Origin of the sequence: Spiroplasma endosymbiont of Phycita roborella (assembly GCF_964031195.1) — a bacterium.
Lineage (GTDB): Bacteria > Bacillota_I > Bacilli_A > Mycoplasmatales > VBWQ01 > Spiroplasma_E > Spiroplasma_E ixodetis_A.
Genome location: NZ_CAXIQJ010000004.1, coordinates 576715 through 634385 on the forward strand (window position 1 = coordinate 576715; position 57671 = coordinate 634385).

A 57671-nucleotide genomic window follows, 5' to 3' on the forward strand; every position below is an offset into this window, starting at 1 on the left:
TAAAGAAGATGGTATTACTGTTAGTATCAATTTTGCTACTAAAAAAGCACAATTTAGTTATGATCCTAAGTTTTGAAATGAAAAAAAAATTAAAAAAGCAATGCATCATTTAGGATATGAAATTTGTAAGTTTGAAACTGAGATTAAAGATATAAAAACGAGTCACCAAGTTGATATGAAAGATATTACAGATGATCATAGTAGTCATAGTCATAGTAGTGAACAACATCAATCTCATATGTCAGAACAACATCATAATCATCAACATAATGTTAAATTACGTGATTTAATTGAACTTATTATTGGTTGAATATTGTTACTACCATTATTATTAATTATGATACCTAATACTTCATTTTTTGATAGTTTACGTAATCCTTATGTTCAATTTGCACTAGCAATTCCAATTCAATTTTATTTTGGTCGTAAATTTTATATTGGTATTTATCGAGAATTAATTAAACAAAAATGACCTGGTATGCATACTTTAGTAGCACTAGGAACAACAACGGCATTTATTTTTTCTATTTATTTAATGATAATTAATAAAACCGAACACTTATATTTTGAAGTTAGTGCTTCAATTATTATGATTGTTTTACTTGGTGATTTAATTAGTGCTGTTGCACAGAAAAGGGCTACTAGTGGCTTAGAAAGTTTAATGTCATTAAAGCCAAAATCAATCTTAAAATATGATTATAATACCAAAACAGAAACTTTTATTAATATTGAAGATGTACAATTAAATGATATTTTAATTATTCGAAAAGGTGAAAATATTCCTACTGATGGTCAATTAATTAGTGAAGAAGCATTTATTAATGAATCAATGTTAACTGGTGAATTGCAAGTTATTACGAAACAAGTTAACCAAAATTTAATTGGTGGAACTAATAATGTTGGTGATAGTTTTAGGATGAAAGCAACTAAAATTGGTAAAGACACAGTATTAGCAAGTATTATTAAGGCAGTTGAAGATGCACAATCTCAGAAACCAAAATTACAAAAATTGGCTGATAAAATCTCTGGGTGATTTACACCAACTGTTATTTTAATTGCCATTTTAGTTTTTCTTATTCGTTATTTTGCAGTAGGTAATGGTGTGCAAGAATCATTAGAAATTGCAATTGCAACTTTAATAATTGCTTGTCCTTGTGCATTAGGAATTGCAACACCATTAGCAGTTGCTGTTGGAATTAATAAAGCAGCAAAAATAGGAATCATTTATAATAAGGCTAGTGCTTTTGAAAAAATTACTAAGATTGATACCATTTGTTTTGATAAAACAGGAACATTAACTACTGGTAATTTGGTTATTACTAAAATTTATGGTCAAGAAAAACATGTTAATAAGGCAATTGCTATGGAAAAGCATTCAACACATCCTTTGGCTTTAGCTTTTTCTTTATATTCTAATACTAATAATGTTGGACAATCATTGACAATTACCGAGGTTAAAGAACAAATTGGTTTTGGTATTAAAGCAAAATATCAAACTGAAGAATTACAAATTTCATCACTTGAAAATTTACAAAAAGCAAAAATGCCATTTAGTCCATTTCTAAAAACATTTGACTTTGAAACAGTTACTCCTAGCCAGAAAGTATTGGCATTGGCAATTAATAAAGTTGTTACTAATATTTTTATTTTAGAAGATGAATTACAAACAAATGCATTATTAACAATTGAAAAAGTTAAAAAACAAGGAATTGAGGTTATTTTAATTAGTGGTGATAATGAATCACAAACACTTGCTATTGCTAATCGTGTTGGGATAGAAACATCCTTTGCTAATGTTACACCACAAGGTAAATCACAAATTGTTGCTGATTTACAAGCAAAAGGTAAAAAAGTAGCGTTTGTTGGTGATGGTATTAATGATGTTATTGCCTTAGAACAATCTGATTTAGCAATTGCAATGGGCTCTGGTAGTGATATTGCTAAAAAAATTGGTGATATTACTATTCTTGATAATGATATTAGTATTGTTTATAAGGCTATTGTTTTAACTAAAAAAACTAAAAATAATATTTGAATGAATTTTATTTGAGCATTTAGTTATAATATTATCATTATTCCATTAGCTGCTGCCGGATTTATTATTCCACCGTTGGCTGCAATTGCAATGGCTCTTTCTGATATAACTGTTGTTGGAAATTCATTAATTTTTAAATGAAGAAAATATAAATATTAGATAATATATAAATTAATAATAAATAAAAAAGTACTTTAATTTTTTAAAAGGGGGAATTTAAATGGCTAGACAAAATGAAGAAAAAAAAGCAGAGCTTGATCAAAAGATATCTATTTTACAAAAAATGATAGGTATTATAGAAGAAAAAAAATAATGTTGAACCAAAGCCTGATGAAAAGTTGATTAGAATTAATCAACTGATAATTGATGATTATAAGAACAAACTTTCTCTATTAGTAAAAGAAAGAGAAAATAATGATTGAGAAACAATTAATTTAGAAGATATTGATAAACCATCTACAAGTCAAAATAAATGAAGTTTATCAAAAATATAAAACTTACCTTTCTCTATAACCCTACTAGGTAAGTATTTTGATTATACTTTATCATTGTTGATTTGTATAGCAATTTTAGTGTTTTTTTAAAATTTCAATATTTTTTTATATTTAAAAGAGTCAGATTTTAAATCTGACTCTTTTAAGCAATTATCTGTCTATCTATTTGTTTTTGGGATTTTCTTCAGCATTAGCTCATAATGCTGCTGCTTTTCCAAAAGCCTCAGTGTGTTTTAATTCTGGGTGTTCTGCTTTAACCTTTGGCAATGTAGTTTTCATAAAAATATTAAAAACAGTAGGTTTTTTTGCTGCCATATTTTCCTTCTCCTTTCACTTTTCTTATATTATTATAATATATTTTAATTATTAGTGTGTTAATAAACTATAAGAGTATATTTTTAAAAACATAATTATTAATAATGTATCCAACTCCATGCTCATCATTATTTGGAGCAATAGTTTTACCATATGGTTTTAAAGCAATATTAGCATTTTCCATTACTATTGGATGACCAGATACTTCAAACATTGGTAAATCATTAAATTCATCACCAATCGTTAATGCATCTTTAGTGTCAATATTTAAATGATTACATAATCATTGTAGTGCCGAACCTTTATTAATGTTTTTATTACCAATTGAAAAAACATTTGTATGATATTGAACAATTGTTAAATCTGGAAAGTTAGTTTCAAAACTATTAATGAATTTTGTAATTTCATTAGCCTTTCAATATTTTTCTAAAATAACCATTACTTTTGAGATTGGCATTTTAATATCAGTACTATTAGTTAACTTAATAATTTTAATTTGCAGATTTTCAACTCATGTACTTCAACTATTAGCCGCATGGTTAACATACAAAGTATCAATACTATTAAAATGTAAAATCATTTGTTTATTATATTTGGTTAATCATTCATAAAGTTTAATTGTTATTTCTGAATTTAATTGTTGTAAATAAATTCATTTTTGTTTAGTATATGATCAAATTTCAGCACCATCATTACCAATAATATAACCATCATATTTTTCAGCATTAATCATTTTACCAACACGAATAGCATTTTCACCATATCTACCTGTATTAATTACAACTTTAATATTATTTTTTTGAGCTTTTAAACAAGCATTAAGATTAATTTCACTTAAGGCACTGCCACTATCAAATAAAGTACCATCTACATCAGTAAAAATTATTTTTACCATCAATCATTTCCTACTTTCTTTTTTTCTATTATTTTAATTTTTTATTATATAAAAATGTTAAAAAAGAAAAAAACCTTTAATGAAAAACATAAAGGTTAACAAAATAATGTATGGTGCGGAACAAGGGACTTGAACCCTCATGCCTTTCGGCGCCAGAGCCTAAATCTGGTGCGTCTGCCAGTTTCGCCAATTCCGCATTTTGGTGTCCCGTATAGGCCTCGAACCTACAACCCTCAGATTAAGAGTCTGATGCTCTGCCAATTGAGCTAACGAGACATCTAGGGGAATAAAAAACAAGTAATTATAATACTTGCAGTCTAAATATTAATTAATGGTGACTCGTACGGGGATCGAACCCGTAATGTAGGAATGAAAATCCTATGTGTTTACCAATTCACCAACGAGCCGTAGAAAACAAGAGTTTAGAATAATGGCGCCCAGTATAGGATTTGAACCTATGACACTTCGATTAACAGTCGAATGCTCTGCCGCTGAGCTAACCGGGCATTTACTAAACCTTAATTATTATATTGAAGAAAAGTATAATTTGCAATAACTAATAAAGTTTTTTTTATTTTTTTCTTGATTACGGCAATGTATATGCTTTATTAATCATTTTTTTAAATTAAATATAATAATAACTTAAGTATTATTTGTAATAATGAATACTATTAATGGTAAAAATAATTAGAAAGAAGTAAACATAGAAATCATGTAGAATTACATTATCAATATAAAGAGGTTTTAATTTATGAAGTTATTATTAGCAACATTAAGTTTTTTAACATTTGGAACAACTGTAGGAACTTTTGGAAATGTATTAAGTACGAATCTAAGCAAAATAAATAATAGTATTAAAGAAACTTATACTATAATTCCTAATTCATTTAGTTTGAAAAGTGAATTAAGAAAAGAAAAAATGAATACTGATAATATTGATGTTGATATGTTAGATGGAATGACAAAGGCTATTATTCGTTATATACCAGATACAACAGATTTACCTTTTTTAGTTAAAGAGGTTAATTTGCTTTGACTAAGTAATGATATTAGTCAAATAATAACTAAAAAAGCATTGCCTTATAGTAAAAGTTTTGAAAAAAACGGAATAGTTGATAAAGATTTAATTTTAGAAGCAATTAATATTATGAATGGTACTAAGTTTTCTAATAATGATTTAGATGTACTAATTAATCAAGATAATAAAAATATTTCTTTAATAGCAAAAAGTAATAGTCACTTTCAAGGGAAAATAGATATTTTAAATAAGCCAGTAGAATTTTCGGATATTTTTTATGAACAAAATCTTGGAAAAATTTATTTTAATACTGATATGTATGAAAAAAGCACATTCTTACATCCAACAAGTCAATTTGGGAGATTTGCAACAGTTATGGAATATTTAGGAAATCGTAATAAATTAATAAAATTTTATGAAAATGAGATTACATTTGCTTTAACTAGTTCAGCATTAAAAATATATGAGTTAAGTTTTCGCAATTTTAATAATGAAGGAAAGATTGAATTTAGTTTTGCAATTGAAAATATTATGAATTATTCATCATTTAAAGCAAACTTTTTACCATTACCAACAGAAAATAATCGAGTTTTTATTAACTACCAAGGTAAACAACCAAAAAATGATGAAGAAATTGATATTAAGTTAGAAGGATTATATACAGAAAATAATAAAAATAAATTATTTTATGATGTTGTAGTAAAAACACTTGGTAAAAAATTTGCTGATAAGTATAAAGATATTTTATATAATGAATTTCTTATTGAGGGTTTTAATAAAAAATTAAAAACTGCAAAAATAACTCCTAAACCAGGATCAAAAATATTTGCTTTTTCAACAAAAGTATCAGAAAGTTATACAGAAGTCCCTTATTATAAGTTAAATATTTCATGATAACATAATTAAATTAATATAAATCCCTAATTATTTAAATATAGATTCAGGAGATAAAGTTATGAGAAAAATAATTAGATTTTTTTTAAATTATATTTTGGTTAGTGCAACAACAATAAATGTTATTGCTTGTAGGTGAGGTTGTACTAATAATGATTATGATTTTGCTGATGAAAATGAGCAAGATATTTCTGGTAATTATATTGTTCCTGATATCAATAAGAGAATTAATAAAGTAGTAAGTGATCGCATAAATTTTTTTGAAGGCGAAGATGTGGCTAGTTTAAAACAATGATATTTAAAAAATTCGCAAAATTGATTTAGTAAAACTAGTAAAAAATTAAACTTTGTTACTAATTTAGAAGAAAAAATTCAATATCAGGCAAAAAAAGAGTCGATTAATGAATTTAACTTGTTAGCAAATAATAAGAGTAATTTTACAGACTTTTCTGATTTACAAAATCAAATTAATACTACTAATCTTGGCAAAACTTATACAAATGTTAATTGGGATACATTAATTAATTCATCTACAATAAATGCTACTGAAAAAGCAGAGATAAAAGATAAATTAGTTCGATTTTATAATATATTTGCACAAATTTATGGCAAAAAAAATGTTCTTAAACTTTTATATCGAGTAGCTAAAATTAATAAAAATGGTTTATTTGGCTTTGTTAAATCTGGTTATGTTTATGATTCACAATTTCAAAATTATTCATTAGTTCAAGTTATGGCAATAAATCCAAATTCTCTTAGTAAAAGAACTCAATATTGGCAATATGTTAGTGGTTATAAAGCTTCAAAAAGTATTATTAGAACAATTGTTCATGAATATGGTCATGCTTTAGGTTCTTTTATTCGTTTAAATTTTCAAGGAAAACAAAGAATAAATTCACTTGCAGATAATGATCCTAGTAAATGATGAAATAATTATTTTAATTCATCTTATTTATTAAAAGATAATCTAGAAAAAGGAGAAATAACTGATGAAACTAATTATATGATTTCATCATTAGCAAATGGTACAAAAATTAACGATCCAATTTATCAAAAGCTTTTAGCATATGGTATTGTGAGAAGTGAATATGGCCGAGAATCACATTTTGATTTATTTGCCGAAGCCTTTGATCAGTGAATAGATACTGAAGAAAGTCAACGTAATATTGCATGAGAAAAATTAGATAATTTTTTTAGAATTGATTTGCCTAAAAAATTATAAAAAAAATATGAATTGGAAATTTGAGTTTAGTTAAATATAAGAAAAATAAAATTATGTTATTAAAACCATAAGAACTTATAGGAAATAAGCCTTATTGTAAGCCTTATTTCCTATAATAATTTCTATAATATTTTTTCATTATTTTTAATTTTACTGTTTAAAGTTTTATTATTTAAATAATAGTTATTTATTTCTTTTGAATTAAAAGTTTTAATTGAGGCTTTTTAATAATCTGTGTATTTTTGTTTTACAAAGTTACTAATTTAGATTAATTCTGTCTTCAAATTTTATCATAAAATGAGCAATTGCTGTATTTCAATTTTGAATAGGCAATGTTCATTTTTTTGTTATATTTTCAATTGCCAAGTAAAATATTTTGAAAACTGCCATATCATTAGGAAAAACTTTTTTATTTCTGATGATTTTTCGTAATTGACTATTAACAGATTCAATAGCATTTGTAGTATAAATCACTCTTTTGATTTCTACTGGATAACTAATAAAAACCATTAAATTATCTCAATTTTTATATCAAGATTTAGTAATTTGAGGATATTGTTTATTTCATTTACTTTCAAACGATTCTAAAGCTTGCATTGCTTGTTCTTCACTACATGCACTATAAATTGGTTTTAAATCTGCAACTAGACCTTTTCGATGTTTGTATGAAACATATTTTAAACTATTTCTAATTTGATGAACAATGCATAATTGATGTTCTGTTTTAGGATAAACTGATTGTATTGCTTCTGACATGCCTGTTAAATTATCACTACAAGCAATAAGAATATCATTTAAGCCACGATTTTTCATTTCTGTGAAATTAGATAATCAAAACTTAGAACCTTCATTTTCACTAATTCATAATCCTAAAACATCTTTTTTGCCTTCTAAATCAACTCCTAATGCTATATAAACTGATTTGTTAATAATCCGTTTATCTTGTCGTACTTTAACTACTATACAATCAAAATAAACAATGGGATAAATACTTTCTAATGGTCGATTTTGTCATGCTTTAACATCATCAATAACATCATCAGTAATTTGACTAATAACACTTTCACTAATATCAGCACCATGATATAACTCTTGCAACTGCATTCTAATGTCAGATAATGTCATTCCTTTTGCATACAAGGAAAGAACTTGTTGATCAAAACCATCAAATCTTCTTTGCCTTTTAGGAACTATTACAGGAGTAAAATTACTATTGCGATCTCTTGGTACATCAATTTCAATTTTACCTTGTTGAGTTATTAATTTTTTTGAACTTGTACCATTACGAGCATTTTCAGTAGTACTATGTTGATTTTTTTCATATCCTAAATAATTTTGCATCTCAGAATTCAACATTTTTTCAACTAATCTTTTTGTTAATTCTTTATATAAACCGCCAGGTTTAAAAACTGTTGTTAAATCTTCAGTATTTTCTAGTAATAAATCTACTGCTTTTGATATTGGATCATTATTATTAAAGTTATCTTTTTTAGCCATCTGTAACTCACTCTTTCTAGTCATTTAATTATATTTACTAGAATTAATTAAACATAGTTATTTTTGTAAGTTACACAGATTACTAAACATTTCCTTTTAAATTTCTTCTTTTCTTAATAAAAGTTGTGGTGAATTTTTAATTTGTTCAGATGTAAATCAAGTAATTTGTTCTTGTGTGAGTGCTTGTATTTGTTTTTGTGTGAGTGCTTTGATTTGTCATCATTCAAATGCTTGAATTTGTTCTTGTGTAAATGATTTTATTTGTCATAATCAAAAGTTTTTGATTTGTTCTTGTGTGAGTGCTTGTATTTGTAGACTTGTGAGTGCTTGTATTTGTAGACTTGTGAGTGCTTGAATTTGTTCTTGTGTTAGTGCTTGAATTTGTTCTTCAGTAAATGAACTAATTTGTTTTTCAGTAAATGCTTGTATTTGATATGGTCAAAAAAATGCAGGTATTTGTTTTTTGGTAAATCAAGTGATTTGGAATGGCAACCCTTTTTAGGACTATTTTTTGGTAGACATTTGTTTTTGATAACTAATTGGAGTTAGGTAGTTTAGAGTACTGTGAATTCTTATGTTGTTATATCAATTGATGTAATCAAATAATTCTAATTTTAATTGGATTAATGATGTAAAATTTTTATCATTAATAAATTCAATTTTGAAAGTTTTAAAGGTTGCTTCAGCAACAGCATTGTCATAAGGACATCCTTTTTTGCTTAAAGATCGAGTTATGTTGAAAGCTAATAAAAGTTTATCAATAGTTTTATTATTGAATTCATTACCGCGATCAGTATGAAATATTTCAATATCTTTTAAACAGTGATTTGATTGCATAAATGCTTGATATACTAATGATGCATCTTTTTTAACTCCAACACTATGTCCAATAATTTCGCGGTTAAATAGGTCGATTAATAGGCAAATATAGTTTCATTTACCATTAACTTGAACATAAGTTAAATCACTAACAATAACTTCATTTTTAATTCTATTATTAAAGTTTCTATTAACAAGATTGGTTATTTGACTATCATTGACTTTATTATGATAATTTTTGAATGATAATTTAGTGTATTTTGATATTAAATTATGCTTATTCATAATTTCTTTAATTTTTCTGCGTGATAAATAAATTTCTTGGTTTGCTAGTATGACTTTTAATCTTCTAGTACCATAAACTTCTTTATTTTCTTTAAAAGCACTAATAACAGCTTGTTCATAAATATTATTTTGAATTTTATTTTTTTTCTTTAAATTAAAATAATATGTTGATTTAGAGAGTTTTAAAAAATGACACATTGTGCGAATTTTATATTTAGATTTATTATTTGCAATAATCTCTACTTTCTGCCTATTATTAGTGCTGCTTGCTTTAAAATATCAATTTCCATTCGTAACTGTTTTAATTCTTTATTTGCTTGAATTAATTGTTTTTCTAAATCTGAAAGATTATCTTTAGTTTTAAAACTACCTGAATTAGTAAATTGCTTAATTCAATTGTAAGTAGCTGCTCTTGTAACATTGTATTCTTTAACAAGGCAAGATACTGATTTGCCACTTTGATATAAAGCTACTATTTGTTTTTTAAATTCATCTGAATATGAGTTAATAGTGACCATAATTATAATTCTGGAATGGCAACCCTTTTTAGGACTATTTTTTGGTAGACATTTGTTTTTGATAACTAATTGGAGTTAGGTAGTTTAGAGTACTGTGAATTCTTATGTTGTTATATCAATTGATGTAATCAAATAATTCTAATTTTAATTGGATTAATGATGTAAAATTTTTATCATTAATAAATTCAATTTTGAAAGTTTTAAAGGTTGCTTCAGCAACAGCATTGTCATAAGGACATCCTTTTTTGCTTAAAGATCGAGTTATGTTGAAAGCTAATAAAAGTTTATCAATAGTTTTATTATTGAATTCATTACCGCGATCAGTATGAAATATTTCAATATCTTTTAAACAGTGATTTGATTGCATAAATGCTTGATATACTAATGATGCATCTTTTTTAACTCCAACACTATGTCCAATAATTTCGCGGTTAAATAGGTCGATTAATAGGCAAATATAGTTTCATTTACCATTAACTTGAACATAAGTTAAATCACTAACAATAACTTCATTTTTAATTCTATTATTAAAGTTTCTATTAACAAGATTGGTTATTTGACTATCATTGACTTTATTATGATAATTTTTGAATGATAATTTAGTGTATTTTGATATTAAATTATGCTTATTCATAATTTCTTTAATTTTTCTGCGTGATAAATAAATTTCTTGGTTTGCTAGTATGACTTTTAATCTTCTAGTACCATAAACTTCTTTATTTTCTTTAAAAGCACTAATAACAGCTTGTTCATAAATATTATTTTGAATTTTATTTTTTTTCTTTAAATTAAAATAATATGTTGATTTAGAGAGTTTTAAAAAATGACACATTGTGCGAATTTTATATTTAGATTTATTATTTGCAATAATCTCTACTTTCTGCCTATTATTAGTGCTGCTTGCTTTAAAATATCAATTTCCATTCGTAACTGTTTTAATTCTTTATTTGCTTGAATTAATTGTTTTTCTAAATCTGAAAGATTATCTTTAGTTTTAAAACTACCTGAATTAGTAAATTGCTTAATTCAATTGTAAGTAGCTGCTCTTGTAACATTGTATTCTTTAACAAGGCAAGATACTGATTTGCCACTTTGATATAAAGCTACTATTTGTTTTTTAAATTCATCTGAATATGAGTTAATAGTGACCATAATTATAATTCCTTTCTTTTAACTAATTTGTTCACTTGTCTATGTAATTAGTGTCCAATAAAGTGTAACCCATCCAATTCTTGGGGTGGGAGCGAATTGGAAACTAGTATATATAGACCTGCTTAGGGAACCTACTATATTAATTCTATTCTTTATTTAACCAACCTTGCCACTACCAAGTGAGCAAGTGTTGGTTTTATTTTTTATTTTTTTTTGAAAAATTTTTTTGGGCGAGAAAATAAATTTCAAACTTGTAAAAAAAATTGAGCGGTGCCGGTTCAATTAAAATATTAATTTGTTTAACACAAATTAAATAAATATTGAATCGAATGCCTCAATGTTTTTTAAAATTTCATAATTTATTTTTGAGCCCAGAATTGCTGGAATGAATAAAACTAATAATAGTATTATTAATAATCTAAAAATCAAAATATATGTCCTTTATGCTAGAAGCAACAGGACATATTAGGAAAGGATTATTATGCAAATAGAATTTAAAAAAGAACAAATTATTAAAGATAAACCACAATCTATTCTTATTGATTATGTTGAATATAAATTATCACTTCCAAAATGAATGATTAAAAATAATTCTTTTACTGTTGATAACAGTTACACATATTGAGTTTTTAATTTAGAAAATATTAAAAGAGAATTAAGCGGTAATGAATTAATAAAATTATTAGAACCATATATTTCTGAACAAAAAATAACTGTTAATAAACCAACTGCTCCAAAAGAATATTATCTTAATGATATAAAACTTGAACCACTAACATTTTATGAACAGCATAATAGTTGATTTATGGGTGAAATAACTGATAACAAAACTAAAATTACTAATCCTTGTTTTAAATATAACATTACGTGAGAAGAAAACAGAAAAGGTTTTAAAATAAATAATCCATATAAACATGATGATTTACCAACTAATTATATAGTTACTTCTTATAAGGAAATTTCAACTCATAATGAAAAAGTATTTTTGTTGAACATGTAAACAAAATAAATTAGATTATTTATTCTTTAATACTAATGATATAAAAACAAGAAAATATTTTTTAAGAGATAAAAATAGTAAAGCGATTTGTTATGACTGTATTTTAAATATTAGGTTAAGTAGGAGGTATAAATATGGATAAAGAATATTTAACTAAAAGAGGAACGATTTGCATACCAGACAGTGATGATATTGAATTTAAAATAGGACTAATTAAACTGATTGATGATTTAAAAAAAGATAATTTAGTTTGTGGTCATAAAGAATTTATTGAAGAATGTAAATATTGTTGATGTAATTGTGATTTAGAAATTATTAAAACAGTTATTAGAGGTTAACTTAATTAATGCAATATGATTTAATTATTGGAATTGACCCCGCTGGAATTGGTAATAATGGAATTGTTATATATTCAAATGAAACTAATAATATTGTTTTTAATGAAACATTCAAAACTAAAACAGTTTTAGAAAGTAAAAATTTGTATAAAAAATACTTTTTATTAATTAAAAAACATTCTGATAATAAAAAAATACTAGTTATTGTAGAAAATTTCTTTTTAAATTCAAAACAATTATTAACTAATCCATTAGCAACTCCTAAAATGATTGGTGCATTAATGGTATTAGTAGAAGACGTTATGAATTGAGATTTTCAAGAAAGCGAACCAAAAAATAAAACTAAAATAGAAAATTATAAAGGAAATATAAAATTTACAAAACATGAACATGATGCATATAAGCACATTCAATATTATTTAAGGAATTATAAAAATGAAAGAGAAAACCAATTATGTCAAATTAACAGTAAAACTGAGTAACACTATTGAAGCAAAATATTACGAAAAAGGTAATAAAGGATTATATTATAGTGTTCGTGGTCAATGAAATGGATTAAACTATGTTACTTTAATTTTTAACAACCCAAAATTTTATAATCGATGTATTTTATTAAACAAAAACGATGAAATTATTGTAACTGGTCAAATTTTTAATACTTTAAATATTCCTAAAAATCGTGCATTTTGTTCAATTAATGTTAAATGATTTAAAAAATGAAAAGAGTAAAAAATGATATTATGAAAAATTTTATTAATAGTACCAATATTAATAACAAGTATAACACTAATAATATTTTTAATATTTATTATTAAAGAATTAAAAAATGAATATAAAGTATTAAAAATATTAAATAAAATTGCTAATCAAATTGAAAATAAGGAGAAAAAATAATGAATAGATGTACATTTACTCAAACTACTAAATTTACTAGTTTAATACCACCACATGATGAACATTTTGAACAAATACAATGTGAAAATATGACAGAAGAGCAATTTGATGAATATGGTAGAGCATATTGTAAAGAACATAGAAATAAAGTTGATGAAATTAATAAATCAAGACATAAAAATTGTATTAGTAAAGAAAAATTAATTAAATATTTAAAAAATGAGTATGAATGAATTATTAAAAATACCAATGAAATAAATGATGATTATTGACACGGATATGCTCAAGGAAAATTAAATTTTATATCTTTATGAGATGAAAATATTAAAAAAGGTGAATTTGATAATGAATAAAGAAGTATGCTGTGAAGATTGTTGTCTATGTGATAAAAAAACATGATTTATTTACTTGTGAAAAAATATGCAACGCATGTGAACACTGTAAATAGAAAGAGGAGAATTTAACTAATGATTATATTACCTACTTTATTTGAAAATAAAGATGAAATTGAAATATTATCACCATTTCCAAAAGCAGTTCATACAAGTAATGATATTAGAGCAATTATTTTAAGACAATACCCAAATGTTAAATCAAAACACATAATTGTTTCTGACCCAGAAAGTAATGTTGCATTAATAGTTGGTGATAATGATGTTTATCAAGGTTGAATTAAAGTAACAATTAAAAAATTAGAAAAAAAAGAGAATAACCATGACTAAACGTGAATTTTTAATTAAATGAAATGTAGATGAAAAATTATTTTTTATTGATAATGTTGAATTTTGTACAAGTGACACATGTGTAATGTTTAATTGAAATGATAATTATTTAATGATTGATTATTATTCAGAATACATGAATAAATTTATAGAACTATTAAATGATTTAAAACAAATTAAAGGAGAATAAAAATGGAAACAAATAATTATACTTTAACTAAATTAATTAGAACTGGTATAAGTCCAATTTGTGCAATGATTGGTACAAGTGCTTATTATGGTCAAGTAATAAGTAATCCAGTATTAGGTTCAATTAATAGTTTATTATTTGGTAAAAAATTAGGTTTAGATATTTGAAATTTAAATCAAATACCAAATACTAAAACTAAATTAACTAATAGTAGTAAAAAAATATTATTAGGATTAGGAACAATTGGTTTAGCAAATTATAGTAAATGAACAGAAAATAATATTAATCCTATTATTCCAACAACACCAACTCCAATAACTACTACAACTACAACTGAGGGTCCTCCATGATTACTATTAGATAAACAAGAACATCAGTCATTAATGGATTGAGATACATATATTTCATTAAATGCTTATGGTATTTCAAATCTTATTAGTGGATTAACTGAGTTAATACCTAATAAATTTGTGGAATGGCAACCCTTTTTAGGACTATTTTTTGGTAGACATTTGTTTTTGATAACTAATTGGAGTTAGGTAGTTTAGAGTACTGTGAATTCTTATGTTGTTATATCAATTGATGTAATCAAATAATTCTAATTTTAATTGGATTAATGATGTAAAATTTTTATCATTAATAAATTCAATTTTGAAAGTTTTAAAAGTTGCTTCAGCAACAGCATTGTCATAAGGACATCCTTTTTTGCTTAAAGATCGAGTTATGTTGAAAGCTAATAAAAGCTTATCAATAGTTTTATTATTGAATTCATTACCGCGATCAGTATGAAATATTTCAATATCTTTTAAACAGTGATTTGATTGCATAAATGCTTGATATACTAATGATGCATCTTTTTTAACTCCAACACTATGTCCAATAATTTCGCGGTTAAATAGGTCGATTAATAGGCAAATATAGTTTCATTTACCATTAACTTGAACATAAGTTAAATCACTAACAATAACTTCATTTTTAATTCTATTATTAAAGTTTCTATTAACAAGATTGGTTATTTGACTATCATTGACTTTATTATGATAATTTTTGAATGATAATTTAGTGTATTTTGATATTAAATTATGCTTATTCATAATTTCTTTAATTTTTCTGCGTGATAAATAAATTTCTTGGTTTGCTAGTATGACTTTTAATCTTCTAGTACCATAAACTTCTTTATTTTCTTTAAAAGCACTAATAACAGCTTGTTCATAAATATTATTTTGAATTTTATTTTTTTTCTTTAAATTAAAATAATATGTTGATTTAGAGAGTTTTAAAAAATGACACATTGTGCGAATTTTATATTTAGATTTATTATTTGCAATAATCTCTACTTTCTGCCTATTATTAGTGCTGCTTGCTTTAAAATATCAATTTCCATTCGTAACTGTTTTAATTCTTTATTTGCTTGAATTAATTGTTTTTCTAAATCTGAAAGATTATCTTTAGTTTTAAAACTACCTGAATTAGTAAATTGCTTAATTCAATTGTAAGTAGCTGCTCTTGTAACATTGTATTCTTTAACAAGGCAAGATACTGATTTGCCACTTTGATATAAAGCTACTATTTGTTTTTTAAATTCATCTGAATATGAGTTAATAGTGACCATAATTATAATTCCTTTCTTTTAACTAATTTGTTCACTTGTCTATGTAATTAGTGTCCAATAAAGTGTAACCCATCCACATCATTAATCCAATTAAAATTAGAATTATTTGATTACATCAATTGATATAACAACATAAGAATTCACAGTACTCTAAACTACCTAACTCCAATTAGTTATCAAAAACAAATGTCTACCAAAAAATAGTCCTAAAAAGGGTTGCCATTCCATTTTGTCTGATTTAAAATACTCTTCAAAATTAAAGTTTTTTGATTCATTAATAACTTCATGATTAAAAACTAAATCTATTTCATTTAATAAATCATATATGTTTGCATATTCTTTAATATAATTTAAAAATTTTTTAATAACTTCAAATAAATTTATACATTCTTCACTATTAAAAATCTTACTAAATTCAATATACTTTATTCCATAAAGTTTAGAATCTAATGGTGGCTTCTTGTCACATTTAACGTATTTAGTGGACAATACCACTGGAACATTAACTTTACACTTATCACAACAATCACATTTATTTTTTTGTTTTTCATAGTCATTAAATAATACAACAAAATTTTCATTCTCTCATGTTTTAACTTTTGCTTTTTCTAAAATAAAAGTCGCCAAACTATTGGCTACAAACTGATCTTCAAAACTATAACCTAAAAAAATAAATGTATAATTTTGATTTACTGCATCTTCTATTATTTTTTTAAATGATTCTGTAAAATTTTCAATAATTCAATTCTCAATAAAACTTTTATAAGTATCTATAAATTCTATTTTTTTACCTTTTTTATTCAAATTATTAACTTTATGTTCACTTGTTTCATTTGATTTTTCATTAATTCCAGTTATTGAACAATGAATTGGATATACTTTATCATTTAATTCTTCAATACTATTAATTCAATTTTTTATATATTGTTTAGGATTTTCTAATTTATTTCAAGCAAAAATATTATCATAATTTGTAGTAATTATTTTATCAAAATTATTATTTATTAATTCTAAAATTTCTTTTTTTTCACTATCAATTTCCTTTTTTTCTATATCAAGTTTACTACTATATTCTTCTATAAAAAAAGCACTTGCACTGTCTTTTTTCTCTTTTGTATCTAATAAACTCTTTAAATTATCCAAAACTCTTGAAAGATCAAAGTTATTTTGAACCATACTCTTCAAATTCTTAAGTTCTTTTTTATAATAATCATCTAAATCTTGAAATTCATTCTCTATTTTTTCAATAATAGAAATTAATAATTCTTTTCATAAAGGAAAACCAAAATTTGCAGAAAAACCTGCTCCTAAAAATAATATTGTTTTCTTTTCAATTATTTTTGAACTAATAAACTTAATGTTTTCTTCTACATTTTTGTCTAAACAATCTTTTGAATCTGCCATTTAATTTTGCATCTTTCTATTATAGATTAATTTAAATTTAACATAAAAAAGTAGTTATTACTACCTTTTTAATTAAACAACATAATTAACATTTTTCACTGATTTATCGCTTTCAATAATTTTTTTAGCATCTGCTAATTTAATGGCTACCATTTTCGTAATTCCTTGATTTTGCATAGTTGTCCCATATAATACATCACAATTTTCCATTGTGCCTGGACGATGAGTAACAATAATAAATTGCGTATATTGTGAAAAACTACGAACATATCTAGCAAAACGTTCTAAATTAGCTGGATCCAATGGCGCTTCAACCTCATCTAATATTGTCAATGGCAATGGCTTGACTTTTAAAATAGCAAATAATACTGCTAATGCAACTAATGATTTTTCACCACCTGATAATAAGTTTAAATTACTAATTCTTTTACCAGGAGGATTAGCAAGCACTTCCACACCTGTATTTAAAATATCATCAGGTGATGTATATCGTAAACTACAAGTTCCTCCACCAAATAAAGTTTGAAATGTTTCGGGCAATACCATATTAATAGCTTTTATTGTTTCATCAAATTGCGTTACCATAACATTATCCATTTCATCAATAGCTGTTAACAACGATTGTGATGCTAATTGCAATTCATCATGTTTAGTTTTTAAACGTAAATAACGTTCATTTTCATTTTCAAATTCTTCAATAGCATTAATATTTACAAATCCTAAATCTTCAATCTCACTACGTAATTGTTGTACCAAATTACGTGCTTGTTGTTCATCTGCTAATGGTTCACTATAATGTTCTCTAGCATATTCATAAGTTAAATTATAAGTTTCAACTAAACGTCTTAAATGTTGTTCTACTTTTGACTCCATTTTTACTTGCTCAAGTTTTTGATTATTTAATTTATCACTAGTCATAAAATGTTCTTGATTTAAACTATATAATTCATTTTCTAAAGTTTGCATTTGTTCTAATAATTGATGTTTCTGTTTACGAATTAATTGTAATTGACTTTTTATTGTCGCTTGATCATATTTAGAATTTTCATATTGAATAAAAATATCATTTAATTGATTTGTAGTATCAATATCTAATTTTTTACCAGTCAATGTTTGATATTGAGTAGTTAATAATTGTGATTGATTAGTGATATCACTAATTTCACTAATCAATTTATTTATTGTTAAAGTAATTGTCAACTTTTGACCTTGATAATTATTTAATTCGCTTTCAATACTTGTTCTTTGGACATTTATATTAACTAATTGTTGTTCTAATGATTTAATTTCTTCTTTTAATTCAGAAACTATTAACTTTTCTTTAAAAACATTAATACTATTTTGATGTTGATAACCTCCAACAATAGCACCTCCAGCTTTAATTAATTGACCATCTAAAGTTACACATTGATATTTAGCAGCAATTAATTGTGAAATAACTCTTGCGCTTTCTAAGTCTTCACAAATAATAGTACGACCTAAAAGAAAATTAATAATCGGCTGAATTCTATTATCAACTGCTGTAACTAAATGATGAGCAAAACTTAAATAACCCGATTTGCTATTAACAATAATTTCATCTTCTTTAGTCGCTGTTCGAACTTGAATTGAATTTAAAGGTAAAAAAGTGGCAATTCCCGCTTTATTTTGTTTTAAAAATTCAACAGCCTTGGTTGCATCTTTGTTAGTCGCCGTAACAATGTTTTTTAAAGTATTACCCAATACTTTAACAATCGCTTCACTATAAAGATCGGGCACCGAAATTAAATCACTCACTACTCCAATGATGCCATATAGTTTATCTTTATTATTTAAAATTGTTTGAACACCCAAATATTTTTGATTTTGTCGTTGTTGATAATTAATTACCGATTCTAATTGTGCTTTTTTTTCGCCTAAACCACGATGAATATTATTTTGTCCTAAAATTAAATCTTGATGTTGAACATTTAGTTCTTCAAATAAATTATTAATTTTATCAAAATTTTCTTGTTCTTTTTTTTGTAAAAAAGTTTTTTGTTCAATAATAGTAAGCAAAGTTTCAATTTCATTTTTTAATTTTTCAACTTCTGTTTGATCTTTTATTTCACTTTGTTTTGTTTTCATTAATGATTTTTGTTGTTCTAAAACTTGCAATAAACTATTAACATTAGATAAATTCATTTCTAAACTATTAATGTTTTTATCTAAATCATAACTTTTGTTTTTTAAAAATTTTAATTGTTGTTCATTCTTACTAATATTTAAATTAAGTTGTTGTTGTAAAATTTCATTATCATTTATACTGACTGTTGTAAGTTTTAATTGATTATGATATGTCTCCAAATCTTTAACAATAATAGTAATTTCATATTTTTTTAAATTATCACGTAATTCAACATAAGTTTTAGCTTTCTGTGCTTGTTTTGCTAATGGTTCAATTTTTCTACTTATTTCACTAATAATATCATTAACTCGAACTAAATTTTCATTAGTACGCTCTAATTTACGTAATGACTCTTCTTTCCTCTTTTTGTATTTTGAAACACCCGCAGCCTCTTCAAATAAAGTTCTTCTTTCTTCTGGTTTAGAATCAGCAAATTTTGAAACATTACCTTGACTAATAATTGCAAGTGAACCTTTAGCTAAACCTGTACCCATAATAATTTCTTGTACATCTTTTAAACGAACACGAGCTTTATTAATGTAATATTCATTTTCTGAACTATTACGAAAAGTTTTTCTAGTAATTTGTACTTCATTAAAATCAACTTTAAATATTTTATTAGTATTATCAAAAACTAAAGTAACTTGAGCACTATTTAATGGCTGTTTACCTTTAGCACCATTAAAAATTATATCTTCACTATTTTCACCACGTAATGATTTAACTGATTGTTCACCTAAAACTCAACGAATAGCATCATTAATATTAGACTTTCCAGAACCATTAGGACCAACAATACCTACAATATTAGTATCAAATTCTATTGTTAAAGGCTCTGCAAATGACTTAAAACCATATGCTTCAATTCTTTTTAAGAATGCCATCTTACCTCACCTATTTTAAAATATATATTTATATTTTACCATGAATCAGTTTAATATTTATTGCTAAGATTTAGCAGAAATATTACTTTATTTGCATTATTATTTGTTCTTTAATTGTTTTATAATAAAATTTATTAATTCACAAATAAAATAATGTAGTACTAATAATAGTACTAATAATTAACATTATAACTAAGATACTATTAATTCATAATGGAATTCCAATAATTGAATAATTAAAGTTGAGAATATTATAAGGATAAATAAAATTTTTAACATCATTTGTTTGTAAAATGCTGGCTCTAATATAAATATAAGTTAGATAAATAACTACTAATATAAATTGTTTTTTAATATTGATATTAAATTTATTTTTTTTAAAAGTTAAAATTAAAAAAGTAATCATCAATATTGGTGATACTAAATGATCTAAAAAGGAACAAAATAAAGATAAATTATTCAATTTTCAAAATCAATTAAGTTCTAAATCTAACTTTGAAACACTATCAATAAATATCCCCACTCAAAAAATAAGGACAGTAATAGTTATGTATATTGTTAAATTAATTTGACTATAAATATTAGTGAATCTATTTGTCTGCTCTTTTTGATGATAAATTAAAGAAAATAAAAACCAAATATTAACAATAAATATTGTTTGAGAAGACCAAAATGATAACATTATATCAAAGTTTTGTAATACTATAGAATTATAAAAATTATCTTTATTAGTACTATTAACATATCAAAATTCAGTAAATACAGAAAAGATGATAGTCAATATTGATAAAATAAAAATGAATATACAGCTTAATAATTTATATAAAAATCTTCAATCTTTAAATTTTTGCTTATATAATAAAAACACAAATTATTCCTCTTCGAAAAACAAAATCATATTTAATAAATATAATAATAACAATTTTTTTGCTAATTTAACAAAAAAAGTATTAATTAAATTTGAGGCTTTTTAATAATCTGTGTATCTTTGTTTTACAAAGTTACTAATTTAGATTAATTCTGTCTTCAAATTTTATCATAAAATGAGCAATTGCTGTATTTCAATTTTGAATAGGCAATGTTCATTTTTTTGTTATATTTTCAATTGCCAAGTAAAATATTTTGAAAACTGCCATATCATTAGGAAAAACTTTTTTATTTCTGATGATTTTTCGTAATTGACTATTAACAGATTCAATAGCATTTGTAGTATAAATCACTCTTTTGATTTCTACTGGATAACTAATAAAAACCATTAAATTATCTCAATTTTTATATCAAGATTTAGTAATTTGAGGATATTGTTTATTTCATTTACTTTCAAACGATTCTAAAGCTTGCATTGCTTGTTCTTCACTACATGCACTATAAATTGGTTTTAAATCTGCAACTAGACCTTTTCGATGTTTGTATGAAACATATTTTAAACTATTTCTAATTTGATGAACAATGCATAATTGATGTTCTGTTTTAGGATAAACTGATTGTATTGCTTCTGACATGCCTGTTAAATTATCACTACAAGCAATAAGAATATCATTTAAGCCACGATTTTTCATTTCTGTGAAATTAGATAATCAAAACTTAGAACCTTCATTTTCACTAATTCATAATCCTAAAACATCTTTTTTGCCTTCTAAATCAACTCCTAATGCTATATAAACTGATTTGTTAATAATCCGTTTATCTTGTCGTACTTTAACTACTATACAATCAAAATAAACAATAGGATAAATACTTTCTAATGGTCGATTTTGTCATGCTTTAACATCATCAATAACATCATCAGTAATTTGACTAATAACACTTTCACTAATATCAGCACCATGATATAACTCTTGCAACTGCATTCTAATGTCAGATAATGTCATTCCTTTTGCATACAAGGAAAGAACTTGTTGATCAAAACCATCAAATCTTCTTTGCCTTTTAGGAACTATTACAGGAGTAAAATTACTATTGCGATCTCTTGGTACATCAATTTCAATTTTACCTTGTTGAGTTATTAATTTTTTTGAACTTGTACCATTACGAGCATTTTCAGTAGTACTATGTTGATTTTTTTCATATCCTAAATAATTTTGCATTTCAGAATTCAACATTTTTTCAACTAATCTTTTTGTTAATTCTTTATATAAACCACCAGGTTTAAAAACTGTTGTTAAATCTTCAGTATTTTCTAGTAATAAATCTACTGCTTTTGATATTGGATCATTATTATTAAAGTTATCTTTTTTAGCCATCTGTAACTCACTCTTTCTAGTCATTTAATTATATTTACTAGAATTAATTAAACATAGTTATTTTTGTAAGTTACACAGATTACTAAACATTTCCTAATGATGTAAAATTTTTATCATTAATAAATTCAATTTTGAAAGTTTTAAAAGTTGCTTCAGCAACAGCATTGTCATAAGGACATCCTTTTTTGCTTAAAGATCGAGTTATGTTGAAAGCTAATAAAAGTTTATCAATAGTTTTATTATTGAATTCATTACCGCGATCAGTATGAAATATTTCAATATCTTTTAAACAGTGATTTGATTGCATAAATGCTTGATATACTAATGATGCATCTTTTTTAACTCCAACACTATGTCCAATAATTTCGCGGTTAAATAGGTCGATTAATAGGCAAATATAGTTTCATTTACCATTAACTTGAACATAAGTGTAACCCATCCATAAGTTAAATCACTAACAATAACTTCATTTTTAATTCTATTATTAAAGTTTCTATTAACAAGATTGGTTATTTGACTATCATTGACTTTATTATGATAATTTTTGAATGATAATTTAGTGTATTTTGATATTAAATTATGCTTATTCATAATTTCTTTAATTTTTCTGCGTGATAAATAAATTTCTTGGTTTGCTAGTATGACTTTTAATCTTCTAGTACCATAAACTTCTTTATTTTCTTTAAAAGCACTAATAACAGCTTGTTCATAAATATTATTTTGAATTTTATTTTTTTTCTTTAAATTAAAATAATATGTTGATTTAGAGAGTTTTAAAAAATGACACATTGTGCGAATTTTATATTTAGATTTATTATTTGCAATAATCTCTACTTTCTGCCTATTATTAGTGCTGCTTGCTTTAAAATATCAATTTTCATTCGTAACTGTTTTAATTCTTTATTTGCTTGAATTAATTGTTTTTCTAAATCTGAAAGATTATCTTTAGTTTTAAAACTACTTGAATTAGTAAATTGCTTAATTCAATTGTAAGTAGCTGCTCTTGTAACATTGTATTCTTTAACAAGGCAAGATACTGATTTGCCACTTTGATATAAAGCTACTATTTGTTTTTTAAATTCATCTGAATATGAGTTAATAGTGACCATAATTATAATTCCTTTCTTTTAACTAATTTGTTCACTTGTCTATGTAATTAGTGTCCAATAAAGTGTAACCCATCCAAAAAGAAACCAAAACAAATTTAACAGAAACAACACATGAAAAAAGAATTAAAAATAGTGACTTTCTAATTAATGCTACTGACATTGTTAAAGTATACGGTGATAAAACGGTTTTAAATAAATTAAATATTCAAATTAAAGCTGGTGAGCGAATTGGAATCATTGGTGCAAATGGTAGTGGTAAGTCAACACTGACAGAAATTATTGCTGGTATTAGACATGCAACTTCAGGAGTTATTGAAAAAAAAGAAGGTATTGTTATTGGTTTCCAATTTCAAGAATCAAAATATCCACCAGGGATTACTGTTATGGATATGCTTACTTATTATTTAGAAACATTTAATATCGAAATCAATGTTGGTCAATTAAATGAATTATTAAATACCTATCAATTATCAGCTGCTAAAAATAAAAATATTATGTTTCTATCTGGTGGTCAACAACGACTTAATATATTATTAAGCGTTATTCATAAACCTGACTTGGTTATTTTAGATGAAGTATCAACTGGTTTAGATATTGAAGTTAAGGAAGAAATATTTGATTTTTTACAAAAAAATATTGTTGAAAAAAATGTAGCAATGATTTTAGTTACTCATAACATGAGTGAAATTGAACATTTCTGTACACGTATCATTTATATGCACGATGGTGACATTATTGAAAAACGGACTGTTAAAGAGGTTGTTAAAGAATATGGTTCAGTTCATAACTATACATCTCAACAATTTCAAAAATATAAAAAACCTACTATTGCTGCAGAAAAAGAAGCATTATCTAAGAAAAAAGGTCAGCAAGATCCAAACAAAATTGTAAATGCCGCAAAAACACGCTCTTCTAAACAAATACCGTTATTGAATTTAATGTTTAAATATTATCTAAAAGGCTTCTTTGTCCCATTTTTTCTAATTGTTTATCCAATTCTAATCTTGGGAATTCAAGGAGAATCAATACGGCATACTGGTGCTGATGTTGCTGGCACCATTACTGCAGTTAAACAAATGATTGCTGGTATTGCGATTGTTAATATTATTTCAGTTGGAATATTTATTATTCCTCAAACAATTATTGAATTTAAATTATCTGTATTACTAAAAAGAATTGGTGCAACTAATATTCATCCCTTATTTTTTGTTACTGCTGTAATTATCATCGGTGTATTTGCTTCAATAATTTCTTTCTTATGAACATTATTATGAGGTGGCATTTACTTTGGTGGTACGTATGGCTGAAGTGTTATTGCTCTTCCTACTCAAATTGGTGCTTCGATTCCATGAATTATTATTATTTTTATTACTACTATTGGTTTGGGAATAATGTTAGCATCATTATTTAAGACTATTACTTCATTTATTGCTGTTGCCAACGTATTATATTTACCTGTTGCTTACTTAAGTGGCTCAATTATGCCTATTGATTGAATTACAAGTAGTAAAGTATTAAATATTATTAGTTATTTCTCACCATTTAAATACTCTACTTTGCCTTACTTTGAATGTTGAAATGGAACATTTAAAATGACATGAGAAATGTATTTATATGGAGGTATTAGTTTAATAATACTAGCAATTTTTATGGGAATTGCTGCTCGCAAATTAAAATGACAAGATTAATAATCTAATTTTAAAAGTGATTGGGAATTCCAATCACTTTTAATATTTTTTAATTATTTAAATAATAATTCCTTACTTAAATCTAAACTTACTACTCATTGATAAGAGTTTATTATAATATCTAATGTAAAATTTAACATTTCAACAATATTTTCTAATAATTTTTCTTCACTATTAGCAATAACTAAATTTAATAAATTAGCAGTAGAACTATTATCAGAACCAATATTCATATAAGGAAGCATTAGAGTGACTTGATTTTTATTAACATAAATACTTGGTATTTTTTCTTGTATATTTGCTAAATCAACCATTTTGCTCATTACTTTTGGCACTAATAACTTTCTTAACTTAATTGGATCACTATAATCAAGAGCAAATAACTTCTCAAATGCTGCTGATTCAAGTTGATCACCACGATTTGAACCCATAATTCTTGAACATAATGTTTCAGGAATAATCGTTGTTATTACATCTTGCATATCAATTAAACACGTAAAATAAAGATATCGATTATATGTAGTACTAGTAGTTGTAGTTTTTCCTGTCTTGTAATTTCTAGTAATCTTTTCTAACGTTGTTCCACAATTAAAATTTTTATCATTAATACTACCAATAATAACTTTTTCAGTTCAAACACGATGATTAAAATCACTACCAATAACTAAGAATTTTTGTGGTACAATGGTAAAATTTTTAGTAACATTAGTAATTTCAACTGCTTTAAAAGCAGAATTAACTGCCATTTTTAAATAATTAATATTATATTCTAAAAATTCTCGTTTTATTTTTTTGGAAAAAGTTTGTCCAACTGTTACTAACAATGTTCCAACTAAAATAAAAATAATACCAATAATAACTATTACTAAATAAAATGTGCTAGACACTTTTTCAGGTAATAAACTACTCAGAAAAATTATCCCTAACATAATAGTAAAAAAACCTAATGAGAAATGTTTAGTAATCTGTGTAACTTACAAAAATAACTATGTTTAATTAATTCTAGTAAATATAATTAAATGACTAGAAAGAGTGAGTTACAGATGGCTAAAAAAGATAACTTTAATAATAATGATCCAATATCAAAAGCAGTAGATTTATTACTAGAAAATACTGAAGATTTAACAACAGTTTTTAAACCTGGCGGTTTATATAAAGAATTAACAAAAAGATTAGTTGAAAAAATGTTGAATTCTGAAATGCAAAATTATTTAGGATATGAAAAAAATCAACATAGTACTACTGAAAATGCTCGTAATGGTACAAGTTCAAAAAAATTAATAACTCAACAAGGTAAAATTGAAATTGATGTACCAAGAGATCGCAATAGTAATTTTACTCCTGTAATAGTTCCTAAAAGGCAAAGAAGATTTGATGGTTTTGATCAACAAGTTCTTTCCTTGTATGCAAAAGGAATGACATTATCTGACATTAGAATGCAGTTGCAAGAGTTATATCATGGTGCTGATATTAGTGAAAGTGTTATTAGTCAAATTACTGATGATGTTATTGATGATGTTAAAGCATGACAAAATCGACCATTAGAAAGTATTTATCCTATTGTTTATTTTGATTGTATAGTAGTTAAAGTACGACAAGATAAACGGATTATTAACAAATCAGTTTATATAGCATTAGGAGTTGATTTAGAAGGCAAAAAAGATGTTTTAGGATTATGAATTAGTGAAAATGAAGGTTCTAAGTTTTGATTATCTAATTTCACAGAAATGAAAAATCGTGGCTTAAATGATATTCTTATTGCTTGTAGTGATAATTTAACAGGCATGTCAGAAGCAATACAATCAGTTTATCCTAAAACAGAACATCAATTATGCATTGTTCATCAAATTAGAAATAGTTTAAAATATGTTTCATACAAACATCGAAAAGGTCTAGTTGCAGATTTAAAACCAATTTATAGTGCATGTAGTGAAGAACAAGCAATGCAAGCTTTAGAATCGTTTGAAAGTAAATGAAATAAACAATATCCTCAAATTACTAAATCTTGATATAAAAATTGAGATAATTTAATGGTTTTTATTAGTTATCCAGTAGAAATCAAAAGAGTGATTTATACTACAAATGCTATTGAATCTGTTAATAGTCAATTACGAAAAATCATCAGAAATAAAAAAGTTTTTCCTAATGATATGGCAGTTTTCAAAATATTTTACTTGGCAATTGAAAATATAACAAAAAAATGAACATTGCCTATTCAAAATTGAAATACAGCAATTGCTCATTTTATGATAAAATTTGAAGACAGAATTAATCTAAATTAGTAACTTTGTAAAACAAAGATACACAGATTATTAAAAAGCCTCACCTAATGCCAAAATAATATAAGCAATAATTTTATATACATTGCTTATAAACATTCGCTTAAAGGAAGTATTTAAAATCTTGTTATAAATTGAATGTATATTTTCTTTAATAATTTTTAATTCATTCTCATTAAACTTTATAATACTATTATTTCTGCTCATTTTTCCTCCCATATATTAATTTATTAAAATAATTATACTTAAAATTATTATTTTTACTATCAACTTAACCATTAATATCTTATAATAAAATTTAGAATACTAAAATATAGTAAGAATTTAGGAGAGAAAGATATGGAACTTACAATTAATATTTTATCTTGAATTGGAGCAATTTTAACTAGTATTGTTTTAATTCCCCAAAGTTTTAAAATAATTCGCACCAGAGATACAAAATCATTATCATTATATATGTATATTATTTTTGTACTATCAGCAATAACATGAATTATTTTTGCAATATTGTCTAATCAACTTGCTATTATTACAACTAATACTATTGTATTATTTTTTGCAAGTATTATTTTAATTCTAAAAATTAATAATATTTTTAGAAAAAAAGAAAAACCATAGTTTCAATTAGCTAATAAGAATTAAAGGATTTTCATTAATATATTTAATTCATCATTTAAAACCATGAGCACCATTTTCATCAATTACTAGATTAGTAGTAATTTTTCTATTAGTTAATATTTTTTTTAATTCAATAGTATTACTTTCATAATTTGTTACTAATTTGCCTTCAAAAAACTTTGGTTCTTTTTTTCCTACCCATAGTTCAACTATTAAAGGTTGATTATTATTTAAAACTTTAGTTTTTAAATCTTCAATAATTTGTGAATTAAATCAAATTGCTGGCGAAAATAATAATAATTTTGTAAATTGTAATTTTGATAAATATAACATTTGTAAACAAAAATATGCCCCCAAAGAACAACCAATGGCATTTAAATTTTTAATTTTTAAATTAAACTTTTTAATAACAAATGGTATAACCTCATTAATAATAAATTCTAAGTAATTTTTACCATTACCACCAAGAAAATCAATGTTACTTTTTTTTAATTCAGGAAAATATTTTGTCATTAATATTTTTACATCATCATTGGTATAAGTTGCTAAATCATTAAAACGAGTCATATTATTGGTACTACCAATACCAATAAAAATACAATTACTATTATTTTCAAATAAAATATTACTATTACTATTAAGTAACATATCTTTACCATCAAAAACTAAATAAACTTCATAAGCAATATTTTGATCATAAATAGAAGGTAAAGCAATAATAATATCTTTATTAATATTTAAAAATTTACTTTTAATATTATCAACTTTTACATCATAATTATTCATATTTTTTATCCTTAATTTATTGATAATTTCCTAACAAAGAATAATTCATTATTCTAATATAAAAATTAAAATTAGTTTGTTCTAAGCGCATAGCGCATTTAACCAATTCATCTAAAATTATCAACTTATTAGTAAATAAAGTTTCATATGAAAAAAAAGCTTTTAAATTTAAATCAGTACTATCTTTTGTCAGCAATGTTTTTCTGGTTTCTAAATCCAACAAATAAAATAACATTAATAAACTTCCAAACTCATAATTATTTTTTATGTTTGTTTCATTCTTAGTTAAATTAATAAAAATATTACCACTAATATTTACCAATCTTTTAATTATTAGCAAACTTTCTTTTTTCAAATTAGAATTATTTATCAAAAAATCAGGTAATACTACTTTTGAAGTATCATCAAACCAAACTTTTATTTGATCTTTACATCCAAGTAATAATAAAAGTTCCTTGGCATTTTGATAATCATCTAACTGTTTTTCTTGACGCTTAAAAGTAGGAATTAAAGCAGAAATAGTTAATATAAAATTTGCAACTAATCTTAAATATTCTTTATAAGAAATTTTATTGAAATATAAATAAACACTTATTATTTTCATAAACATTAAATTTTGATTACTATTAAATATTAAGTTATAAGTATTACGATAATCTTTTGCTTTTAAATGACCTATTTTTTTTTTAATTTCGCGCTTAAAAAAATAATTACTTTTTAAAAGCAAAAGATGGTTAAATAATCGATATTCGGGAATCATTTTTTACTTCCAATCTAATTATATATTTTTAAATTTAATCTTAAAATAATTATAACATTGAAATAAATAAGTACATAATGTTACTTATTTATTATATTTAATTGCCAATAATATCATTGATAATTAATTATATTTAATATATAAATTTAAAAAGTTATTTTAAATAATAACTTTTTAAATCCATTCTTAACTAAAATCTTTTTTTCTTATAAAGAATTTATTAATCTCAAAGAAGAACTTAATTTTTCTTCTGCTTTATCTTCATTTGGCAAACTAAAACAAGATTGATTTTTTTCAATATCTGTTTCAAAACCAAGATCACTATATTGACTATTAACTCTTGAAATTAATTCTTTTTTACTAGAAAAAGGATTCTTTTCATCAAATTGCTTTGATATTTCATTTTCTGAAATTAAATTTAATTTATCAAAAATTTCTTCATTTTTTTCATTTGTAATTTTATTAATCAAACTGACTTGTAAATTAATAATATTTTCAAAAATATTTAATTTTAAAACTTTAAGTGGTTTAATATTTTTTTCATTTTCATTTATTTCTTCTCTTAAATTTCTTGTTTTCAATTTTATTTCTTTAATTTCTTTATTAACTTTTTTGTTTCTAACATATTTAAAAATACCAAAACTAATAGTATTTACAAAAGTTATTTGTCAATTTTTTTCTGCTTTTTTTTCTCTTAAATCTTGAATATCACGTTCAAGTAAATCAATTTTATCTAATATTTCTTTATTTTTTTCTTCAAAATCAAATATTTTTTGTTCTAAATCCTTAATTTGAATTGCTGAGAAACTAATACTATCAAATAATTCTGTATCACCATCTTCTTCAAAAGGATTTTTCTTAGATGGATATATAGAATGTTCTAATTCTTCAAAGTTTTTATTTTTTAAAATAAAATCTAATTGTTCAAATATTTCTTTATATCTCTTAACTTTATTTTCATATAACTGACCTTGTAAATCAATAATTTCTTTTAAAATATTTAATTTTGAATTTTTAAATGGTTGTGCATTTTTTTCATTTTCATCAATTTCTTCTATTAAAGTTTTTATATTTAATTCTGTTTTTTTAATTTGTTTATTAATATTTGAAAATAGTTGTATTTTTTTTGATTTTTTTAATTTTTTTAAACGTTTAATTTTATTTTCTAAAGATTCAATTTGCTCAACTATTTCTTCACTTTTTTTCTCAATAAAAAATATTTCTTTATCCAATTCTTCTTTTGCTTTTTTTAATATATTAATTTTTTCGATTAACATTTTTTTCTCCTTTAAAAATTAAAAAAACCCATTTACTTATAAATAAAGCAATAGGTTAAAAACTATATTTAGTTTATAAATTAAATTATACTTACTTTTTTATTTTTAATTATTATTTTTATTTTTTTTACTAATATGTTTTAAAAAAAGTATTTTAACTAGTTAAAATACTTTTTTGTAAAATAGGAGGTACTGTAGAAAAACTTTTCGCGAAATTGTTTATTAAATTTTGACTAAAACAACAATTTCCAAATATTTTAGCATCTTTTTCCACTGATTTAGAAAGTACTTCAATATCACTGCCGTCATCATCTTCATTAAAACTACTATCCTTACTTGAAAATGTTATTGTAATTTCTTCTTCTGGTATATCTGATAATTGTCTTTCAAAATTGATAGTGCTTGACTTTGAATATATTTTTACATTATCATTTTCTTGTTCTAACTCAGAAAGTACTTCAATATCACTATCATCATCTTCATTAAAACCACTATCTTTACTTAAAAATATATCATCTTCTTGCTCGGATTCAGAAAGTACTTCAATATCACTATCATCATTATTAAAATTTAATTTATTAACAGTAACATCTACTTCTATTTCTTCACTAAAGATACTTTTTTTATTTAAAGATATTTTTAAAATATCATCTTTTTTCTCAGATTCAGAAAGTACTTCAATATGACTATCATCATCACTATTATATCCAGAAGAATTTTGTTCTAATGAAGAATCATTATTAATAGGATCTACTATTTTTGCTATTTGATTTTTTAAATTATCTAATTGTTGAAAAAATTCTTTATTAATTTTAATTAATCGATTGTTAACAAAAAATAAGTTTTTTAAAAGAATATTAGTTTTTTTAATAATTTTTAATTTTTGAATTTTTAACAATTTAATAATATTTTTATTATTATTTATCGTTTGTTTCAAACATTCTCTCTTAATTTTTATTTCTTTAATTTGCTTATCAATATTTTTGTTTTTATAATATTTAAAAATACCAAAAGTAAATACATTTAAAAAAGTTAGTTTTCAATTTTTTTGGTTTTTTTGTTTTTCTAGAACTTTAATATTTTTTTCTAATACTTTAATTTCTCCTATTAATTTTATATTTTTATCTTCTTCATCAAATATTTGTCCAGTTAATTCATTGATTTCTTCATCTAATGTAAAAAATTCCTCCTCTTCGATTAATGAAATATTTAATTTTAATTCTGTATTTTTTTTATCAATATAAGATATTTTTTCATCTAATTTATTAATTTCTTTATCTAATAGTAAAAAAGATTCTTCTTTAGTTAATGGCATATATACTTCTCCTTTTTAAAAACAAAAGAACCCATTTGCTTTAAAAAAACAATGGGTAAAAACTTATATTAAGTTTATCAAGTAATAGGGGCTTTGCCCCTCGTTGCTTCGCAACTCACCCCAGCGGGGCTAAACCCCGCGGCCAACCAACCAAGGTTCTGGTTGGCTCCGACCAATAATATAAATTTAAATTTTTAATAAACTTTGTTTATGTGTAGTTATTAAAGTTTGATTATAAGAATTAAAAGTTAATTTTTCTAACTCAGGTGAAGAAGGCATTTTTTCATAACAAAATAAATCAATATCGTAATTATGTTGCTTAATTTCATTTATTTCACTAATTATAAAATCAAAATTAATTTTATGATTTTTAAAATCAGATAACAAAAAATCATATGTTTCTTTTTCAAGTAATGGTTTTAAATTATAAAATTTATATTTTTTTCTTTTAAATATTGATTTTGGATATTCTGCTTTTAAATTTCATCTCATGTCTAATTTTCCTTTCAAAATAAAAAAACTAATTTACTTTATATAAAGCAAATAAGTTAAAACTTATATTTAGTTTATGAATTTATTTTAACATCTTTTTTATTTTTCTTAGAATGTTTATTTCTATAATAACAAACACGACATACAGTATTTTCAGTTTGGAATGGCAACCCTTTTTAGGACTATTTTTTGGTAGACATTTGTTTTTGATAACTAATTGGAGTTAGGTAGTTTAGAGTACTGTGAATTCTTATGTTGTTATATCAATTGATGTAATCAAATAATTCTAATTTTAATTGGATTAATGATGTAAAATTTTTATCATTAATAAATTCAATTTTGAAAGTTTTAAAAGTTGCTTCAGCAACAGCATTGTCATAAGGACATCCTTTTTTGCTTAAAGATCGAGTTATGTTGAAAGCTAATAAAAGCTTATCAATAGTTTTATTATTGAATTCATTACCGCGATCAGTATGAAATATTTCAATATCTTTTAAACAGTGATTTGATTGCATAAATGCTTGATATACTAATGATGCATCTTTTTTAACTCCAACACTATGTCCAATAATTTCGCGGTTAAATAGGTCGATTAATAGGCAAATATAGTTTCATTTACCATTAACTTGAACATAAGTTAAATCACTAACAATAACTTCATTTTTAATTCTATTATTAAAGTTTCTATTAACAAGATTGGTTATTTGACTATCATTGACTTTATTATGATAATTTTTGAATGATAATTTAGTGTATTTTGATATTAAATTATGCTTATTCATAATTTCTTTAATTTTTCTGCGTGATAAATAAATTTCTTGGTTTGCTAGTATGACTTTTAATCTTCTAGTACCATAAACTTCTTTATTTTCTTTAAAAGCACTAATAACAGCTTGTTCATAAATATTATTTTGAATTTTATTTTTTTTCTTTAAATTAAAATAATATGTTGATTTAGAGAGTTTTAAAAAATGACACATTGTGCGAATTTTATATTTAGATTTATTATTTGCAATAATCTCTACTTTCTGCCTATTATTAGTGCTGCTTGCTTTAAAATATCAATTTCCATTCGTAACTGTTTTAATTCTTTATTTGCTTGAATTAATTGTTTTTCTAAATCTGAAAGATTATCTTTAGTTTTAAAACTACCTGAATTAGTAAATTGCTTAATTCAATTGTAAGTAGCTGCTCTTGTAACATTGTATTCTTTAACAAGGCAAGATACTGATTTGCCACTTTGATATAAAGCTACTATTTGTTTTTTAAATTCATCTGAATATGAGTTAATAGTGACCATAATTATAATTCCTTTCTTTTAACTAATTTGTTCACTTGTCTATGTAATTAGTGTCCAATAAAGTGTAACCCATCCAGTTTCTTTCTTTTCAGTTTGTAATATATTATCCAACTTATCTAATTCTACTGCTCTAATATCATCAACAGTAAAATCTAATGCTTGTGACTGTTCATAGTCTTTAACACTACTTAATTCACTTTTCAACGAATGAATATAATTCAAAGCACGACTATTATATTTTTGTAAATAGGACTTAGGAAATCATAAACTAAAAGTCATAGTTTCACCACTATAACTAGGTGGTAATCCACCACGTTTAATTATTTTTTTAGTTTGTCTTTTAGATAATACAATTTTATTATAATCATCAACATTAGTATAAATATTTAGTTTAAATTTAACTAAAAATAACAAAATACGCATTCTTTTAACTTGAACAATATATTCTACTTTTTCACGTGCTTGTTTTGGTATTCTATCGGGGTGTTGTTCAATCATATACATAATTCCATTAAAATTATGACCTATTAATTTACAAAACATTCCTAAACTTTCTTGTGTTTCTTTAAATTCGGGTGACAAATCATTACTATTAATTTTCAAACCTAACTCATCTAAAACAACCATATCACACTCTTTAAAAGCATAATTACTATTTAATTGATTAAATTTAAAAACATCATCATAAGAACAGCGATAACTATATTCATTACGAACTTTAATAGGAATAGGACTTACTACCCTACCCTTATGTTTTTGTGCTAAACAACAAGCAAGAGCAGATTTACCAGTACGTGGTGGTGCTGAAATAATATAACTACCTACACGTTGTAATATCTTTATATTTTTTCTAGTTATTAAAAACGGATAAACTATTATTAATAATAAAACTCCTAAAAGTAAATAACCATATCAAGGCATTATTTCAACTCCTAACCAACTAAAAATCCAACTGCTTTTAAAAATACTCATAATGTTAAAACTTGTTCTAAACCACTAGTAAAATCAACATTTAAAACAGAACTAATAGTATCATCAAAAATACGTCTCAATAATCCATCAAGTTTAGTAAAAAATTCTCTTAATGGTTCCACGGGTAAAACCTTACCAACAACACCATAAAGTACTCACCTAAAAGCATTACGTAAATGACCAAAAACATCATATCAACTAACACGCTCATACTCAGGGTTAAAAGGACTATTTGGCGGTACTGGTGTTACTTTCTCACTTGAAAAAATATTAATTTGACCAAAATTTAACTGTGGTGAAAAAGTTGGTTTAGTTGATTCACCATGAACATCAAAAAATACTGTTAAATGTCTTAAATTTGGAACACGAATAGGCATAGTAACAAAATTATATAAATCTTGCTGATAAACATCATTATCAACTTTACCTTTAAAAACATACTTAGTATCACCAACATTATCTAAAAAACTAAAAACAAAATTAGCAGTAAAAGTTTTAAAATATTCATATTCAAAATAAAACATAAAACCTTGAATATAAAAACTTAAAGGTTTATCAATTTCAAAATTTAACTGTGTTTGAAAATTTATAATTCTTTTACCAGTATTAACAAAGTTTAAATTATTAGTATTATTCTTTGCAACATAATTATGATTAAACATAATACGTGAAAATTCATCTAATTGTTTTCTATTAAAAGTATAAACACCAGTTCCCATATCTATCATTTGTGATGGAACACCAACTGTATCACTATAATAATAACATGTATATAAACCTTCATTATTTCCTATAAATTCACCACTTACTAATTTTAAATCCGGTTGGTCAACATCAAAATAAGCAGAATTTCATGGAATTGTTGCTCAATCATCAAAATCATGATATTTAACATGTTTAACCATTTCTTTTGTAATATCATAATTAACAACATTAGCGTCATTTGAAGCAATTAAAGAAGTAGGTGCTTGAACAAAAGTATTTACAACAAAAAATAATTTAGCAAACTTAAATCACATAATTATTTACCAAATAAACATTTTAAAATTCACCATGAACCATAAAACAAAACAAATCCAATAAAAAACTGTGTTCCATAAACTACTAAATTTCATAAAATAGTAGTAAAATCGTCAACTGGATTACCTATAAACATAGTTCAATAATCAACAATACATTGATGTATTTTATTGTAAATTTCTAAAACACTCATAACTAACACCTACCCAAATAATGACCTAAAAATAAATTTAATACTACGATAAATAAAATTAAAAAATACACCTAATACTAATCAAAAAGTTAAATTAAACAAAATATAAACTTCATCAGTAATATTAGTTTGATTTAAAAATATACCAATATCATTACTAGAAAATATAAAAATAAAATGCAATATACTAAGAACAAAATTAGACATAACTATTTACCTACAAACTTCCCTTTTTTATTCTCAATACCCTTAGCCTTATTATCTAAACGTTTTCTTTCAGCAAGTTGTTTACCAACTCATGATGAACCTTTATAAAATTTAACAGAAGCACGACCCATAGTTTTAACATTCTGTCCTAAATCTAATGCTGGTAACATTAATTCGGGTAAAATAACCCTAAATGCAAATCTAAGCAAAATTAAAAATATCATTAACGTACCCAAATTAAAACCTAAATCACCAAGTGGAAAACTAAAAAACTTCATAAAAATTGAAGCAAATAATTGCATAACTGTTGTAATAAAAGGTATAAACATAATTTCACATCCTAATGTCTTGTAAATCTAAATAATCCCAAAATTAAATAAAATACAAAACTAACATTTATTAAAGCAAGAATAGGCAAAGGTAAAGTGTATAAACTATCATAAAAAAACGACTTAATAAAAAGTGTTACAGTATGTAATCCAGTAAAAGAACTTAAATACTGCATATAAATAGTTTGTACCAAAGTATTAACAACTGGTAAAAGTCTACCTAATAAAGGTAAAACAAAAACCAAACTAAAAAATAACTTTACCATTTGCTTACTTCCTTTCTAATTACTAATGTGTTCCATGAATAATATGTCCCACAAATTGTTTGATAAACACTAATACCATAAATACAATTGAAATTAACACTGGTCAATTTGTAAGTGTTCCACCATCGCCAGTAGTAAATACTCAACCAAAAATATAAGTAAAAGCATTTAATAATTGTTGGCCAACACCACCAATCATATTTAATAATGCTGATAATCCAGCAGGCATATTAATCACCTCCTTTCTCTAATTCTTTTTGTTGTTTTTCCATTTCTAATTTACGTTTCTTTTTTTCAAAATCTTTACGACAAAATATACAATCGGGTTCACTATCATTATCTTTTATATGTTTTTTATGTTTAAATCTTTGTATACCTTCACGTATTCAATTTCTACAAAACCAAAGAATTAAACAAAACCCACCAATATATAACGCATATTTTATAATTTCTTTAAAATCCATTATTTATCACTTCCTTTCTCAATATTCTTTTTCTTATTTTTAATTGATTTAATCAAATCTAAAATTGAAAATAAAATACCCATAAAAAATGAAATACCACCAATAAAAAACCAAAATCAACGAATAAAACTCATATCATTATCAATAATTTGCTGAATACCACCAACAAATAACCATAAACCACAACTAGTAAAAACACTAATAAGAATAATATTAACTCAATCAAATTTAGAATTTTTTTTATGTTTTATAACTTCTTTATTTTCCATTATTTTTTACCCCCTAATAAAAAATCATCATAATTCAAATTTTCACTTAATCTTTGGTCAAAATTTCTTTTTGCCTTTTTCTTATGCAACTTTTGTCTTGGCATATTTTTTCATTTATCTTTTTTCATAAAATTAATTCACTCCTTATAAAATAAACGTTTTTATTGTTTTATTTTGTTCATTAATCTTTGAATTTTCATTATTAATTTCTAATAATTTATTTTGAAATTCTAATGTTTGTTTTAAATCTTTTATTTGATTATTTAAATTTTCAAATTTTCTTTCTAATTTTTGTTTTTCATATCTTTTTCTTTCAACTTTTAAATCATTCTTTTTACTAAATTTATTTTCTTTTCTCTTAAAAACTCAATTTGTTATTTTAGTTTTAATATTATTTCATGGAATACCAATATAACCTACAACAATACCAATTAAAATAGATACTGGTTTAATTGCAACAATTCCTAAAACTATAATGCTAGGAATTAATCCTAAAAATATACTAAATGTAATACATCCAGTTAATGCCATAAATTTTAAAATTCATCACATATATATTTTCACTTTAAACACCACCTAATGTATAAGCATAAGAATAATCCCAATTTAAACTTGCTCTATCTAAATTAATCTCCGACATACTATCATCATTTAAATCAACATCAACCATACCGTCATCTGTACTTTGATAATCATTAACACTGCCATTAATTAATCTTGCTCTTTCATCTGTAAATACTTCTTGTAACTCTGTATTATTATGTGTATTTCCTAATGGTAATAATAAAGTATTAATAATCTCACTTGCTCCGGCAATAATTGTAGGAATAGCAAAATAATTATTAAAATTATTGTTTATACCCATAGCAACCCCACTACTAATCAAACATCCACCAGTACCCATATTTGCTATCTTTCTTATATTTTGAAATCTATTAGGGATTAACTCAGTTAAACCACTAATAACATTTGCTATACCAAAACTATTTAAAGATATATAAGTATCTCAATCTACAAAAGGCTTATCAATTACTGGATTAGGAGTTGGTATTGGAATAGGAATTGGTGGTTCAGTAGGGCATGGTGGTCAAAAACAAGGTTCATTTCTTAATAAAGAAACTGACTTATTTACATACTGAACAAACTTAGCATAATTAATTAAACCAATTGTTCCTAAACCTAAAAATATCTTTTTATAACTATTAATCACTTTATTTTTAGTAGTTAGTCTTTGATTAATATTCCATATATCAATTCCTAACTTTTTACTAAATAACAAAGAATTAATACTTCCTAAAATTGGGTCTTTTAAATATTGACCATAATAAGCACTAACTCCTACCATAGCACTTAATGGACTTAATCCAGTTCTTAAAATTTTAGTTAAAGTATAATTACTAGTTTGTTCTAACACATTAGGCATAAATAAAACTCCTTACTTATTTAATAAGGAGCATATTTATACTAATTTGTATAACATGGGAGCAAAGTACACAAAAAAGTATATATATGCTCCCTATTTAATTTTTAATTTTCTTTTTGTTGTAATGGTTCTTTTTGTTTAACCAAAGCAATATCTAATATGCAATTTGGACAGTAATATTTTTTATTATATAAGTTTTGTAAAACTTTTTTAGGACAAATAACTTGGTCACAAAGTTTGCATAAATACATTGCTAAATGAAAATTTTGTTCACAAGCACAATTATTAATTTTTGACATAACTTAAATCCTTTAAATAATAATTTAACAATTACCCTATAATAAATAACTATTTAGTTTTTAAATTATGTATGTCAATAATTTTTGCTTCTCATGTTATTTCAACATCATAATAAGAACCAAGACTTAAATTCATTTTAGAAAGTTTAGTAAATAATTCACTATCATGTAAAACTCATTTATCCTTAGATTTTTCACCAGTTGATATTTTAATACCTTTATCAGTAACATAAAACGGCGAAAAAGTAAGTACATCATAATTTTTGGACTTACCACTTTTTTCATCTTTAATTACTTCATTGCTTCTAATTTTTGTCAATTGACATAAAAAATATATATTAACCTCTCCAGTTCAATTTATTATTAATAATAAATAGATTAATAATGCGGGTAATAAACATTATTAATTATAATATAACAGAAAAAAATTAAAATACAATAAAAATAGATAATAATGAGAACTGGAGTAATCACTATTATCTAATTAACCATTATATATATATATATACAAGTATTTTATTCAATTTTATTTGTTTTTTTATTTTTTATATTGTCAACTAAAATTGATAATTCTCCCTCAAGTGCAACCATTAAGTTAATAGCTTGACATTCATGTTTTTCCATATTATTTATAATATCAACACAATCATCTAACAAACTATACAATTGACTTAACAATTTATATTTCGTCATAAATTTTAAAACTCCTTTATTTTTAAATAACTTATAATTATAAATTATAGATATTAAATAAAAATAAACAATATATTTTAAAATTAATGTAAAACTCTAGGTACACGCTTAATTGCATTTCTAAACCTAATACTATCAATTGAAACATATTCATCATAATCTTTAAAATTGTCACCAAAAACAGTAGTATCAAAACTACCACCAAAAAGTATAGTACGACCTAAATTATCAATTTTCTTTTTAAAAAATTGTGTATGTAATGCATTAACAGAAGCATCAATTAAACGTTGATATAACATTATTTTTTGACCTTTAACTACTTTTGGATTAGAACAATTACGAGAAAAAGCATATGCACGAACACCTAAATCATATTGATTTTGAGATTTTATATCATTTTGTACTTTTACAACATATTTACTTAAATACTTAACTATATTTTCATTAGTACCTTTTTGAACAACTCTTACATCATTAAAACCAAATGGTCATCATTGTGGCAACATACTTTTATGTATTTTTCTATTAAATAATATATGAAAATGAATAGCACCGCGTTTTTGATATTCATAAACATACATATATTTTAATTCACCTAAATATTTAGCACGTTTAGGGTCATTTCATCAACGTTTTAAACGTTTAAAGAATATAGCAATATCATGTTTTGCTTTATTAATATCTTGCATATTATCGACATAAGTTAAAGTAACAAAACTTAAAACTTTTGAATTATAAAAATTATGATACGCTTTATGTATTAATTTTGTTTTAGTACGAATAGTAGAATTACGTAACTTTTTATCATTAATACCTAAATTTTTAATACCAACTTCATTACGCTTATTATTTAAAATAGCACTCATAGGTAAAACTATATTTTTAACATAAGCACCATAATAAACTTTCTTAATATAAAAATTTTCTTGCATATATAAAAACTCCAGTTCAATTGTTATAAATAACAATTTATTTTATATACTTTAATAACAAACTAATCATAACACAAAAAACAAAATAATTAATAAATTATCTTGCGGTGAATTGTGTTACTTAATTGAATTGTGTTACTTAATTAAATTATCTTGCGGTGAATTGTGTTACTTAATTTAATACCAACTTCATTACGCTTATTATTTAAAATAGCACTCATAGGTAAAACTATATTTTTAACATAAGCACCATAATAAACTTTCTTAATATAAAAATTTTCTTGCATATATAAAAACTCCAGTTCAATTGTTATAAATAACAATTTATTTTATATACTTTAATAACAAACTAATCATAACACAAAAAACAAAATAATTAATAAATTATCTTGCGGTGAATTGTGTTACTTAATTGAATTGTGTTACTTAATTGAATTGTGTTACTTAATTAAAGTATATTATACTTTATTTTTTTATTTTTTAACTATTAATTTTTAAAAAATAGTTACATTGAACAAAAATATTACATTATAACATAAAAAATATCTTTAAAATAAGATAATATATTTATATTAGAAATATAGTTATTAACTAAATTCAATCATATACTAGTTATAATTACTTATTTATTTTATCTAAAACACCATTAATGTATTTATAAGCATCATTTGGACAATAAGCTTTAGTTATAATAATAGCTTCATTAATAATAATTTTTTTATCTGTTTTAGTATGGACAATTTCATACACTGCTAAAATTAAAATTGCTTGTTCAATTGGTTTTAAATTTTCAAAATCTCATCCTTGTTTTAAATTTTTATTAATTAAATCTATTAAATCATATTCATAATCAATTATTTTATTTAATATCTCACATTGTTCAGTAATTAAACTCTTACCTTCTTCTTCAAAAAGAAATTGTTTAAATGCTTGTTGTGATTGGCCTTCAAGGAAATATTGATATAATACTTCCATCATGCCAATTCTTTTATGATGCTGGGTTATCTTCTTTTGTTCTTGCATTGTTGATTTCTACTTCCTTAGTTTTAGCAATAAATATTATATGAATATTTAATAAAAATAAATTTAAAGCTGATTCAGTACGTCTTAAAATTAAATTATTAATTTTATTTTTTAAATTTACTAAATCTTCATTTGGATTAACAATTAATTTTATTCGCAGAACAATATTATTATTAATAGCAGTAATATCATTTGTTTCTAACATTAGAACTTCAACATCTTCTAATATTAATTGATAGTTATCATTAATTAATAACATATAAATAAATTTTTTAATAACTAACGAAGATAATTTTAATGTTCCAACTTTACTTTCTTCAATAAGTATTTCCATAATATTCACCTTTCTTAAGCGCGAGTTTTGTATTTCCCTTCATCTGTACTTACTACAATTTTATCACCATTATTAATAAACATTGGTACTTGTAATTGTAAACCATTTTCTAAAATAGCTGTTTTTGTCGTATTAGAAACACTATTTCCCTTGACTCCTGGTGGAGCATCAACAACCGCTAATACTACCGAAGGAGGTAAATCAATACCTAATATTTCTAAATTTTTATAAACCCTTAATGATACTTCATTACCAGGAACTAAAAATTTTTTTTCTCATGATAAGCGTGATTGATCAATCCTAATTTCATTATAATCTTCATTATCCATAAAAACTGAATACATACCATCATCATAACTATAAATTGCTGGTCGTTTATCAATAATAGCTGGATAAACTGTATCACCACCGGTAAAAGTAATACTAATAATAGCTTGTGTCCTTAAATTTTTTGCTTTTACCTTCACATGCGCTTGTCCACGTCCACTTTTAGAATGTGCTGATTCAATAACTATTAAAATATCAGTTTTATTATGTAAAAAAGTAATTCCTGGTTTAAAATCATTAACGTTAATCATTTTTATTTTTTCTCCTTTCAAATGTCAATTTCACGAGATGATTTTGTTAAAATTTGATAACCATCTTTGGTAACTAAAATATCATCTTCAATTCTAACACCACCTAAATTAGGAATATAAATACCTGGTTCAACAGTAATAACCATTCCCGGAACTAAAATAGTAGATTCATTTTTAATAACTCAAGGCGATTCATGAATTTCAATACCAAGTCCATGACCAGTACCATGAGTAAAATATTGTTCATAACCCTTTTCTTTAATATATTCTCTACAAATCTTATCAATTTCACCAATAGCTATACCTGGTTTTACAGCCTTAATTCCTGCCATTTGTGCTGATTTAACTATTTCATGAATTTCAATTAATTTTGGATTAACTTTACCAATCGCAAAGGTTCTAGTCATATCTGAACAAAAACCTTCATATACACAACCAAAATCACAAGTAATTAACTCATTATTGCCAATTTTTTTATTACTAGCTTTACCATGAGGCATTGCTCCTCTTTCTCCAGAAGCAACAATAGTATCAAATGATGCTTTTGTTGCACCATTTTTAACAAATGAACGTAATATTATATCTTCAACATCTTTTTCACTAACACCAGGTCGGATAAAGCTTAAAACTTCATTAAAAGCCAAATCACCAATAGCACAAGCTTTTGCAATTCGTGCAATTTCGATTTCATCTTTAATCATTCTTAATGAACTAACATAAATTGGAACAAATTCAATATCTTTAATTTCTTGCTTTCAACTTTCTAATTGAGCAATAGTAATATATTCTGCTTCAAAACCAATTTTTTTAATTTTTTGTGATTTTAATAAATCTTTCAACGAAGAAAAAATATTACTAAATTGAATGCATTTAACATTTTTGGCATTTTCTTTTCCCTCAGTAATATATCTTCCATCTAATAATAAATTTGCATCATTTTTGCTAATCAATAAATAACCTAACGTTGAAATAAAATCACTATATCAAAAGCGATTTTCGGGAGAGTAAAATAACATAGCATCTATTTTATTTTTGGTTAATATTGTTTCAATAATTTCTTTTTTATTTAAATTTTTCATTTTAAATTCAATCCTTTTAATAAATCATTAATTAATAACTAAGTATATTGTACTGTAAATTAAAGAAAAGAAATAAGTAAAACTTATTTCTTTTCTTTATGTAGTGTATGTTGATTACAACGAGAACAATGTTTTTTTGTTTCTAATTTTTCAGGCTTAGTTTTTTTATTACGATCAGCAATATAATTTTCTTCTTTGCAAACTTCACATCTTAAAGTTAATCCATCACGCATTGTGCGCCTCCTTAATAATAATTGAGTTATATACAATACAATATTATTGCATAATTAAATAGTTAGTTCAATTAAATAAAGGAATTATTTTTAAACTTCCTTATATGAAAAAATGTTACTAATATTAAAAATACAAAATATCAGTAACTAGGTAATTATTTAAATAATATTATTTAAAATACTTGATATCAATATAAGTCATCAGTTTTATACTGTGTAAAAATACTAACTGTTTTATTATATCTATTAATTTCGCCATTCATTCCATCAGGAATACTTTTAGTATTAACTTCTAAATTCTCAATTTTGTTTATATTTGCATCAATATTAAGAACATAATTTGGATTATTTAATGTTTTAACGAAAAAATTAGTTGAAGATTTACCCTTATTTTCTTGATTATTTAATAATTTTATTTCACTTATTTCATTAGTTAAATTTATTGTTTTTAATACAACTAATTCATTTTCAGAATTAAGATTTCTCTCAATTATTCTAACTGTCATTTTTTGTTGTCGATCAAATAAAAGTAATAATTGACTATTAATATTCAATAAATCATAATCATCAGAAATTTCAAAATTATATTTTCCTTTAATAACTTGACCTGATGAATCAATAATTTGAATATTTTTACTATCTTCTTTTAAAATATATGTTTTACTATTTAATCTAATAATATCAATTCCATAAAGATCTAATTCAGAATATGTATTACTTACATAATCATAAATTAATACTTGATTATTATCATCTTTAATTACTCAAACTTCTCTATTAGTTTTAAAAAAATATTTTGCTGTTCACGATAATTTATTAATAGTAAAATCGGAATTACTTACTAAAAGACTATAGTCTCCATTATCTGACTTAATAATAACTTCATCATCACGAATATAGTTAATTTCTTTTATTGTATGAAATAAAGAAACAAATTTTAATGGCATTAATTTTTGATCTTTTATTTCTCCAAGAGTAAGTATAGTGTGATTTAAAATTTTTGTTTCAATTAAAAATTTTGTATTACTAATTGCTGTTACCTTGCCATAAAGATTAAATTCTTTAAATATTTCTATTTTTAATGAAGTTAAAACACCATTAGAAGTTAATAAATACAGGTTTTTGGTAAATTTTTCTGTTAAAATTCCGTAATTTCCTCCTTGACCATTAGTGAATTCAGTGAATCTTATATGATCAGGATTAGAAATTTCTTGAAACTTCTTATCTTTATCTAAAAATCATAATTGATTTCCATTAATCACTAAACCAAGATTATTATTAAAAAAATAAAATTTACCTTTTTTATTCAAATTAATTAAAGAAATATCATCTTTACTTTGTTGAAGATTATATTTTAAATCTTGTAACTGATTAGCATTCGTACCTATATTATTAGTATTTAAAATACTACTTAAACTGCTAACAGTTGTTGCAAGTGTTAAAACACTTAATGTTTTTAATAATGCTTTTATGATGAAAACCCCCTTTTTTCCCCATTAACTTCTTAAATTTAAGAAGTTAATTACATTTTAATTTTCAAAAAAAATAAATGCAATAAAAAATTAATATTAAAGTATTCTAATCTATTTTCTAAAAAATATTTTTTATCAAAACCATTCTCCTTTTTAAAATCTTTAATTTGACAAATTTTAAAATATACTTATCAAATAACTTCTATTTACAATTAATTTATTTTCATAAAATTAATAAATCCATTACTTAAAACTAAAGTAATGGATTAATTTTTATATTAAACTAATAATATATTTATAATGTTATTTTTGGTAATTCTTTTCTAAAGATTAAATAATACATACCAGGTAATAAAATACCACCACCAATAAAATTACCAAATAAGGTTGGAAGTTGTACTTGATAACCAAATTGTAAAAAGTCATTAAATCCACTATGAATTCCATAAATATTAAATAAAGGCCCTAATCCTCAAACATAAAAATTTGCTACAACGTGAGAAAAACCAGATAAGGCAAAAACCATAATTACTAATCCTATTAATAAAAATTTAGCAGTAGATGAACGAGTGGCATGAGAAATATAAACACTTCCTGCTACTAAAACGTGATTTTGTCCTTCAAGGATATTTCTTACTAATAATGCCAATGCTGCACCAATACCATAAAAAGTTGCACGCTTTAATTTAATAATTTTATAAGCTCTTTGTGCTACTTCTTTTCTTAATTCTTCTAAATCTTTTTCTTTAATTCTACCTTCAGTAATTTGTTGATAAATAGTTTTATTACCTACCGAAACCGAACTTCAAGGAATCATTGAAGAATCACCATGTTCACCAATTACATAAGCAGCAACTGACTTTGGATTAACTGCAATTTTTTCTCCAATTAAATATTGTAAACATAAGGTATCTAAAATTGTACCAGAACCTAATACTTGATGATAATCAAATTGTGTAATTTTTTGATAAACAGTTGTCATAATATCAACAGGATTAGATGCAATAATAGTAACACCTTTAAATCCTGATTTTTTAATTTCTAAAGCAATGCTCTTCATAATTTTGGCATTATCTGCTACCATATTTAATCTTGTTTCACCATCTTTTTGTGGTCTTCCAGCAGTAATAACAATAATATCAGCATCTTTACAATTGCTGTAATTTCCCGCCTTAATTGAAATAAAAGGATGATCTAAAGCTGCTTGACAATCAGCAAAATCAATCGCATTACCTTCAGCTATACCTTCAAAAGCATCAATTAATACATATTCTTGGGCTAAACCTTGATTAATGGCACTGTAAATAAAACTACTACCAACAGCTCCACATCCAACAAGGACAATTTTTCGTTTTGCCATATTTACCTCCATATTTTTTGCATTTCATGTAACAGTACTTTATCCTCGGCACTATTTTAATAACTTACTTTTTAAAATAAAAGTTACAATGATATGTAATATTTTTATTATGCTTTTTATATAAGAATGTTAAAAAAATAAAAATCTAATTAACAAGGACAAAAATTTATTACATTTTTATCTTACCACTATTTTAATAAAAAAATAAAACTTATTTTTTTATTAAAATAAGTTTTATTTTTTCTTTTAAATTTTTGTTTTTCAATTAATAACAATCCCTTTTGGTCTAGTAAAAGCAAGTAACGAAGGACGAATACCTTGTACGCCAAGACCCGAATCCTTAACACCAACAAAAGAAAAGTGATCGGGACCACGTTGTGACTGATCGTTAATATTAACACTTCCAACTTCTAATAATTTAGCAATACTCATTGCACTATTAATATTAGTAGTAAAAACAGAAGCTTGTAAACCATATTGTGAATCATTTGCAATATTAATTGCTTCTTTTACTTCATCAAAAATAATAATCGGCAACAATGGTGCAAAAGGTTCTTCTCATGCTAAATTCATTTTTGTTGTTACGTCAGTAATAATAGTTGGTCACATTAAATTTTCTTTAAATTTATTACCAACTAAACAATTGGCTCCTTTATCTAAAGCATCTTTAATTAATTTTTTAGCATTATCAACTGTTGGTTGATCAATAACAGGAGTAATATCACAATCATCTGTGGGCAAACCAACAGTTAACTTTTCAACTTTTTCTTTTAAAATTGGAATTAATTTGCTACTAATTGTTCTTTGTACTAACACTCTTTTAATAGCAGTACAGCGTTGTCCTGAATAACTAAATGCACCTTTAATGATTTTGGTTGCTGTATCTTCAAGATCAGCATCATTAAGCACTATTGCTGGATCTTTACCTCCTAATTCTAAAATCAAATCAGCTTTTAAAGATTTCTGTGAAATACGATTACCAACAACAGCACTACCAGTAAAAGAAATAACATTAATTGCTTCATTTTCAACTAAACTATCACCAATTTCACTACCTTTACCACTTATAGCATTAAAAACACCATTAGGAATGTTAGCTTCTTTAGCTAATTTAGCTAAGTGTAATCCCACCAATGATCCTTGTGTTGCGGGTTTAAAAACAACACTATTACCAGTCACAAGTGCTGGAAATATTTTAGAGACTGATAAATTTATCGGATAATTAAAAGGGGAAATAGCAAGAACAATTCCTTTTGGTACGTATTCAAAAACAGCTAATTTGTTCATACTTCCTCAACTATCACCTGTATAAGATTCAGGATGAAGACGTAATGCTTCTTGTAAAGTATATTCAATATATTCAACTGTTCTATCAATTTCACTGCAAGCTGCTTTTGTGCCTTTAGCAATTTCATTAGTCATTAATTCAGCAAGTATTAATTTATCGCGAATAATTAATTGTTTTCAAGAATTTAAAAAAGAAATTCTTTTTAAAATAGGCATTTGTTCTCAATTTTTTTGAGCAAATTTTGCAGATTCATATACTTTTTTAATTTCAACTTTAGTTAAGGCAGGAACTTGGCCTGCTATTTTATTAGTGGTGGGATTGATAACTGATATTCAATTACCATTTTTATACAACTCACCATTAATTAGAGATTGATATTTAATAATATTATTTGTCATCTATACTTCCTCCTTAAATCACTACCATAATAATTATAGCATTGATATAAGTCATATCCTATTCACTCTTAACTAAAATTATTATTTAAATTTATATTATGAAAATCAAAAAAACTAATTCTTTAAAAAGTCCATAATTTTCAACAAAAAAGTTTATTTTAAATACCATTGTTGTTTTCTTTTCCATCCAAATTTTCTGATATTGATGATATATCAGCATCAATAACATCAGTTTTTAAATCAATCACTAAATTACTACCGCCAGCAATAATATCATCAGCAACTACTTTGCCAGTTCCTTCATTTACCTTGCTAAGATTAATGTCACTTGCTTTAATCACTAATCATTTTTCTTTTTTCGTTAATATATTAATAAAAGATGTTGCTGGTGATAAGAAAGTTTTAATAATACTAATACTTTTACTTTTAGGAACTTTTATTACTTTATTACCTTTTGTTGTTCGTGAAGTTTGTTCAATAGTATTGAATAACATTCGTTTAATTGTTCCAACTGATGTTAACATTGCATAAATATCATTACTATTACCACAAGCCATTCCTACCACTTCATCTTCTTCAGAATTAATTTTCAAAGCTTTAACACCTGTTGCAGTTTTAGTTAATAATGGAACTTTCGTTTCTAAATATTTTAAAGTCATACCCTTGCGAGTACTAATAACAATAAAATCATGACCGGTAGTACTATTAACACTAATAACACTATCGTTCTCTTTTAACTTAACATATTTGGCGGTTTTATTAAATCTGGTAGTTGCTAACTCTAAAAGTGGCATTCTTTTAATTAAACCATATCTAGTAGCGACTACTATATTTACATTTGGCTGTTCAAAACTATTAACTTGCGCAACACTAATAATTTTTTCATTTCCTTCAAGTTTACATAACGTATTAACATGAATACCATTATCTTTCCATTTATTTTCTTCTAATTTAAAAATTGGTATTAAAAAATAATTACCTTTATTTGTAAAAAATAATAAATTATTAAAATTATTGAACATTGCTCCACCAATAATAACATCATTTGGCTTACGCCCAAAATCTTGATAATCAAGATTTTGTAAAAATACTTTACTACTTATTACCTTAATTCAACCATCATAACTAATACTAACAAATACATTTTCTTGTCGCAATGTTGCTTTTTCATCAATTGTAATTTCAGAAATTTCACCTTGAATTTGTGATTTTCTTAATCCAGAAAAATGAGAATTAATTTGTTCTAACTCAGTAATAATAACTTGACGTAGTGAATTTTCATTATTAAGAATTTCTTGTAAAACAATAATTTTACTTTCAATATCTGCTTTTTCTAAAACTAATGATTGAATATCAGTAGCAGTTAAACGATATAAACGCAATTGTACAATTGCTTCTGCTTGAATATCAGTAAAATTAAAAGCTGATATTAAATTTAATTTTGCTTGCATACGGTCAGTTGATGTTCTAATAATTTTAATTACTTTATCAACTTCACTTAATGCAATAACTAAACCATTAACAATCTCTAATCTTCGTTCTAATTGTGCTAAGTCATATTGTGAACGCTTAGTAACAACATCAATTTGATGATTAATATAAAAATCTAACATATTAATTAAACTCATTTGTACTGGTTTTTTGTTAGCAATTGCTACTAAATTAAAGTTATAATAAATTTGTAAATTGGTATTTTTAAATAAATAATTTAAAATTTCTTGTGGTTTACTATTTTCTACTAAATCAATAACTATTCGTAAACCAAAACGATCCGTTTCATCACGTACTTCTTTAATACCATGAATTTTTGCTAATGTTTTAACATCATCAATTTTTTTAATTAAATCTTGTTTAATAACTTCAAATGGAATTTCGGTAATAATTATTTGTGGAATTTCACCTTCATTATTAATATGAGTTTTGGCACGAATTGCAATTCGCCCCTTACCAGAACGATAAGCTTCTTTAATACCTTTAATACCTTGAATAATTCCTCCGGTTGGAAAGTCAGGACCCTTAATAACACGCATTAATTCGCTTAAATTACATTGTGGATTATTAATTCTCATGACAATTGCATTAATTACTTCTTGTAAATTATGAGGTGGAATATTAGTTGCCATTCCAACGGCAATTCCAGAAGCACCATTTACTAATAAATTTGGAAAATAGGCAGGTAAAACTGTTGGTTCTGTTTCTGATTCATCAAAATTTTTAATTAAACTAATAGTATTTTTCTTAATATCCTTCAATAATAATTCTGAAATTAATGATAAACGTGCTTCTGTATATCGCATCGCAGCAGGATTATCACCATCAATTGAACCTTTATTACCGTGCATTTGTACTAATGGTCATGCTACCTTTCACTCTTGTGCCATTCTACACATCGCAGCATAAACCGCTGTATCACCATGAGGATGATATTTACCAATTACTTCTCCAACAACACGAGCTGCTTTTTTATATGCTTTATCATTGGTTAAACCCAAATCATTCATAGCATGCAAAATTCGACGTTGAACTGGCTTCAAACCATCACGGACATCGGGCAATGCTCGTTCTAAAATAATATATTTGGCATATCGACCAAAACGTTCTGCAACAATATCATCAATAGGATAAGATAAAATTTGTTCATTATTTTGTTGAATCTCTTCTTTACTATTCATAACTTATAAACTCCTTTTTTTCTTAATAATCACTAGCTTCAAAAGAAATATTTTCTTCAATTCATTTTCGTCTTTTTTCTGGTTTATCACCCATTAATATTTGAATTTCTGTTTCTGCTGATAGAGCATCCTCAATAGTAATTTTAATTAATTGACGGACGTTTGGGTCCATAGTTGTTTCTCATAATTGTTCAGCATTCATTTCTCCTAAACCTTTATAACGTTGCAGGTCATATTTACCTTTAATTGTTTCAACTTTATCTTTTAATTCTAACTCATTTCAAACATATACATGTTTCTCTTGCTCTTCTTCTTTAAAAGAAATTTTAAATAAAGGCGGTAATGCAATATAAATATTACCCGAAGTAATTAAATCTCGCATATAACGATAGAAAAAAGTTAGTAATAAAATTTGAATATGGGCACCATCAGTATCGGCATCAGTCATAATAATGACTTTATTATAATTACAATTTTCAATACTAAATTCGTTACCAACACCAGCACCAATCGCATTAATAATCATACTAATTTCCTCATTATTAAAAAGATCAATTACTTTAGTTTTTTCGGCATTAATTACTTTTCCTTTTAACGGTAATATCGCTTGGAACTTACGATCACGACCTGACTTGGCACTGCCACCAGCGGAATCTCCTTCCACTAAAAATAATTCATTAATATTAGGATTTTTACTTTGTGCGGGCACCAATTTACCTACTAAAAATTTTTGCGTATCTTTACTTTTATTACGCAATGATTCACGTTCTTTTCTTAAAGCATTACGAATATCACGAGCCTTAATGGCTTTATCAATAATTTTTTTAGCAGCATCACTATTTTCGTGAAGTCAAAATGAAAATCTTTCATTAACAATATTATCAACAACAATTCTTGCTTCGGGCGTTCCTAATTTACCTTTTGTTTGACCTTCGTATTGAATTAAATTTTCAGGAATACGCAACGAAACAATAGCAACCAAACCTTCTCGCAAATCATTACCTTCTAAATTTTTATCTTTTGCTTTTAATAATTCTTGTTTTCTTGCATATTCATTAATAGCTTTTGTTAAACCACTTTTAAAACCAACTAAATGACTTCCACCATCAACAGTTTTAACGTTATTGGCAAACCCTACTAACGTTTCGCTATAATCTTCCGTATATTGTAATACAATTTCAACGTCAATATTATTTTGTTTACCTTTTAAACTAACAATTGGTGATAAATTTTTTTTATCTTTATTTAAATATTGCATAAAAGCAACTAAGCCATTTTCATAATGAAAAGTTTCTTCAGTACCTGTCCTCTTATCAATTAATTGAATACTTAAATCATTAATTAAAAAAGCACTTTCACGTAAATGTTGTTCAAATAAATGAACATTTCAATCACAACCTAGAAAAACGCGATGAAAATCAGGTAAAAATTGTACCCTAGTTCCTGTTTTATAAGTGTTACCAATCATTTTTAAACTTTGATCAATCTTACCACCATTTTTAAATTTAATTTCATGAATTTTTTTATCACGATGAATAGTAACAATCATTCAATTACTTAAAGCATTTACTACTGAAGCACCAACGCCATGTAAACCACCCGAGGTTTTATAACTATTAGTGTCAAATTTTCCACCAGCATGTAAAACCGTATAAATAACTTCGGGAGTACTTTTTTTTGAAGCATGCATACCAGTTGGAACACCACGACCATTGTCTTCAACAGTAACTGACTTATCAACATTAATAGTAACAACAATACTAGTACAAAAACCAGCTAATGCTTCATCAATACCATTATCAACAATTTCTCAAACTAGATGATGAAGACCACGATTATCAGTAGAACCAATATACATTCCAGGTCTTTTTCTAACTGCTTCTAGACCTTCTAAAATTTGAATTGATGATTCATTATAAACATTGTTTTTTGGTTTATTTGCCATGAAAAAAAACTCCTTACTACAATTTATTTCATTTTCATTTTATCATATATTTATTTATTTAAAGATAATGTCGATAAAAGAACTAAATCAATTTTATAATTTAAAGTTAAAGGTTTCTATACAAAATTTAAGATAATACATTTAAAATAAATATTTAACTAATAATTTTTAATTATTAATAAAACAGCTATAAAAATAAATATAAAAAAACTATTAACTTTTAAATTAATTAAAAGTTAATATTTGAATCATAAAAAAAATAAATATAATAATCTTATAAAGATTATAGAATTTTATCGCTTACTTATTTTAATGTTTACAAAATAAATGGGTTTTTTATTGTTAAAGGAGTAAAAAAATGAATGACGATTTAAATGAAAAATTAATAAATAGTGCTTGAAATGGCGATTTAGATACAATTAATATTTTACTGATAAATAATGTTGCTGATGTTAATTATTTAACTATAAATAATTTAGTGCTTTAACACTATCCGACTGAAATGGACACTTAAATATCGTTAAAACTTTACTAGAAAATGATGCTAATATTAATCATGCTAATATATTTGGTAATACTGCTTTATTATTAGCTGCTGAAAATAATCATATTGAAATAGTTAATACACTAATAGAAAATAACGCTAATATTAATCATGAAAATAATGGTAATGAAACTGCTTTAATCTTAGCTGCTAAAAACGGACACTTAAATATCGTTAATATCTTAATAATGCAACATAATATTAATATTGATCATCCTAATAATTTTAATAATACTGCTTTAACACTAGCTGCTAAAAACGGACACTTAAATATCGTTAATGTATTAATAACACATAATGCCAATGTTAATCATATAAATGAAGATAATGATGAAACCGCTTTAATCTTAGCTGCCAGAAACGGACACCATGAAATCATTAATCTCTTAATCGATAATTTTGCTAATATTAATCATGAAAATCGTTATGGTGATACAGCTTTAATATGAGCCGCCAGAAACGGACACTTAAATATTGTTAATAGCTTAATAATGCAACATAATATTAATATTAATCATGAAAATATAGAAGGTTACACTGCTTTCAAGTGAGCCGCTACAAACGGATATTTAGATATAGCTAATGTTATAATAGCGCATAATGCTAATGCCGATCATACAAATCAAATAAATAATAATGCTTTAATATGAAGCGCGCGAAATGGTTATCTAAATATAGTTAATAGTTTAATAATACATAATACCAATATTAATTATGTAAATGAAAAAGGTGATACAGCTTTAATATGAAGTACTTGAAAAGGTTATTTGGAAATAGTTAACACTTTACTAGCAAAAAATGTTAATGTTAATTATTCAGATCAATCTGGTTACAGTCCTTTAATGATAGCTGCTGAAAATGGTTTTTTAGAAATTACTAATGCTTTAATAAAAAATGGCGCCAATGTTAATCATACAAATCAAGTTGGTGATACGGCTTTAATCTTAGCTGCTGAAAATGGTTTTTTAAAAATTGTTAATAGTTTAATAGAAAATAACGCTAATCTTAATTATGCAAATCAAAATGGTAATACAGCTTTAATGATGGCCAATAAAAATAACCATATAAAAATAGCAAGAATAATCGAGCAAATAAATCAACTAAATCAACTAAAGGCAGAAAATTTAATAAATGCTAAAGAAATGATACTAAACATTAATAATGTTTTAAATGAACAACTAAAAAAAACTAATGAAATAAAAGATAATCAAAATGATAATGAAATTTGAAAAAATAATCAAGAAGAAATTATTGAAATCATTGATAACTATAAACATAATTTAAATCAAAAACTTAAAAATATTAATTCAGAACTTAATAATCATTTTCTAAAAAAAGATTTTATTAATATTCTAAAGTTTGGAAAAGAAAATTATTCATTATTACATATAGCAGTATTAAATGATTGACAAAAATTAGTAACTTATTTAATAAATGAATGACCAGTTGATATTGATTATCAAGATAATTCGGGAAATTCGGCATGAAATCATGCTTGTATGTTATTACAACCAAAAAATACTTTGACTATTAAAAAAGAACATCAATTAACTTATAAAAATAAAGTATTTATAAAACAATTAATTCCTTCATCTCTAAATTGAAATCCAATTGAAAAAAAAGAAATTAATAAAAATGCTAGTGAAAATAGAAAAAAATTATTGACTATTATATGCCAAAAGATAAAAATAGTATTGAGAGTTGAGAACATATTAGTAGTATCGATTTACAAATGCAAAATTCTTTCACAAACGAAAGCAATACGTTAAAATTTTCAATATCTTAAAACATTAAGATATTTTTTATCTAACTTTTGATATTTTTACATTAGTAACTTAGATAAATATCTTATTTACGTTATTATTTATTTCTTAATAACATATTATTCAAAACTATGTAATTCTTTTCATAGTTTTTCTAAAATTACTTTTGATTTAACTAATGATGAAAGTTCTGTTTTTGTAGCATTTTGCAATAATTGTCAAGTTGGAAATTGCTGTAATATTTTATTTTGTAATTGTAAACCAATTCTTGGTACTGATGATAAAACACTACTTATCATTGATTGACTTCGCTTTGCTTTATGATATTTAATTGCATAATTATGAACTTGATCTTGTAATTTACTCAAAAATAAAAAACAAGCATCAGTCTTAGGAATATTAATAATTTGCATTTTATCATTTATAATTTTATCAGTTTGATGTTTTTTATTTTTAACTAATCCAATAATAGGAATTGTTAAGTTTAATAATGTTAGTTGTTCTAATGTAGCACTAATTTGTGGTTTTCCACCATCAACAATAATTAAATCAGGAAGTGGCAATTTATTAATAACTAAGTGATGATATCTACGATAAATCATTTCACAAAAACGATGATAATCATCAACAATTTTTGGATCTAATAAAAATTTGCGATAATCATTAAAACTAGGATTACCATTCTTATAAACAATCATACCACCAACACTAGCACTTTGTTGAAGATTAGAAACATCAAAAACCTCTAAATGATTTAAATTAGGAATTTTTAATCATTGTGATAATACTTTCATCATATTTAACGGCGCATTAAACTGATTAGTCTGTAAATAATTATTTCATGCATAAATGGCATTGGTTTTTGCCAATGTTAAAATATGTTCTTTTGTTCCTTTAATTGGATTAATAAATTTTATTTGTGGAAATAATAATTTTAATTGTTTTAAATCAATATTTGATGGTAAATATATTTCATTTGGCAATGTATTTTTACTATATAGTTGTTGACAATAATTACGAATTAAATCTTGAATTTCTAAGTAATTATTTTGAACTATTTGTTCATCTTTAGCTTGCAATTTACCATTACGATAAAATAAAGTAATTAAAACAACCATTTCATTTTCAATTAAAAAATTAATAAAATCGCGATTTCCATAATCTTGAAACTCAACAACTTGTTGTGATAAAAATAGATCTATTTTTGATAACAAAATTTTAATACGATTAGCATTTTCAAATTGTAAGTTTTCAACACTAATATTCATATTATTAATTAATATTTTTTTAACAGCAGTAACATTCCCTTTGAAAAATTGATCAATTTTACTAATCATATCTTCATAATAAGTAATAGGTACTGATTTAAAACAAGCGCCAGAACATTGCTGTAAATGATAATATAAACAAGGTTTACCAAGATTACCAGCACATTTTCGTAATGGAAAAATTCGTTCCAATAACTTTAAAATTTCACGCGCACCAGTACCATCGGGAAATGGTCCATAATAATGTCCCTCTTTTTTAGTAGCACTACGTACATAACGATATTGTGGATCACGATTATTAGTGATTTGAATATAAGGATATTTTTTATCATCTGCTAACAAAATATTATATTTAGGATGATGTTTTTTAATCAATGTTTGTTCTAAAATTAAAGCCTCTTTTTCATTAGATGTCGTAATGTATTCAACATCATGAATATCATTAA

The 57671-nt window shown here is 24.3% G+C and carries 67 protein-coding genes and 4 tRNA genes (2 of these 71 only partly in view); 19 read left to right on the top strand and 52 right to left on the bottom strand.

Annotated features, from left to right (window positions below):
* On the top strand, positions 1 to 2194 hold the 3' portion of the coding sequence (locus AAHM95_RS05200; RefSeq protein ID WP_342274305.1) for a heavy metal translocating P-type ATPase. 104 nt of this gene lie to the left of the window's left edge; only the last 2194 of its 2298 coding nucleotides appear in the window; the start codon falls outside the window, past its left edge; it ends in the stop codon at positions 2192 to 2194.
* A 179-nt stretch (positions 2195 to 2373) separates the two neighbouring features.
* The gene (locus AAHM95_RS05205; RefSeq protein ID WP_174480153.1) at positions 2374 to 2529 is read left to right on the top strand and encodes a hypothetical protein; all 156 of its coding nucleotides are present in this window, start codon (positions 2374 to 2376) and stop codon (positions 2527 to 2529) included.
* Between the two features lie 162 nt (positions 2530 to 2691).
* Here AAHM95_RS05205 and AAHM95_RS05210 read toward each other — a convergent pair whose 3' ends face one another.
* The 6 genes from AAHM95_RS05210 to AAHM95_RS05235 form a co-directional block, all read right to left on the bottom strand.
* Entirely contained in the window at positions 2692 to 2844 is a 153-nt protein-coding gene (locus tag AAHM95_RS05210; protein ID WP_281749279.1) for a hypothetical protein, read from the bottom strand.
* Between the two features lie 67 nt (positions 2845 to 2911).
* Complete coding sequence (locus tag AAHM95_RS05215) at positions 2912 to 3739, bottom strand: Cof-type HAD-IIB family hydrolase (RefSeq protein ID WP_342274306.1); 828 nt, start codon at positions 3737 to 3739, stop codon at positions 2912 to 2914.
* A 111-nt stretch (positions 3740 to 3850) separates the two neighbouring features.
* Positions 3851 to 3935: transfer RNA gene (locus AAHM95_RS05220), tRNA-Leu, on the bottom strand.
* Positions 3936 to 3939: 4 nt separating this feature from the next.
* Positions 3940 to 4015, bottom strand: a tRNA-Lys gene (locus AAHM95_RS05225).
* A 56-nt stretch (positions 4016 to 4071) separates the two neighbouring features.
* Positions 4072 to 4146 (bottom strand) — tRNA-Glu (locus AAHM95_RS05230).
* Between the two features lie 24 nt (positions 4147 to 4170).
* Positions 4171 to 4245, bottom strand: a tRNA-Asn gene (locus AAHM95_RS05235).
* A 245-nt stretch (positions 4246 to 4490) separates the two neighbouring features.
* Here AAHM95_RS05235 and AAHM95_RS05240 point away from each other — a divergent pair.
* Together AAHM95_RS05240 and AAHM95_RS05245 are read left to right on the top strand one after the other, a co-directional pair.
* Entirely contained in the window at positions 4491 to 5654 is a 1164-nt protein-coding gene (locus AAHM95_RS05240) for a hypothetical protein (RefSeq protein ID WP_342274307.1), read from the top strand.
* 58 nt (positions 5655 to 5712) lie between these two features.
* Complete coding sequence (locus AAHM95_RS05245) at positions 5713 to 6873, top strand: hypothetical protein (RefSeq protein ID WP_281748074.1); 1161 nt, start codon at positions 5713 to 5715, stop codon at positions 6871 to 6873.
* Positions 6874 to 7131: 258 nt separating this feature from the next.
* Here the strand turns inward: AAHM95_RS05245 and AAHM95_RS05250 are convergent, their stop codons facing one another.
* From AAHM95_RS05250 to AAHM95_RS05265, 4 genes are all read right to left on the bottom strand, one after another.
* Positions 7132 to 8370, bottom strand: a complete 1239-nt coding sequence (locus AAHM95_RS05250) for an IS256 family transposase (protein ID WP_281749630.1) — start codon at positions 8368 to 8370, stop codon at positions 7132 to 7134.
* 96 nt (positions 8371 to 8466) lie between these two features.
* The gene (locus tag AAHM95_RS05255; protein ID WP_342274308.1) at positions 8467 to 8862 is read right to left on the bottom strand and encodes a hypothetical protein; all 396 of its coding nucleotides are present in this window, start codon (positions 8860 to 8862) and stop codon (positions 8467 to 8469) included.
* A 12-nt stretch (positions 8863 to 8874) separates the two neighbouring features.
* A protein-coding gene (locus tag AAHM95_RS05260; RefSeq protein WP_338975281.1) for an IS3 family transposase occupies positions 8875 to 9992 on the bottom strand; the annotation gives its coding sequence in 2 pieces (ribosomal slippage) (positions 8875 to 9722 and positions 9722 to 9992; 1119 coding nt in all).
* Positions 9993 to 10026: 34 nt separating this feature from the next.
* Positions 10027 to 11144, bottom strand: a protein-coding gene (locus tag AAHM95_RS05265; RefSeq protein ID WP_338975281.1) for an IS3 family transposase whose coding sequence is annotated in 2 segments (ribosomal slippage) — positions 10027 to 10874 and positions 10874 to 11144 — 1119 coding nt in all. Because the reading frame shifts where the segments join, the coding sequence is not laid out codon by codon here.
* 481 nt (positions 11145 to 11625) lie between these two features.
* On the opposite strand from AAHM95_RS05265, the gene AAHM95_RS05270 reads away from it, so the two are divergent.
* From AAHM95_RS05270 to AAHM95_RS05310, 9 genes are all read left to right on the top strand, one after another.
* On the top strand, positions 11626 to 12144 hold the full coding sequence (locus tag AAHM95_RS05270; protein ID WP_342274309.1) for a hypothetical protein: 519 nt from the start codon (positions 11626 to 11628) through the stop codon (positions 12142 to 12144).
* Between the two features lie 134 nt (positions 12145 to 12278).
* Complete coding sequence (locus AAHM95_RS05275) at positions 12279 to 12482, top strand: hypothetical protein (RefSeq protein ID WP_281748672.1); 204 nt, start codon at positions 12279 to 12281, stop codon at positions 12480 to 12482.
* An 8-nt stretch (positions 12483 to 12490) separates the two neighbouring features.
* Positions 12491 to 12964, top strand: coding sequence for a hypothetical protein (locus AAHM95_RS05280; RefSeq protein WP_342274310.1), 474 nt, complete (start codon positions 12491 to 12493; stop codon positions 12962 to 12964).
* A complete protein-coding gene (locus tag AAHM95_RS05285; protein ID WP_342274311.1) occupies positions 12918 to 13211 on the top strand; it encodes a hypothetical protein in 294 nt (97 codons plus the stop codon). Before AAHM95_RS05280 ends, AAHM95_RS05285 begins: the two co-directional genes overlap by 47 nt.
* 3 nt (positions 13212 to 13214) lie before the next feature.
* The gene (locus AAHM95_RS05290) at positions 13215 to 13376 is read left to right on the top strand and encodes a hypothetical protein (protein ID WP_342274312.1); all 162 of its coding nucleotides are present in this window, start codon (positions 13215 to 13217) and stop codon (positions 13374 to 13376) included.
* Complete coding sequence (locus tag AAHM95_RS05295; RefSeq protein ID WP_342274313.1) at positions 13376 to 13729, top strand: hypothetical protein; 354 nt, start codon at positions 13376 to 13378, stop codon at positions 13727 to 13729. Before AAHM95_RS05290 ends, AAHM95_RS05295 begins: the two co-directional genes overlap by 1 nt.
* Positions 13730 to 13843: 114 nt before the next feature.
* On the top strand, positions 13844 to 14098 hold the full coding sequence (locus AAHM95_RS05300) for a hypothetical protein (RefSeq protein ID WP_342274314.1): 255 nt from the start codon (positions 13844 to 13846) through the stop codon (positions 14096 to 14098).
* Positions 14091 to 14288: a hypothetical protein gene (locus AAHM95_RS05305; protein ID WP_338961342.1), complete on the top strand. Its 198-nt coding sequence runs from the start codon at positions 14091 to 14093 to the stop codon at positions 14286 to 14288. The genes AAHM95_RS05300 and AAHM95_RS05305 overlap by 8 nt, the downstream gene beginning before the upstream one ends.
* A 2-nt stretch (positions 14289 to 14290) precedes the next feature.
* The gene (locus AAHM95_RS05310) at positions 14291 to 14827 is read left to right on the top strand and encodes a hypothetical protein (protein ID WP_342274315.1); all 537 of its coding nucleotides are present in this window, start codon (positions 14291 to 14293) and stop codon (positions 14825 to 14827) included.
* Here AAHM95_RS05310 and AAHM95_RS05315 read toward each other — a convergent pair.
* Positions 14783 to 15900 (bottom strand): IS3 family transposase gene (locus tag AAHM95_RS05315; protein ID WP_338975281.1). Its coding sequence is split into 2 segments (ribosomal slippage): positions 14783 to 15630 and positions 15630 to 15900, totalling 1119 coding nucleotides; the frame shifts between segments, so codons are not numbered across the junction. The genes AAHM95_RS05310 and AAHM95_RS05315 overlap by 45 nt on opposite strands.
* A gap of 102 nt (positions 15901 to 16002) precedes the next feature.
* Here AAHM95_RS05315 and AAHM95_RS05320 point away from each other — a divergent pair.
* Complete coding sequence (locus tag AAHM95_RS05320) at positions 16003 to 16104, top strand: IS3 family transposase (RefSeq protein WP_425289629.1); 102 nt, start codon at positions 16003 to 16005, stop codon at positions 16102 to 16104.
* Here AAHM95_RS05320 and AAHM95_RS05325 read toward each other — a convergent pair.
* The 7 genes from AAHM95_RS05325 to AAHM95_RS05355 all read right to left on the bottom strand — a co-directional run bounded on the left by AAHM95_RS05325 (position 16060) and on the right by AAHM95_RS05355 (position 23686).
* The gene (locus AAHM95_RS05325; protein WP_342274316.1) at positions 16060 to 17304 is read right to left on the bottom strand and encodes an SIR2 family protein; all 1245 of its coding nucleotides are present in this window, start codon (positions 17302 to 17304) and stop codon (positions 16060 to 16062) included. The two genes, AAHM95_RS05320 and AAHM95_RS05325, sit on opposite strands and share 45 nt — an antisense overlap.
* Positions 17305 to 17376: 72 nt before the next feature.
* Positions 17377 to 20334, bottom strand: a complete 2958-nt coding sequence (locus tag AAHM95_RS05330) for an AAA family ATPase (RefSeq protein WP_342274317.1) — start codon at positions 20332 to 20334, stop codon at positions 17377 to 17379.
* An 82-nt stretch (positions 20335 to 20416) separates the two neighbouring features.
* Positions 20417 to 21016, bottom strand: coding sequence for a hypothetical protein (locus tag AAHM95_RS05335; protein WP_342274318.1), 600 nt, complete (start codon positions 21014 to 21016; stop codon positions 20417 to 20419).
* 322 nt (positions 21017 to 21338) lie between these two features.
* Positions 21339 to 22577 carry an IS256 family transposase gene (locus AAHM95_RS05340; RefSeq protein WP_281749630.1) on the bottom strand — a complete coding sequence of 413 codons (1239 nt, stop codon included), beginning with the start codon at positions 22575 to 22577 and terminating at the stop codon, positions 21339 to 21341.
* Between the two features lie 82 nt (positions 22578 to 22659).
* A complete protein-coding gene (locus tag AAHM95_RS05345) occupies positions 22660 to 23016 on the bottom strand; it encodes a DDE-type integrase/transposase/recombinase (protein ID WP_342274319.1) in 357 nt (118 codons plus the stop codon).
* Positions 22962 to 23366, bottom strand: coding sequence for an IS3 family transposase (locus AAHM95_RS05350; RefSeq protein WP_342274320.1), 405 nt, complete (start codon positions 23364 to 23366; stop codon positions 22962 to 22964). The genes AAHM95_RS05345 and AAHM95_RS05350 overlap by 55 nt, the downstream gene beginning before the upstream one ends.
* Before the next feature lie 41 nt (positions 23367 to 23407).
* The gene (locus AAHM95_RS05355) at positions 23408 to 23686 is read right to left on the bottom strand and encodes a transposase (RefSeq protein WP_342274321.1); all 279 of its coding nucleotides are present in this window, start codon (positions 23684 to 23686) and stop codon (positions 23408 to 23410) included.
* Positions 23687 to 23883: 197 nt separating this feature from the next.
* Here AAHM95_RS05355 and AAHM95_RS05360 point away from each other — a divergent pair, with 197 nt between their 5' ends.
* Positions 23884 to 25374 (top strand): ATP-binding cassette domain-containing protein, encoded by a 1491-nt coding sequence (locus AAHM95_RS05360; RefSeq protein ID WP_342274379.1) that lies wholly within the window; start codon positions 23884 to 23886, stop codon positions 25372 to 25374.
* 53 nt (positions 25375 to 25427) lie between these two features.
* Here AAHM95_RS05360 and AAHM95_RS05365 read toward each other — a convergent pair whose 3' ends face one another.
* Positions 25428 to 26261 carry a DUF3137 domain-containing protein gene (locus tag AAHM95_RS05365; RefSeq protein WP_342274322.1) on the bottom strand — a complete coding sequence of 278 codons (834 nt, stop codon included), beginning with the start codon at positions 26259 to 26261 and terminating at the stop codon, positions 25428 to 25430.
* Between the two features lie 156 nt (positions 26262 to 26417).
* Between AAHM95_RS05365 and AAHM95_RS05370 the strand changes: the two genes are divergently transcribed.
* A complete protein-coding gene (locus tag AAHM95_RS05370) occupies positions 26418 to 27656 on the top strand; it encodes an IS256 family transposase (protein WP_281749630.1) in 1239 nt (412 codons plus the stop codon).
* Between the two features lie 30 nt (positions 27657 to 27686).
* Here AAHM95_RS05370 and AAHM95_RS05375 read toward each other — a convergent pair whose 3' ends face one another.
* Complete coding sequence (locus AAHM95_RS05375; protein ID WP_342274323.1) at positions 27687 to 27860, bottom strand: hypothetical protein; 174 nt, start codon at positions 27858 to 27860, stop codon at positions 27687 to 27689.
* 132 nt (positions 27861 to 27992) lie between these two features.
* Here AAHM95_RS05375 and AAHM95_RS05380 point away from each other — a divergent pair, with 132 nt between their 5' ends.
* Positions 27993 to 28271, top strand: coding sequence for a SemiSWEET family sugar transporter (locus AAHM95_RS05380; RefSeq protein WP_174480572.1), 279 nt, complete (start codon positions 27993 to 27995; stop codon positions 28269 to 28271).
* A 6-nt stretch (positions 28272 to 28277) separates the two neighbouring features.
* On the opposite strand, the gene AAHM95_RS05385 is transcribed toward AAHM95_RS05380, so the two are convergent.
* The 31 genes from AAHM95_RS05385 to parE all read right to left on the bottom strand — a co-directional run bounded on the left by AAHM95_RS05385 (position 28278) and on the right by parE (position 53650).
* The gene (locus AAHM95_RS05385) at positions 28278 to 29057 is read right to left on the bottom strand and encodes an alpha/beta hydrolase-fold protein (RefSeq protein ID WP_342274324.1); all 780 of its coding nucleotides are present in this window, start codon (positions 29055 to 29057) and stop codon (positions 28278 to 28280) included.
* Between the two features lie 16 nt (positions 29058 to 29073).
* A complete protein-coding gene (locus tag AAHM95_RS05390; RefSeq protein ID WP_281748265.1) occupies positions 29074 to 29817 on the bottom strand; it encodes a hypothetical protein in 744 nt (247 codons plus the stop codon).
* Positions 29818 to 30023: 206 nt separating this feature from the next.
* Positions 30024 to 31094 (bottom strand): hypothetical protein, encoded by a 1071-nt coding sequence (locus tag AAHM95_RS05395; protein WP_342274325.1) that lies wholly within the window; start codon positions 31092 to 31094, stop codon positions 30024 to 30026.
* A gap of 154 nt (positions 31095 to 31248) precedes the next feature.
* Positions 31249 to 32409 (bottom strand): hypothetical protein, encoded by a 1161-nt coding sequence (locus AAHM95_RS05400; protein WP_342274326.1) that lies wholly within the window; start codon positions 32407 to 32409, stop codon positions 31249 to 31251.
* Positions 32410 to 32595: 186 nt separating this feature from the next.
* On the bottom strand, positions 32596 to 32901 hold the full coding sequence (locus AAHM95_RS05405; RefSeq protein WP_342274327.1) for a hypothetical protein: 306 nt from the start codon (positions 32899 to 32901) through the stop codon (positions 32596 to 32598).
* A 182-nt stretch (positions 32902 to 33083) separates the two neighbouring features.
* Positions 33084 to 34201 (bottom strand): IS3 family transposase gene (locus AAHM95_RS05410; protein ID WP_338975281.1). Its coding sequence is split into 2 segments (ribosomal slippage): positions 33084 to 33931 and positions 33931 to 34201, totalling 1119 coding nucleotides; the frame shifts between segments, so codons are not numbered across the junction.
* A gap of 39 nt (positions 34202 to 34240) precedes the next feature.
* Positions 34241 to 35122 (bottom strand): hypothetical protein, encoded by an 882-nt coding sequence (locus AAHM95_RS05415; RefSeq protein ID WP_342274328.1) that lies wholly within the window; start codon positions 35120 to 35122, stop codon positions 34241 to 34243.
* An 11-nt stretch (positions 35123 to 35133) separates the two neighbouring features.
* Positions 35134 to 36192: a hypothetical protein gene (locus AAHM95_RS05420; protein WP_342274329.1), complete on the bottom strand. Its 1059-nt coding sequence runs from the start codon at positions 36190 to 36192 to the stop codon at positions 35134 to 35136.
* A gap of 403 nt (positions 36193 to 36595) precedes the next feature.
* Positions 36596 to 36922 (bottom strand): hypothetical protein, encoded by a 327-nt coding sequence (locus AAHM95_RS05425; protein WP_338960277.1) that lies wholly within the window; start codon positions 36920 to 36922, stop codon positions 36596 to 36598.
* A gap of 11 nt (positions 36923 to 36933) precedes the next feature.
* Positions 36934 to 37188 (bottom strand): hypothetical protein, encoded by a 255-nt coding sequence (locus AAHM95_RS05430; protein WP_342274330.1) that lies wholly within the window; start codon positions 37186 to 37188, stop codon positions 36934 to 36936.
* 22 nt (positions 37189 to 37210) lie between these two features.
* Positions 37211 to 37417 carry a hypothetical protein gene (locus AAHM95_RS05435; RefSeq protein WP_174480363.1) on the bottom strand — a complete coding sequence of 69 codons (207 nt, stop codon included), beginning with the start codon at positions 37415 to 37417 and terminating at the stop codon, positions 37211 to 37213.
* Between the two features lies 1 nt (position 37418).
* A complete protein-coding gene (locus AAHM95_RS05440) occupies positions 37419 to 37652 on the bottom strand; it encodes a hypothetical protein (protein WP_286640898.1) in 234 nt (77 codons plus the stop codon).
* Positions 37652 to 37921: a hypothetical protein gene (locus tag AAHM95_RS05445; RefSeq protein WP_342274331.1), complete on the bottom strand. Its 270-nt coding sequence runs from the start codon at positions 37919 to 37921 to the stop codon at positions 37652 to 37654. The genes AAHM95_RS05440 and AAHM95_RS05445 overlap by 1 nt, the downstream gene beginning before the upstream one ends.
* Positions 37921 to 38049 (bottom strand): hypothetical protein, encoded by a 129-nt coding sequence (locus tag AAHM95_RS05450; protein WP_342274332.1) that lies wholly within the window; start codon positions 38047 to 38049, stop codon positions 37921 to 37923. Before AAHM95_RS05450 ends, AAHM95_RS05445 begins: the two co-directional genes overlap by 1 nt.
* Positions 38050 to 38065: 16 nt before the next feature.
* Entirely contained in the window at positions 38066 to 38485 is a 420-nt protein-coding gene (locus AAHM95_RS05455) for a hypothetical protein (protein ID WP_342274333.1), read from the bottom strand.
* Between the two features lies 1 nt (position 38486).
* A complete protein-coding gene (locus tag AAHM95_RS05460) occupies positions 38487 to 39344 on the bottom strand; it encodes a hypothetical protein (RefSeq protein WP_342274334.1) in 858 nt (285 codons plus the stop codon).
* A gap of 104 nt (positions 39345 to 39448) precedes the next feature.
* Complete coding sequence (locus AAHM95_RS05465; protein WP_342274335.1) at positions 39449 to 39643, bottom strand: hypothetical protein; 195 nt, start codon at positions 39641 to 39643, stop codon at positions 39449 to 39451.
* Between the two features lie 49 nt (positions 39644 to 39692).
* Entirely contained in the window at positions 39693 to 39962 is a 270-nt protein-coding gene (locus tag AAHM95_RS05470) for a hypothetical protein (RefSeq protein WP_342274336.1), read from the bottom strand.
* Between the two features lie 197 nt (positions 39963 to 40159).
* Positions 40160 to 40336, bottom strand: a complete 177-nt coding sequence (locus tag AAHM95_RS05475) for a hypothetical protein (protein WP_342274337.1) — start codon at positions 40334 to 40336, stop codon at positions 40160 to 40162.
* A gap of 83 nt (positions 40337 to 40419) precedes the next feature.
* A complete protein-coding gene (locus tag AAHM95_RS05480) occupies positions 40420 to 41268 on the bottom strand; it encodes a rolling circle replication-associated protein (RefSeq protein WP_342274338.1) in 849 nt (282 codons plus the stop codon).
* 143 nt (positions 41269 to 41411) lie between these two features.
* Complete coding sequence (locus AAHM95_RS05485) at positions 41412 to 41555, bottom strand: hypothetical protein (protein ID WP_342274339.1); 144 nt, start codon at positions 41553 to 41555, stop codon at positions 41412 to 41414.
* Positions 41556 to 41886: 331 nt separating this feature from the next.
* A complete protein-coding gene (nusB, locus tag AAHM95_RS05490; RefSeq protein ID WP_281748253.1) occupies positions 41887 to 42291 on the bottom strand; it encodes a transcription antitermination factor NusB in 405 nt (134 codons plus the stop codon).
* A complete protein-coding gene (locus AAHM95_RS05495; RefSeq protein ID WP_342274340.1) occupies positions 42257 to 42625 on the bottom strand; it encodes a hypothetical protein in 369 nt (122 codons plus the stop codon). Before AAHM95_RS05495 ends, nusB begins: the two co-directional genes overlap by 35 nt.
* A 14-nt stretch (positions 42626 to 42639) precedes the next feature.
* Positions 42640 to 43203, bottom strand: coding sequence for an elongation factor P (gene efp / locus AAHM95_RS05500; RefSeq protein ID WP_338975581.1), 564 nt, complete (start codon positions 43201 to 43203; stop codon positions 42640 to 42642).
* Between the two features lie 2 nt (positions 43204 to 43205).
* Positions 43206 to 44282 (bottom strand): M24 family metallopeptidase, encoded by a 1077-nt coding sequence (locus AAHM95_RS05505; protein ID WP_338973802.1) that lies wholly within the window; start codon positions 44280 to 44282, stop codon positions 43206 to 43208.
* A gap of 83 nt (positions 44283 to 44365) precedes the next feature.
* Complete coding sequence (gene rpmG / locus AAHM95_RS05510) at positions 44366 to 44515, bottom strand: 50S ribosomal protein L33 (RefSeq protein WP_174481164.1); 150 nt, start codon at positions 44513 to 44515, stop codon at positions 44366 to 44368.
* Positions 44516 to 44688: 173 nt separating this feature from the next.
* Positions 44689 to 45825 (bottom strand): hypothetical protein, encoded by a 1137-nt coding sequence (locus tag AAHM95_RS05515; protein WP_342274341.1) that lies wholly within the window; start codon positions 45823 to 45825, stop codon positions 44689 to 44691.
* Between the two features lie 457 nt (positions 45826 to 46282).
* A complete protein-coding gene (locus tag AAHM95_RS05520; protein WP_342274342.1) occupies positions 46283 to 47347 on the bottom strand; it encodes an L-lactate dehydrogenase in 1065 nt (354 codons plus the stop codon).
* Positions 47348 to 47593: 246 nt separating this feature from the next.
* Complete coding sequence (locus tag AAHM95_RS05525) at positions 47594 to 49033, bottom strand: NADP-dependent glyceraldehyde-3-phosphate dehydrogenase (RefSeq protein WP_342274343.1); 1440 nt, start codon at positions 49031 to 49033, stop codon at positions 47594 to 47596.
* A 158-nt stretch (positions 49034 to 49191) separates the two neighbouring features.
* Positions 49192 to 51705: a DNA topoisomerase IV subunit A gene (gene parC, locus AAHM95_RS05530; RefSeq protein ID WP_342274344.1), complete on the bottom strand. Its 2514-nt coding sequence runs from the start codon at positions 51703 to 51705 to the stop codon at positions 49192 to 49194.
* 22 nt (positions 51706 to 51727) lie between these two features.
* On the bottom strand, positions 51728 to 53650 hold the full coding sequence (gene parE / locus AAHM95_RS05535) for a DNA topoisomerase IV subunit B (protein WP_342274345.1): 1923 nt from the start codon (positions 53648 to 53650) through the stop codon (positions 51728 to 51730).
* A gap of 358 nt (positions 53651 to 54008) precedes the next feature.
* Between parE and AAHM95_RS05540 the strand changes: the two genes are divergently transcribed.
* The gene (locus tag AAHM95_RS05540) at positions 54009 to 54137 is read left to right on the top strand and encodes a hypothetical protein (protein WP_342274346.1); all 129 of its coding nucleotides are present in this window, start codon (positions 54009 to 54011) and stop codon (positions 54135 to 54137) included.
* A 23-nt stretch (positions 54138 to 54160) separates the two neighbouring features.
* Positions 54161 to 55963: an ankyrin repeat domain-containing protein gene (locus AAHM95_RS05545; protein WP_342274380.1), complete on the top strand. Its 1803-nt coding sequence runs from the start codon at positions 54161 to 54163 to the stop codon at positions 55961 to 55963.
* A gap of 113 nt (positions 55964 to 56076) precedes the next feature.
* On the opposite strand, the gene uvrC is transcribed toward AAHM95_RS05545, so the two are convergent.
* A protein-coding gene (uvrC, locus tag AAHM95_RS05550) for an excinuclease ABC subunit UvrC (protein ID WP_342274347.1) crosses the window boundary here: on the bottom strand, positions 56077 to 57671 show its 3' portion. Its footprint extends 175 nt past the window's final position; the window shows 1595 of its 1770 coding nt (coding positions 176-1770); its start codon lies off the right edge, out of view — the gene reads right to left on this strand; its stop codon occupies positions 56077 to 56079.